Source organism: Mycobacterium persicum, assembly GCF_002086915.1.
Lineage (GTDB): Bacteria > Actinomycetota > Actinomycetes > Mycobacteriales > Mycobacteriaceae > Mycobacterium > Mycobacterium persicum.
This window is the reverse complement of sequence record NZ_MWQA01000001.1, coordinates 6200601-6254980: the sequence shown is the minus strand read 5'-3', so window position 1 is coordinate 6254980 and position 54380 is coordinate 6200601. Positions and strand designations below refer to the sequence as shown.

General features: G+C 65.9%; 39 protein-coding genes and 5 pseudogenes. 17 read left to right on the top strand and 27 right to left on the bottom strand.

What is annotated here, in order from left to right:
• The 3 genes from B4U45_RS28250 to B4U45_RS28240 form a co-directional block, all read right to left on the bottom strand.
• A partial coding sequence (locus tag B4U45_RS28250) for a transposase domain-containing protein (RefSeq protein ID WP_219859565.1) occupies positions 1–329 on the bottom strand: 329 nt, incomplete at its 3' end.
• 46 nt (positions 330–375) lie between these two features.
• Positions 376–798, bottom strand: coding sequence for a Zn-ribbon domain-containing OB-fold protein (locus tag B4U45_RS30195; protein ID WP_075549475.1), 423 nt, complete (start codon positions 796–798; stop codon positions 376–378).
• Positions 795–1958, bottom strand: coding sequence for a thiolase family protein (locus tag B4U45_RS28240; RefSeq protein ID WP_075549564.1), 1164 nt, complete (start codon positions 1956–1958; stop codon positions 795–797). Before B4U45_RS28240 ends, B4U45_RS30195 begins: the two co-directional genes overlap by 4 nt.
• 52 nt (positions 1959–2010) lie before the next feature.
• Here B4U45_RS28240 and B4U45_RS28235 point away from each other — a divergent pair, with 52 nt between their 5' ends.
• Positions 2011–2880, top strand: a complete 870-nt coding sequence (locus B4U45_RS28235) for an NYN domain-containing protein (RefSeq protein ID WP_075549565.1) — start codon at positions 2011–2013, stop codon at positions 2878–2880.
• A gap of 7 nt (positions 2881–2887) precedes the next feature.
• On the opposite strand, the gene B4U45_RS28230 is transcribed toward B4U45_RS28235, so the two are convergent.
• Positions 2888–3547: a hypothetical protein gene (locus B4U45_RS28230; RefSeq protein ID WP_075549476.1), complete on the bottom strand. Its 660-nt coding sequence runs from the start codon at positions 3545–3547 to the stop codon at positions 2888–2890.
• A 329-nt stretch (positions 3548–3876) separates the two neighbouring features.
• Between B4U45_RS28230 and B4U45_RS28225 the strand changes: the two genes are divergently transcribed.
• On the top strand, positions 3877–5379 hold the full coding sequence (locus B4U45_RS28225) for an HNH endonuclease signature motif containing protein (RefSeq protein ID WP_122526447.1): 1503 nt from the start codon (positions 3877–3879) through the stop codon (positions 5377–5379).
• A 43-nt stretch (positions 5380–5422) separates the two neighbouring features.
• Here B4U45_RS28225 and B4U45_RS28220 read toward each other — a convergent pair whose 3' ends face one another.
• The 3 genes from B4U45_RS28220 to B4U45_RS28210 all read right to left on the bottom strand — a co-directional run bounded on the left by B4U45_RS28220 (position 5423) and on the right by B4U45_RS28210 (position 8045).
• A complete protein-coding gene (locus tag B4U45_RS28220; RefSeq protein ID WP_075549478.1) occupies positions 5423–6220 on the bottom strand; it encodes an SDR family NAD(P)-dependent oxidoreductase in 798 nt (265 codons plus the stop codon).
• Between the two features lie 271 nt (positions 6221–6491).
• On the bottom strand, positions 6492–7022 hold the full coding sequence (locus B4U45_RS28215; protein ID WP_075549479.1) for a DUF2231 domain-containing protein: 531 nt from the start codon (positions 7020–7022) through the stop codon (positions 6492–6494).
• Positions 7023–7220: 198 nt separating this feature from the next.
• Entirely contained in the window at positions 7221–8045 is an 825-nt protein-coding gene (locus tag B4U45_RS28210; protein ID WP_371687228.1) for a class I SAM-dependent methyltransferase, read from the bottom strand.
• Positions 8046–8165: 120 nt separating this feature from the next.
• Between B4U45_RS28210 and B4U45_RS28205 the strand changes: the two genes are divergently transcribed.
• Entirely contained in the window at positions 8166–8948 is a 783-nt protein-coding gene (locus B4U45_RS28205; RefSeq protein WP_075549566.1) for an SDR family oxidoreductase, read from the top strand.
• Between the two features lie 429 nt (positions 8949–9377).
• Here B4U45_RS28205 and B4U45_RS28200 read toward each other — a convergent pair whose 3' ends face one another.
• Entirely contained in the window at positions 9378–11021 is a 1644-nt protein-coding gene (locus B4U45_RS28200) for a PE family protein (RefSeq protein ID WP_240316768.1), read from the bottom strand.
• Positions 11022–11331: 310 nt separating this feature from the next.
• On the opposite strand from B4U45_RS28200, the gene B4U45_RS28195 reads away from it, so the two are divergent.
• Positions 11332–11748 carry a CBS domain-containing protein gene (locus B4U45_RS28195; RefSeq protein WP_075549482.1) on the top strand — a complete coding sequence of 139 codons (417 nt, stop codon included), beginning with the start codon at positions 11332–11334 and terminating at the stop codon, positions 11746–11748.
• Positions 11749–11806: 58 nt separating this feature from the next.
• Here B4U45_RS28195 and B4U45_RS28190 read toward each other — a convergent pair.
• Positions 11807–12512: pseudogene (locus B4U45_RS28190) on the bottom strand (class II aldolase/adducin family protein); the annotation flags it as partial.
• Positions 12499–14121, bottom strand: a complete 1623-nt coding sequence (locus B4U45_RS28185) for a class I adenylate-forming enzyme family protein (RefSeq protein WP_075549483.1) — start codon at positions 14119–14121, stop codon at positions 12499–12501. The gene B4U45_RS28185 and the pseudogene B4U45_RS28190, both read right to left, overlap by 14 nt.
• A gap of 133 nt (positions 14122–14254) precedes the next feature.
• On the opposite strand from B4U45_RS28185, the gene B4U45_RS28180 reads away from it, so the two are divergent.
• Positions 14255–14776 carry a GNAT family N-acetyltransferase gene (locus tag B4U45_RS28180; protein WP_241780353.1) on the top strand — a complete coding sequence of 174 codons (522 nt, stop codon included), beginning with the start codon at positions 14255–14257 and terminating at the stop codon, positions 14774–14776.
• A 19-nt stretch (positions 14777–14795) separates the two neighbouring features.
• Here B4U45_RS28180 and B4U45_RS28175 read toward each other — a convergent pair whose 3' ends face one another.
• Complete coding sequence (locus B4U45_RS28175) at positions 14796–17435, bottom strand: FHA domain-containing protein (protein WP_075549567.1); 2640 nt, start codon at positions 17433–17435, stop codon at positions 14796–14798.
• A 196-nt stretch (positions 17436–17631) separates the two neighbouring features.
• Here B4U45_RS28175 and B4U45_RS28170 point away from each other — a divergent pair, with 196 nt between their 5' ends.
• Both B4U45_RS28170 and B4U45_RS28165 read left to right on the top strand, forming a co-directional pair.
• A complete protein-coding gene (locus tag B4U45_RS28170) occupies positions 17632–17937 on the top strand; it encodes a hypothetical protein (protein ID WP_075549568.1) in 306 nt (101 codons plus the stop codon).
• Positions 17938–18371: 434 nt separating this feature from the next.
• Positions 18372–19715, top strand: coding sequence for a PPE family protein (locus B4U45_RS28165; protein ID WP_075549569.1), 1344 nt, complete (start codon positions 18372–18374; stop codon positions 19713–19715).
• A gap of 83 nt (positions 19716–19798) precedes the next feature.
• Here B4U45_RS28165 and B4U45_RS28160 read toward each other — a convergent pair whose 3' ends face one another.
• Complete coding sequence (locus B4U45_RS28160; protein WP_075549570.1) at positions 19799–21241, bottom strand: serine/threonine-protein kinase; 1443 nt, start codon at positions 21239–21241, stop codon at positions 19799–19801.
• A 223-nt stretch (positions 21242–21464) separates the two neighbouring features.
• On the bottom strand, positions 21465–22487 hold the full coding sequence (locus B4U45_RS28155; protein ID WP_176357708.1) for an alpha/beta hydrolase: 1023 nt from the start codon (positions 22485–22487) through the stop codon (positions 21465–21467).
• Positions 22488–22866: 379 nt separating this feature from the next.
• On the opposite strand from B4U45_RS28155, the gene B4U45_RS28150 reads away from it, so the two are divergent.
• Entirely contained in the window at positions 22867–23136 is a 270-nt protein-coding gene (locus tag B4U45_RS28150) for a DUF4242 domain-containing protein (RefSeq protein WP_075549572.1), read from the top strand.
• Between the two features lie 3 nt (positions 23137–23139).
• Here B4U45_RS28150 and B4U45_RS30010 read toward each other — a convergent pair whose 3' ends face one another.
• On the bottom strand, positions 23140–26037 hold the full coding sequence (locus B4U45_RS30010; protein ID WP_083154367.1) for a helix-turn-helix transcriptional regulator: 2898 nt from the start codon (positions 26035–26037) through the stop codon (positions 23140–23142).
• Between the two features lie 155 nt (positions 26038–26192).
• Here B4U45_RS30010 and B4U45_RS28140 point away from each other — a divergent pair, with 155 nt between their 5' ends.
• The gene (locus tag B4U45_RS28140) at positions 26193–27569 is read left to right on the top strand and encodes an FAD-binding oxidoreductase (RefSeq protein ID WP_075549486.1); all 1377 of its coding nucleotides are present in this window, start codon (positions 26193–26195) and stop codon (positions 27567–27569) included.
• A 15-nt stretch (positions 27570–27584) separates the two neighbouring features.
• Here the strand turns inward: B4U45_RS28140 and B4U45_RS28135 are convergent.
• Positions 27585–28054, bottom strand: a pseudogene (locus B4U45_RS28135) (divalent metal cation transporter); the annotation flags it as partial.
• A 184-nt stretch (positions 28055–28238) separates the two neighbouring features.
• Here B4U45_RS28135 and B4U45_RS28130 point away from each other — a divergent pair.
• Together B4U45_RS28130 and B4U45_RS28125 are read left to right on the top strand one after the other, a co-directional pair.
• Entirely contained in the window at positions 28239–29075 is an 837-nt protein-coding gene (locus B4U45_RS28130; RefSeq protein ID WP_075549487.1) for an SDR family NAD(P)-dependent oxidoreductase, read from the top strand.
• A gap of 52 nt (positions 29076–29127) precedes the next feature.
• On the top strand, positions 29128–29625 hold the full coding sequence (locus B4U45_RS28125; protein WP_082275672.1) for a flavin reductase family protein: 498 nt from the start codon (positions 29128–29130) through the stop codon (positions 29623–29625).
• Positions 29626–29635: 10 nt separating this feature from the next.
• Here the strand turns inward: B4U45_RS28125 and B4U45_RS30005 are convergent, their stop codons facing one another.
• From B4U45_RS30005 to B4U45_RS28110, 4 genes and pseudogenes are all read right to left on the bottom strand, one after another.
• On the bottom strand, positions 29636–29764 hold the full coding sequence (locus B4U45_RS30005; RefSeq protein WP_255245952.1) for a hypothetical protein: 129 nt from the start codon (positions 29762–29764) through the stop codon (positions 29636–29638).
• Positions 29765–29784: 20 nt separating this feature from the next.
• Positions 29785–31435 (bottom strand): annotated as a pseudogene (locus B4U45_RS28120) (DUF4185 domain-containing protein).
• Between the two features lie 4 nt (positions 31436–31439).
• Positions 31440–33755 carry a Tex family protein gene (locus B4U45_RS28115; RefSeq protein ID WP_075549489.1) on the bottom strand — a complete coding sequence of 772 codons (2316 nt, stop codon included), beginning with the start codon at positions 33753–33755 and terminating at the stop codon, positions 31440–31442.
• An 84-nt stretch (positions 33756–33839) separates the two neighbouring features.
• Positions 33840–34544, bottom strand: coding sequence for a potassium channel family protein (locus B4U45_RS28110; protein ID WP_075549490.1), 705 nt, complete (start codon positions 34542–34544; stop codon positions 33840–33842).
• A 152-nt stretch (positions 34545–34696) separates the two neighbouring features.
• On the opposite strand from B4U45_RS28110, the gene B4U45_RS28105 reads away from it, so the two are divergent.
• Positions 34697–36193: a potassium/proton antiporter gene (locus tag B4U45_RS28105; protein WP_075549491.1), complete on the top strand. Its 1497-nt coding sequence runs from the start codon at positions 34697–34699 to the stop codon at positions 36191–36193.
• Here B4U45_RS28105 and B4U45_RS28100 read toward each other — a convergent pair.
• The 6 genes and pseudogenes from B4U45_RS28100 to B4U45_RS28065 all read right to left on the bottom strand — a co-directional run bounded on the left by B4U45_RS28100 (position 36160) and on the right by B4U45_RS28065 (position 44082).
• Positions 36160–37166, bottom strand: a pseudogene (locus tag B4U45_RS28100) (acyltransferase family protein). The gene B4U45_RS28105 and the pseudogene B4U45_RS28100 overlap by 34 nt on opposite strands.
• 59 nt (positions 37167–37225) lie before the next feature.
• On the bottom strand, positions 37226–38089 hold the full coding sequence (gene mmaA2, locus B4U45_RS28095; RefSeq protein ID WP_075549492.1) for a cyclopropane mycolic acid synthase MmaA2: 864 nt from the start codon (positions 38087–38089) through the stop codon (positions 37226–37228).
• 135 nt (positions 38090–38224) lie between these two features.
• Positions 38225–40057, bottom strand: a complete 1833-nt coding sequence (locus B4U45_RS28090) for a serine/threonine protein kinase PknE (RefSeq protein WP_075549493.1) — start codon at positions 40055–40057, stop codon at positions 38225–38227.
• A 133-nt stretch (positions 40058–40190) separates the two neighbouring features.
• Positions 40191–40931: a hypothetical protein gene (locus B4U45_RS28085; protein WP_083154359.1), complete on the bottom strand. Its 741-nt coding sequence runs from the start codon at positions 40929–40931 to the stop codon at positions 40191–40193.
• A gap of 319 nt (positions 40932–41250) precedes the next feature.
• Positions 41251–42134, bottom strand: a pseudogene (locus B4U45_RS28070) (PE family protein); the annotation flags it as partial.
• A 421-nt stretch (positions 42135–42555) separates the two neighbouring features.
• Positions 42556–44082 carry an MFS transporter gene (locus tag B4U45_RS28065; protein ID WP_075549497.1) on the bottom strand — a complete coding sequence of 509 codons (1527 nt, stop codon included), beginning with the start codon at positions 44080–44082 and terminating at the stop codon, positions 42556–42558.
• Positions 44083–44249: 167 nt separating this feature from the next.
• Between B4U45_RS28065 and B4U45_RS28060 the strand changes: the two genes are divergently transcribed.
• The 4 genes from B4U45_RS28060 to B4U45_RS28045 all read left to right on the top strand — a co-directional run bounded on the left by B4U45_RS28060 (position 44250) and on the right by B4U45_RS28045 (position 49795).
• Positions 44250–45110 (top strand): SCO6745 family protein, encoded by an 861-nt coding sequence (locus B4U45_RS28060; protein WP_075549498.1) that lies wholly within the window; start codon positions 44250–44252, stop codon positions 45108–45110.
• Between the two features lie 144 nt (positions 45111–45254).
• Positions 45255–47699, top strand: a complete 2445-nt coding sequence (locus B4U45_RS28055) for a glycogen/starch/alpha-glucan phosphorylase (RefSeq protein ID WP_241780354.1) — start codon at positions 45255–45257, stop codon at positions 47697–47699.
• Between the two features lie 75 nt (positions 47700–47774).
• Positions 47775–48443 carry a VldE C-terminal domain-containing protein gene (locus B4U45_RS28050; protein ID WP_075549574.1) on the top strand — a complete coding sequence of 223 codons (669 nt, stop codon included), beginning with the start codon at positions 47775–47777 and terminating at the stop codon, positions 48441–48443.
• A gap of 227 nt (positions 48444–48670) precedes the next feature.
• Positions 48671–49795 (top strand): DUF2293 domain-containing protein, encoded by a 1125-nt coding sequence (locus B4U45_RS28045; protein ID WP_082275658.1) that lies wholly within the window; start codon positions 48671–48673, stop codon positions 49793–49795.
• Here B4U45_RS28045 and B4U45_RS28040 read toward each other — a convergent pair.
• Positions 49792–50277 carry a pyridoxamine 5'-phosphate oxidase family protein gene (locus tag B4U45_RS28040; RefSeq protein ID WP_075549500.1) on the bottom strand — a complete coding sequence of 162 codons (486 nt, stop codon included), beginning with the start codon at positions 50275–50277 and terminating at the stop codon, positions 49792–49794. The two genes, B4U45_RS28045 and B4U45_RS28040, sit on opposite strands and share 4 nt — an antisense overlap.
• Before the next feature lie 275 nt (positions 50278–50552).
• On the opposite strand from B4U45_RS28040, the gene B4U45_RS28035 reads away from it, so the two are divergent.
• Positions 50553–52808, top strand: coding sequence for a glycoside hydrolase family 3 C-terminal domain-containing protein (locus tag B4U45_RS28035; RefSeq protein WP_075549501.1), 2256 nt, complete (start codon positions 50553–50555; stop codon positions 52806–52808).
• 123 nt (positions 52809–52931) lie between these two features.
• Here B4U45_RS28035 and B4U45_RS28030 read toward each other — a convergent pair whose 3' ends face one another.
• Positions 52932–53960, bottom strand: a complete 1029-nt coding sequence (locus B4U45_RS28030; RefSeq protein ID WP_082275659.1) for a sensor domain-containing protein — start codon at positions 53958–53960, stop codon at positions 52932–52934.
• Positions 53961–54380 lie beyond the last annotated feature (420 nt).

The window sequence follows — 54380 nt, the reverse complement described above, 5'->3', positions numbered from 1 at the left end:
GGTGCTGACCCCAGCCGCTCACGGGCCTGAAAGATCGCCGACTTACCTGGTAACCGGTAGCGTTCACGCCACCCCGACGCCCACGCCAGACCATCGGTGAGCTGGGCCAGCACATCCTCATAAGAGCCCTCCGCATACAGGCCCATCGCGATCGCGAAATACGCCATCACCCGCGCAGGCAGCGACCGATGCCGCTGCTGGGTGCGGCCCGCCTCCGCGATCACCTCATCCACCAGCGCCGCAGGAAACACCCGCGTCAACACCCCCACCGATACCAGATCTGACAACCGGCGATCCGACTCAGGCTTGCGCCAACCCGCACGAGGCATACCCTACAAACTACACCCATGTAGTCTTAACTGAACGGTATTGGGTCTAAGCCGGCGTGAAATAAGGCAGTGTCAAATCAGAGCCAATCTCGTGGAATTGCACGTGCACCCGCATGCCGATGTCCAGATCCGCCGGTGCTATGCCGACGATGTTGGTCAGCATCTGGTAGCCCTCGTCCAGCGTGACGATCGCCGGCGCATATGGCGGCTCGAACTCGGGCGTCACCGGCCGGTAAACCACTGTCCAGCTGTATATTTCGCCTACCCCGGCACTGCGCATCCAGATTAGATTCCCGGACATACACTGCCGGCAGTGCTCGGCCGGCGGGAAATGCGCGGCGCCGCACGTCTGACAGTGTTGATAGCGCAGCTCGCCTGCTCGGCATCCGTCCCAGAAAGGAGCGCTGAGCGGACTTCTCGGGTGCGGCGCCGGCCCGCGCTGCGGCCGCAACACCTCGCCCGAACTCATCGCGGTTCGGCTCCGAGGATCAGCACCGTGGTGAACAATGCACCCGCTCCCCCGTTGCTGCACAACGCGATACGTGCATCCGGAACTTGAAGCGCGCCGGCCTCGCCGCGCAACTGCTGAACCGCTCGAATGGCGCGCTGCATCATTTGCGGATTCCTCCCGGCATGGCTGAAGGACATGGTTCCGCCGTCGGTGGTGACCGGGTGGCTACCGCCGATGGCGATGTGACCGTCGGCGACGAACGGTCCGCCTTCGCCCGGGCCGCAGAAGCCGAACGCTTCCAGCTGACGGATGATCTCGAACGAGAACGGATCGTAGAGTTCCAGCACATCCACCTGGTCGCGACGCAGCCCGGCATGCTTAAACGCGCGATCGGCCGCACGGCTGCCCACCCGGCCATTGACCTGACCACCGTGCCGGCCCGCGAGGTCCCAAGCGGGTGGGTGCTGATACGACGGACCGAAATGATCTGCGCCACTTGCCAATACGTAGATCGGCTGGCTGGCGACCGGCACCTTGTCCAGGTTCGCCACCACCAGGGCGCAGCCTCCCTCGGAGGTGGTGGCGCAATCGAGTAGGTGAAAGGGCTCGGCGATGGGTCGTGATGCGGTGATGTCCTCAGGGGTGAAGGGTCCGCGTTGGTAGTACACGGCTTCCGGGTTTCGCGAGCCGTTGTTGCGGATGGTGGCCGCGACGATGGACAGGTGCTCGCGGGTGGTCCCAAAGACGTGCATGTGGCGACGGGCGATGAGTGCGAACTCGGCGGCGGTGAACATCCCCCACGGCGCCACGAACTCGTTCTCCGGCCGGGTCCACGGCGCCGTGGCTACATGGTCGCGATATTCACCTGCCTGGGCGGCGACGAGGACCACCACGTCGGCCATGCCGTGCTCGATCGCGGTGACGGCCTCGGTGATCATGCCGATCCCGAACCCCACCCCCTGCCAGGCCGGCCCGAGCCGGAGGTCGTAGATCAGTGCCGTGGACAAGGTGCCGGCACTGATGCCGTCCACGTCGTCGAGGTTGAGGCCGGCGTCGTCGAGGGCTCCCCGGATGGCCTTCACCGCCAGGCTGCGGGAGGTTTCGCCGTCCAGGCGGCGTCGCTGGCGGGTGTTGTACACGCCGACGACGGCTGCGGTGTTGCGCTTGGTCGCGCCCACTGTCACTCCGTTCTGCTGCCGTGCGGGTGTGACACACGGCACGATGACGATCATGACCGATTCCAGCGCGACCCGAGTGGCCGTCTACTTCGACTTCGACAACATCGTGATCTCGCGCTACGACCAAGTACACGGACGCGGCACCTTCCAAAAGGACAAGACCAAGGGTCTGGACCCGCAGCGGCTGCGAGCGGCGACGGTCGATTTGGGCGCGATCATGGATTTCGCGTCGTCGTTCGGCACCCTGGTGCTTACCCGCGCGTACGCGGATTGGTCGGCCGAGGTGAACGCCCGCTACCACGGCCAGCTTGTCGGACGCGCGGTCGATCTCGTGCAACTGTTCCCCGCAGCCGCATACGGCAAGAACGGCGCCGACATCCGGCTGGCCGTCGATGCGGTCGAGGACATGTTCCGGCTGCCCGACCTGACCCACGTGGTGATCGTCGGCGGCGACTCCGACTACATCGCGCTCGCACAACGCTGCAAGCGGCTGGGCCGGTACGTCGTCGGCATCGGCGTGGCCGGCGCCAGCAGTCAGTCGCTGGCCGCCGCGTGCGACGAGTTCGTCACCTACGACACGCTGCCCGGGATATCCACCACCGTCGTGGCGGCGCAGCCCAAGAAACGCGGACGCCATGCCAGCACCGCGGAGCCGGACGAGGAGCCGGCTTCACCCGACCCGCAGGCCGCCGCCACCCGACTGCTCGAACGGGCGCTTCGGATCGGCCAGGAGAAAGACGACGCGGACTGGCAGCACAACTCGATGGTCAAGGCCCAGATGAAGCGGATGGACCCCTCGTTCAGCGAGAAGTCGCTGGGCTTCAAGTCGTTCAGCGACTTTCTGCGTTCCCGCAGCGAGGTGGTCGACCTTGACGAGAGCAGCACCACGCGGATGGTGCGCCTGCACAGCGACGCGGGTTGATCGCCGATCATCCGTCTATTTCGCCGGCGATTCCGCGCTCGATGCTGGCCCGGATGCTGCCCGGCAATACGATGAGGCCGTCGAGTTCGGTACGCGCCAAACCATATGCGCGCTGTCGCTCCTGCTGCGTCGCGGAAGTGTCGGCCGCCACCCGCAACAGGCTCTGGGCACGCGCCAGGCGCTGCCGTTCCTCCCGTGAGAAGTCGTTCCTGCCTTTACGAATGGCCTCTGTTTCCGCGGCGTTGAACGCGGTCACATAGCTTTCGACAGCGTCGAGGTAGTGTCGCGTACCCTCCCGGTCGTCGACCAGATCTTCCGCACGAACCGGCCGATGGAAATCGGCCGCCAGTTTGGCCTTGTGAAACGCCGTTGTCAGCGGATCTCGCATGTCGGTCATCACCGGGAAGTCGAGGAGCTTGGCGGGATCGAGTTCGTACTCCAGCCAGCGAGCATCGGTGTGGTCATGTGCATCGATCGCGCGTCGTATCGCGCGCCAGTGCGACGCATGATTGCCGACCTCACCCGAGTCAGCCGCAGGTTCTGCGGGATCGCCTGAGGACTGTCGTTGTCTATTCAGCGACGACAGCGCCCGGATGCCGGCATAAATCACGCCGATCACCGGTGCGGCCAGCACCAGCAACTCCAGCAGCCGAAACAGCAGTCCCACCAGGCAAGGATGCCATCATTGCGCTTAAAGGGCTGCCTGCTGCGCCAACCGCACCCCGAGATGCGGTGTCGAGCTTGGCATCGACATACGTCGACGTCGACGACATCGAACCGTCAATGCCGAAGTCGTGAATCGTAAACCGCACCAAGACCATCCGTTGTCGCAGGGTTGCGTTTCGCCGAGCGCCCAATGAGCTTCCGGGCGCTCACCGCCGACGATATCCACGAGATGGCCGACTGAGCTGACGTAAGGCTGCGAACCTGGCGGGTTATCCACAGCCTGACGGTGGACCCGCGGTGTTGTCGGCCGGCCGTGGCATAATCGAATGTATGTTCGACTACCAGACCGGTGAGGTCGCCGAGATGGATGACTGGTTTGAGCGCCGTCATCCCTCCCAAACCCTGGAGTCGGCGAGGTTGTTGGACCGGATGTGTGCGGCGGGCCGGACGGAGAATCGGGCCGCCGCGGCACAGCTGAGCGCGATCGGGGAACTGTTCGCCTATCGGCTCTCCCGGTGTTCAGAGACCGAGGATTGGGCCATCGACACCATGGAGGCGGTGGCCGCCGAAGTCGGGGCGGCGTTGCGGATCAGCCAGGGGTTAGCGGCCAGCCGGCTGCGCTATGCCCGGGTGATGCGTGAGCGGTTGCCGCAGGTCGCCGAGCTCTTTAAGGCCGGGGACATCGACTACCGGGCGTTTCAAACGCTGGCCTATCGCACCGAGCTGATCGAGGATCCGCAGGTGCTGGCAGGGGTAGATTCCCAGTTGGCGGCGCTGGTGCCGCGCTGCCCGTCGCTCAGCCGGGGCCGGCTGGGCGCCCTGGTCGACAAGGTCGTGGCCAACGCCGACGCCGATGCGGTGCGACGCCGCAAGGAACAGCAGACCGAACGCCAGATCCGCATCGACGAGGGTATCGGCGGGATCTCCCAGATCGAGGGCACCCTGTTGACCCCCGATGCCCACGCGCTGGACAAGCGGCTGACCGCGCTGGCGGCCACGGTCTGTGACCATGACCCGCGCACCCGCGACCAGCGCCGCGCCGATGCGTTGGGGGCCTTGGCCGCCGGGGCCGATCGGCTGGGGTGTGGCTGCGGGCGTACCGACTGCTCGGCCGGCAAACGGCCGGCCGCATCCCCGGTGATAATCCACCTGATCGCCGAGCAGGCCAGCCTCGACGGGCGCGCCCAGACGCCGGCATCCCAAGTCTGCGCCGACGGGCTCATCGGCCCCGAAACGGTGGCCGAGTTAGCGGCCTCGGCCAAACTGGTGCCGTTGACCCACCCTGCCGACACCGGCCCGGAGTCGGGCTATGTTCCGTCGAAGGCCTTGGCCGATTTCGTGAGATGCCGCGACTTGACGTGTCGCTGGCCCAACTGTGATCGCCCGGCCTTCGATTGCGACCTCGATCATTCCATCCCCTACGCCGCCGGCGGGCCCACCCATGCGTCAAACCTTAAGTGCTACTGCAGGACTCATCATTTGCTGAAAACCTTCTGGGGCTGGCGCGACATGCAACTGCCCGACGGCACGCTTATCCTGACCTCCCCGACCGGGCACACCTATGTCACCACTCCGAGCAGTGCGCTGCTGTTTCCCCACCTGTGCGCACCCACTGCCGATCTCCCCACCGACCAAATCCAAACACCTGACCCCTGTGCCGGGCGCACTGCGATGATGCCCAGACGCCGCCGCACTCGCGCCCAAGACCGCGCCCAGCGCATCGCCACCGAACGCCGCCACAACCACCGCGCTCGCACCACCCCGCACACCGAACACACCAACCAAACCGGACCCGCCCCACCCGACACCGACGACGAACCACCGCCGTTCTGATACAGAACGGCCTCGATGTAAGCGAGGTCGCTACCGCGCGCCATTACCGCTTGTCGGTCTGACCGGCCGCGATCTCGTCCGCCGCCTTGGCGACAATTCCTCCGGCCAGTCGCGACGACATCTCGGGGGCGTTCGCCGCGAACCGGGCCAGCGCCCGCTGACGCAGCGGGGCCACGGTGACTTCGGCGCGATTTCGCTCGATGGCGTCGACTACCGCCGCACCGACCTGTTCGGGTGTGCCGGTGCCGATCAGCGGCGGCATCGCGGCCCCCGAATCGGCGAACATCCCGGCACCACCGATTGCCCCCGGGCTAACCACCGAGACGCCCACCCCGGCCGGTCGCAGGTCGTCGCGCAGGCACAGCGCGAATCCCCGGATGCCGAATTTCGTTGCCGCATAGAGCGAGGCGCGCGGTGTGGCGGCCTTGCCGGAGATCGACGAGAGGAAGACGAAATGCCCAGACCTTCGTTTGGTGAACACCGGAATCAGTTCGCGCGTCAGCTGTACCGGTACCTCGAGGTTGACCCGTAGCGCACGGTCTACCTGCTCGGCAGTGAAGCTGTCCAGTTTTCCCGACGCCGGCAGCGCGGCATTGGCGACCAGGACGTCGATCTCCCCCGCCTCGGCAAGCAAGGCGGCTGCGGCGCCGGATTCGGACAGGTCACTGACGACCGTTCGGTGGTCGAGTCCGCTCAGCGAAGCCGCAAGCCTGTCCAGCTCCGCCGGTTTGCGGGAGCTCAGGATCAGTCGCGCGCCGTGGTCGGCGAGTGCCGCGGCGATCGCTCGTCCGAGGCCGCCGGTGGCACCGGTGAGCAGGACGGTCTTGCCCGTGAGTTCCATTCGCTCGACGCTAGTCCAGGTCGCCGTGTCAACCGAATGCATCGTCGAGCAATGGGATTCGATGGCGGCGTGTCAACTGTTGGAACCCGTCGCCTCCCCGGCACGCGGCACCCGCCAGCCGGGCTCACCAAGCCGACCAAGGCCCCGTGGTTCCGCCCGATCGAGCTGGCAAGCGATGCACGCTCTTCAGGATGCCAGGCTGGTGAAGCCGCCGCCGGCGATCAGGACCCACAAGGCGAGAACGGCGCTACCGATAACGTGTCATTGCCCTTCATTGGGTGGGCGTGGCTGGGTATCGGTAGCCTGCGGCCTGATCAGACTCCCGCGCGACGCGTACACCGTAGTAGTACGCCAGCTTGCCGCCCAGGAACCCCGACACCGCCAGGAACGTCAGGCTGACGATGGACAGCACCAGCGGGCCGATGCCCACGGCGGAGGGTTGGTGGTAGTTGCTGTAACGCCAGATGAAGTTGACGATGTAGGCCACCACGACGCTGACGTTGAGCGTCATGTGCAGCAGCCCGGTGCGGAAAGCGGGTGTGCCGGTGGGGATGGTCAACAGATCCAGGAAACCGACGATGGCTGCGGCGAGCGCGCCAATCACACCGATGGCGATCAGCCACTGCGACCCCTGATACAAGAATCCGGGCTGGTCGACGATGCGCGAGGCGATGTCGAAGACCAAGCTGGCCACCCACGCCCCGATGGGCACCGTGACCAGGATCGGGTGATACGGATGACCGTAAGGCCCGGCCAATAGGGAGCTGACGGGCTTCTTTGCCGGCTCAGTGTGCGTTGTCATGGCAGCCTCCCGCGATCCTGTGCCAAACGGTTACTTGGGGTGGGTTCGGTGATCTACTTCCGCATGCCCGGCTACCCGCGGTTGGTTTGGCTAAACCGCGTGGGTGATGCCCAGCGTTGAACCGCTTGGTTTGGGGCCCACATGAACGACGAGCATGCGATCAATCAGTCCGTCCTGGCCCGTCGGCGATTCGGCGGCTCAGTATTCGAAGCGGTTCAAGACGTCATAGTCGCCGAACGGCGTCGCATGCAGCAGCAGCCGGTACATCAATCGCACCGGGGTCGCCTCGATTTTCTGATAGCTGGCCAGTGCGGAGGCCTGTTCGCGGAAACGCAACCTCGGGTTCCACCGTTCAAGGTCTCGGATATCGCCGATGCCCCACTTGACCATGCCTTTGGTGAAGATCTTCGACAGCCGGGGACCCATCGGCGAGATGGTGTCGAAAAGCATTTCGCCGTGCTCGAATCGGTCTGTCAGGCACGCGAGCAGCCGCCGCACATCGCCTTCGGCAAGGTACATCAGCAGCCCTTCGGCGGCGACCAGCGTGGGACGTCCCGTCGGAATCTGCTGCAACCAGCCGGGATCGGTCACCGGCGAGCCGATCATGCGGTAGTTGTCCGTTTCGTCGTAGAGCCGGCGGCGCAAGTCGATGACGCTCGGCTGGTCGAGATCGAACCACAGCACCGACGCCGGGACCGCAAGACGATATGCGCGGCTGTCCAGCCCACAACCGAGGTGCAGCACCACCGCATCGGGATGCTGTCGAAGGAAATCAGCGCACCAGTCGTCGAGCTGCTTGGCGCGCAATACCACCAGATACTGATTGGTGGCGGGCAGCGAAGTTCGACGTATCCGCTTGAAGTCGTAGTCGATCCGATCCACCGCTTCGGCGGCCGCCACATCACCCAAGATGGGCTTACGGGAACGACTTTCATAGCCACGCAAGTACAGGGTCACCAAGTTCGTCCATTCCACCGAACCCCATCGGACCGAACTGAAGTCGACCTTGGGAGGCACCACGATTGCCCACCAATCTCCGGATCTCACCGGTCCTGCGTGCGGACGGTGCCGAGCGTACCGAAGCCGACTGATCACCGACGAGGGCGGTGGTCTTCGCGAATGGGATCGTGGAAGTATCAGAGAATGCCAAACCGACTGACCGGCAAAGTCGCCCTTGTCAGCGGGGGCGCCCGGGGAATGGGCGCCTCGCACGTGCGGGCGCTGGTGGCCGAGGGCGCCAAAGTGGTGTTCGGCGACATCCTCGACGAGGAGGGCAACGCGGTGGCCGGCGACATCGGCGACGCGGCCTACTACGTCCACCTCGACGTCACCGATCCCGATCAGTGGGAGGCGGCGGTCGAGGCGGCCCTGAGCAGGTTCGGCGGGCTCGACATTCTGGTGAACAACGCCGGCATCCTCAACATCGGAACCATCGAGGATTACTCGCTGTCGGAATGGCAGCGGATTCTCGACGTCAACCTCACCGGCGTGTTCCTGGGCATCCGCGCCGTCGTCAAGCCCATGAAGGCCGCCGGCCGCGGATCCATCGTCAATATCTCCTCCATCGAAGGGCTGGCCGGCACCATGGCCTCCCACGGTTACACCGCGACCAAGTTCGGCGTGCGAGGGTTGACCAAGTCGACGGCAGTGGAACTCGGAGTCAACGGAATTCGGGTGAACTCCATTCATCCCGGGCTCGTCAGGACGCCGATGACGCAGTGGGTGCCCGAGGACCTGTTCCAGACCGCGCTGGGACGCGCCGCCGAACCGCAGGAGGTGTCCAACCTCGTCGTGTACCTGGCCAGCGACGAGTCGAGCTATTCCACCGGTTCGGAATTCGTCGTCGACGGTGGCACCGTGGCGGGCCTGGGACACAACGACTTTTCTGCCGTCGACGTTGCCCAGCAACCGGATTGGGTCACGTAGCCGATAGCCGACGCGCCGCCCGTCGGAGTGCATCTACCCCGGGGCGACCGGACGAGCTTCCAAGCGAGGCCACCGACAACAGGAGGCCCAGAAAGCGCGACTGCCCACCAACGGATCTCAACATCGGCTCCTTGTGCTGGTGCGCGCCACAAACCGGCTGGGGCAGAAGGGCAGACGGCCGTCGCGGACTCGGTTTCCCCGGGCCGGCATCGCCAAATCGGCGCAATTCTCGGGACCGCGTTCACCGGCCGCCCCGCCCACCGCTATCCCAATTTCCACGCGAATCACCGGATGCAGCCGATAGCCATCGTGCCCATCAGTGAGCGACAACCTCGGCTGCGCATCGGACTTGTCAGTGAAACCGAGTGACCGATGTGAATGCGGCCGATCCCGAGGACCGAGCGCTCGAACACCTGCGGCCAGGAGAAGCTAGGAACTGAGCGAGCCGGCCGGTGCGGGTGCGCCGATTGCCATCGCTAGCTGTTCGGGCAGAAAGTCCAGCAGGCCTGGAACGATTCCGCCCAGAGGCGTGCCGACGACGGTTGAGTCAAGGAAGAGCGGACCCAACCCAAACCCGGTGAGATCATCGACCGCGGTGTACGGACCAGGCGGAACGAGAATTCCGCTGAAAGGCAGATTGAGGGTCGTGGGAATGCCCACCACGTCGATCGTCAGCGGAAACGTCGTTTGACCATTGAGGAAGCCGTCGGCGACGACGGCCGGAGCATCGAGGACCGCACCGAAAGCACCCAACGCATTTCCGGTTTGCACGGCGTTCACGAAGGCACTCGCGCTGGAGCCCAACGCGTGCAACCCGCTAACCGGCCCGCCCAGCCCGTCGATAGCCAGCGCCAGCGGCAACCCCATATTGGCGTCGATAACTATTCCGAGACCTATCGGGCTGGTCGGGTCTGCGAACGGCTCGAGCACCGACGTAAGTGATGTGTTCGTGAGCGCCTTGATCACATTGGTAGCGTTCTGCGCCATCTGGGCGGGAATGGACGGGGGGATCAGGTTGGTGAAGTTTTGTGCCATCTGTCCTGGGATGGCGAAGATAGGTAGTAGGTCGCCCAGTGTGCCCGTCGGCGTGATGGTTATGAGTGGCGGATCACCTGCGGGGTCAATTGGGCCGACGGAGACATCGAAGCCCGTGAGGAACAGCTTTCCAAAGCCGGACCCAAGGGTGTCCACCGCACCATTGACATTGCCCGCCATGAATTCCTGGTAGGCAGTTTGGTAGGCCGCCGGTAAGGCGTGCAGCCCAGCGTTGAAGTCCTGGCCGGCACTTTGCAGCGACGTGGCGACCGTCTGCGCGAAGCCCATCTGGTTGGTGATCACCTGGTGTAGGAACGCCGCCGGATCAGCAGTGGCAAGGGCCCGGAAGGCAGCTTGGACAGTCGCCGGCGCATTGGCCAGTACCGCGGGGAAGTTGGTGACGGCGTTGTGCAGTGCCGTGGCGGCCACTTGGCCGTAGCCGAGCTGGTTGGCGATCAACTGGTGCAGGAGTGGCGCCGGATTGGCAGCCACGGCACTTCCGAGGCTTTGTAGGTTGGCGACCGTATTCGAGAACAGGCTCTGGTACGGGCCGGCGACCGTGGCCCCAAAGGTGCGGATCGCCGCGGATGCATTGGTGATTGATTGCGAAATGCTTTGCAGCTCAGCCTGAATCGGACCGGACACCAGCGCGGCGGCGGCGCCGCTCGCAAGCGCCCTGGCCGCGGCGGCGGTGTTGCCCCCGATCAACGGCGCGCCCAGCAACGCCTGGGCGGGCGCGTTCACCGCATTCAGCAGACTCTGCGCACCGGCGGCCTCCGCGCTTGCGTATGCACCGGCGCCGGCGTTCAAGAGGCTCACAAACTCGTCGTGAAAGGCTCCAGCCTGAGCGCTGATGGCTTGGAATTCCTGGCCGTGGGCGCTGAACATCGCCGAGATGGCCGCCGATACCTCATCACCCCCGGCGGCCAGGATCCGGGTGGTAGGCGCAGCCGCGACCGCGGTGGCCTCGTTGATCCCCGAGCGCAGACCAACCAGGTCTTGTGCCGCAGCCTCAACCAATTCCGGCACCATGAACATGAATGACACTTCCGCCTCCCTCACCCAGGTCCGACGGTGACCGGGCGGTCATCGGACAACTCCGACGCTAAACCTACTCGCGGGTAAGTTGCGGAATTCACAGTAACCTCGCAGGGTTTATTACCAAATCACACAGGAAACCCGCGCGGCCCGTCGGCATCGGGTCGGCATTGAAACGTTGCCCAGCAACCTGATTGGGTCACGTAGCCCGGCAGCTTGAGCCGTCTGGCCATCGCGCCGGTACCAAGGCCACCTGATTTGAGGACTCAAGTCACTAGAACGCGCGAGCGGGGCCGGGTGAGATGGTGGCGTGACTACCCTTCCTTCTGCCGGATCGCTTCCGATCTCCACCGTTACCGGTGACCCAGTGGCCCGTGTCGTCGCCGACGCCACCGTGGCCGACGTCGCCAACGCGATGGTCGCCGACAACGTCGGAGCAATTGTCATCGGCGACGACGAACGGCCCGCCGCGCTGGTCAGCGAACGCGACATCGTCCGGGTTGTAGCCGCCGGGAAAGACCCGAATGCGGTACGGGCCCTGGACATCGCCAGCACCAAGCTGGTGTGGTGCGACGCCGATGCGACCGTCGACCAGGTGGCCAACTGGATGATGCAGCGCTACATCCGTCATGTTCTGGTGGAGCAGGACGGTATGCCGGCCGGGATCGTTTCGGCTCGCGACCTGCTCGGCGTCTACTGCGCCGAAGCCGATCTCGACATGGGCTGACCCCGGACCGGCGGTCAGAAGGCGTCGGGGTTGCGCTGAATCTCGGCGGGCACCGGGTGCGTTCGATGAGCGAGCGTTGCATACCTGCCATGTCCGCCCATGTCATCTGCGCGGGTTCCTTGCCGGTAAGTATGACGTCGCAGGCCAGCTTGCATACCCGTTCTATCGACGCCGCGCGGTAGACGGCTTCGGCGAGAGTGCGGCCGGTTGCGATGACGCCGTGGTTGGCCAGAATCGTCAGATTTGTGTCTCCGATGTGCGCCGCGAGATCTGCTGCGCGGGAAGCGCTGTCGACTTCGCCATCGTAGGTGTCGACCAGGCACAGATCGTCGAGGAATAGCGAGCCCGTCTGGTGCACCAGCTCGGGCAGCCTTCCCAGCGCGGCCAGCACACACACGTAGTAGGGGTGGTTGTGAATGACCACCCTTGCGTCATCCCGGACCCGGTGCAGTTCGGTATGGATGTGGATCGCCGGGGTGACATCCCAGCGGCCGCGGACCACTCGCGCGTCGGCGTCCACCACGCAGATATCCGAACGCGGTGAGCTCCTGCCACCACAACCCCCACGGGTTGACCAACATGTCGGTGTGCCCGTCGGGTTGCCAGGTGATGTGTCCGGCCATGTTCTCCGCGAACCCGATCGCGGCGAGGTGGCGAAAGGCCACGGCCAGCGCCTGTGCGTCGGACAGCTCGACTCCGATCGGGGGCATCACGGCCGGCGCCCACACCTCCAGACCGCCCGGGCGTGGCTCAGCAGTGTTCATCATCGACCTCCATCCTGGCGCGAATATCTTCGCGGAGCGCGCCTTTGGCGACCTTGCCGCCCGAGGAACGAGGCAGTTCGTCGACCACGATCAGTCGCTCGGGCAGTAGCTCCTTGGAATAGCCCAAGCCCAGCAGATGATTCACCAGTTCGGCCAGCTCCAGGGTGTGCGAGCCGACGAGTTCGGCATAGAGGCAGACCTTTTCACCGAACACCGGATCGGGCATAGCGACCGCGGCGGCCACCGCAATCGCCGGATGAGTCAGCACGGCGTCTTCGACCTGCGCCGCGCTGATGTTCTTGCCGCCGCGCACAATGAACTCGGAGATCCGGCCGGTGACCGTCAGGTACCCCTCGGCGTCAATTTCGCAGAGGTCACCCATGCGCATCCACCCGTCGGCGGTGAACAGGGTGTCGTGGTCGGTGCCATTCAGATAGCCGAGGCTGGTCGCCGGTCCCCGGCAGGCGGGCTGGCCGCGACCCGTCGCGGTGACGTCGCGATCCCCGTCAAAAAGCCGGACCGACATCTCCGACACCACCCGTCCAGCGGTCCGCAGCCGGCGTTGCCGCGCGTCATCCATCGTGGTCCCGCTGAGCAGCCCGGTCTCGTTGGAGCCGTAGAACTGCAAAATCTTGGCTCCGGTGATTTCCTCGAACTCCGCGGCCGGCCGGTACGGCACCGCCTCACCGCCGGTGAAAACGACACGCAGCGAGCTCAGATCGACATTGCGGCATCCCGAGTCGGCCATCAGCATCGTCAACTGCGTACTGACACAACACAACACGGTGACCCGGTGGTCGGCTATCGCCTGCGCCGCCGCCCTTGTGGTGAACCGGTCCAGGATCACCGCGGTGGCGCCAAGGTGGATCGGAGTCGTATGACTGGTCCAGATCCCGAACCCGAACGGTGTCGCGATGACCGGCAGGAACACGTCGTCAGAGATCAACAACCCATGAGTGACCGCCTTCAGATGGAAGTAGTGCCAACGGTTTTGGGTGTGCACCACACATTTGGGCCGTCCCGTGGTGCCGGAGGTGGAGTTGATCAGGAAGACGTCGTCGGGTCCGAGCCGGCAGTCGATGTCCAGCGCCCCGGGTTTGGTCTCGACGCTCAGCGCCGGCGCTTCCCCGCGCCGGCCGAGCTCCAGCAACGGCACCGCGCATTCGGCGGCCACACTCGCAGCAGCGTGGCCACGATGCCGGTCGCTGATCAGGATTTTCGGCCGGGTATCGCGCACAATCCGCACGACTTCGCGAGGGCCGGCACGCGCGCCGAGGCCGACGACGACGGCGCCGCAGCGCTCGATCGCGACGAACAGCAGATGGATGGCCGCCGAGTCACCGTGCCACACCGCCACCCGGTCCCCCCGCACCACCCCGACACTTGCCAGTTGTTCGGCCAATAGCGTTGCGCCACAGTCAAATTCATTCCAGCTCAGCGATCCGCCCGGGCGGTCGACATAGGCGGCCCGGCCGGGTGAGAGTTCGGCGTTTCGACGTACCGCATCAGACAACGTGGTGTCCGACCACCAACCGTCCGCGTGGTAGCGGGCTGCCTCGTCGGCGCTGAACGCCGGAGAACCCACGGTATCGAGCCCACCGCTACCCATCACCAAATAATAGGAAAGCGGCGTGGCGCGTCATCCGGAGCCGCCACTGCGCGAGTCTGCCCCGCCGCGGCGCTGCGCTACCCTGCCCTCAACATCCCCTCGAACGAGACCAGCGGGAGCGAGCGTGACGGAGATGCCCGACGGTATCTCGATCCGGCGAGCCAAGCCGGCGGACTACGCGAACGTCGCGCCGATGCACTACCGGAGCTGGCGACTGTCGTACCGGGGAATCGTGATTCCCGAGCTGCTCGATCTCTTCGATTGGCGGGCGTGGATCGGTCGGGAATACCCGCTGGCGTTGAGCCGCGCCGGATGGGGAATGTGGCTGGCCGAGTCGAGCGGCCACATCGTCGGGGTGAGCATCTTCGGGCCGGAGCCGGGCAATCCCGACCATCTCGAGATCGATGCGCTCTACGTCGCCGCGGGACATGAACGCCGGGGCATCGGCAGCCTCTTGCTCGACCACGCGCTCAGCTCCGAGCCCTCGCATGACGCCGTCCTATGGTGTGCCGAGATGAACCATCAGGCGCAGTGCTTCTACCGCAAGAAGGGCTTCCGGCCCGACGGGCGCTCCGACCTCTTGACCCTGCTACCGGGCGTGCTGGCGGTACCCCAGATAGGTTTCACCCTGCATCGATCCACCGGCCAGGGCTGAGTCGCCCTACCGGTCACAATCAGCCGCGCGGCAGGCGGATCTTCCACCGCACGAAGCACAGGTAGGCAACGCTGATCACGGCCAGCATGCCCATGTCGAACCACCACGCGCCGGGCGTGTGATGCCAGTGCGAATCCTTGGGAGTCAGCGGGCCGGGCACCAACTTGATCAGGTCGACGGTGGACGCCGAGGCCGCGAATCCCCAGCGCGCCGGGGTGGCCCAAGACATCTGGTCGAGGCCGGCACGTCCGGTGACCGGAATCATGCCGCCCGAGAACACCAGCTGCGACATGACCGCGACCACCAGCAGCGGCATGATCTGCTCATTGGATTTGGCGATAGCCGACAATGCCAGCCCGAGCATCGCCGAGGCGACGCAGGTCAACGCGACGTCGGCGAATAGCTCGAGTCCCGGCTTGCCCAATGCCACCGCACCCTGCGTCGGGCCGCCCTTGCCGATCAGCACGATGATCGTGACGATCGCCGACTGAACCACCGCGAACACGGTGTACACACAGATCTTGGCGACCAGGTACGCGGTGGTGGACAAGCCGACCGCCTGTTCCCGCCGGAAAATGGGCCGCTCACCGATGAGGTCGCGGATGGTCAGCGCGGTTCCCATGAAGACGGCGCCGACATTGAGCAACACCAGGATCTGGCCGGGCTCGTTGGGCGCATTGCCCATCGGGTTGGGGAAACCGAAGCCGACGTCACCGGGTACCGACATCGACAGCGAACCCATGATGAACGGCAGGAGCGCCAGAAAGACGAAGTAGCCGCGGTCGGAGACGATCAACCGGATCTGCCGTCGAGCGATCGTGGAGAACTGCCGGAACAGGCTGGTGTGCGACGGATCGCCCAACTCGGCGGGTTGCTCGGCCGGCGGCGGCGGCGGCGGCGGGCCGGTACGTGACAGATACCGGGCCTGGGCGCCGTCCGGGTCGTCGGCCACCGTGCTGAAGATGTCGGCCCAGTTGGTGGTGCCCATGGCCGGGCCGATCTGGTTGGGCGGCCCGCAGAACGCCGTCTTGCCGCCGGGGGCCAGCAGCAGCACCTGATCGCAGACGTCGAGGTAGGTCAGCGAATGGGTGACCACCAGCACCACCCGGCCGGCGTCGGCCAACTGTCGCAGCATGGTCATGACCTGGCGGTCCAGCGCCGGGTCCAGGCCCGAGGTCGGCTCGTCGAGGATCAGCAACGACGGTCCGGTCAGCAGTTCCAGCGCCACCGAGGCACGCTTACGTTGACCGCCCGACAGCTTGTCGACCCGGGTCTCGAGATGCTTGGACATCTCGAGTTCCTCGAGTACCCGGGCAACCACCTGTTCCCGGTCATCCTTGGTGGTGTCGGGCGGCAGCCGCAGCTCGGCGGCATACATCAGCGCTTGTTTGACGGTCAGCTGGCCGTGCACCACATCGTCTTGCGGGACCATGCCGATCCTGCTTCGCAGCGAGGCGTATTCGGCGTGCACGTTGTGACCCTCGAACGCCACCGTGCCGCTGGTCGGATGCGTGTAGCCGGCCACCAACCGCGCGAAGGTCGACTTGCCCGCACCGGAGGGACCGATGACGGCCGTGAGCATGCCCGGGCGCGCGGTCAACGAAATGTTGTCCAACAACGTCTTGTTGTTCTCGATCGTCCAGGTAACCCCGCGCACATCCAGACCGCCGGTGCGCGTCTCCAACAACGTCTCTTCGCGACGCGCCAGCGCGCCGCCGGCGAAAACCAGGTCGATGTTGCCGATCGTGACGACGTCGCCGTCATGCAGCAACGCCGATTCAACCCGCACCCCGTTGACGAAAGTGCCGTTGATGCTGCGGTTGTCGCGGATCTCGGTGCCGCCGGGCGTCGGGACCAGGGTGGCGTGGTGGCGCGACGCCAGCACCTCGGGGATGACGATGTCGTTGTCGTCGGCCCGGCCGATCCGCAGCGAGCCGGGCGGCAACTCCCCCGCGGCTTTGCCGGGCCGCAGGATCTTCATCATCGACGTCGCGATGTTGCCCGTTTCACCGCTGGGACGGACGGTTACCGGCGGTGGCGGACTCGCCGCGGGTGGGCGGTATATCTGCGGTGCCGGCTGTGGCCCCGACTGCGGGCGGACCGGTTGAGCGCCGGTCGGGTAGTGCGGCGGCGGCCCCGACGGCGGCGCGTGCTGTGGCCCGCTGGGCGGTTGGGCGGGTATCCGGGTGGTCGGCGGTGGCTGCTGTGGCGCTTGTGGCGGTGGCGTCTGGTGCGGCTGCCATTGAGCACCGGTCTGCGGCGCAGCGTGGGCCGGCCAGGGTCCGCTCGGAATAGGGGGGACCGGCATCGCCGTCGTCGGCGGGGGACGCCCGACAGAACCCTGCTGGCGCCGACCGACCTCGAAGTCCAGAGCCGGACCGTCGGGATTGCCGATGTTGATCCGCTGGCCGTCGTGGATGTCGACAACCGGTACGCGGCGGTTATTGACATAGAGGCCATTGAGGCTGCCGTTGTCGATGGCGATCCAGCGGCCCTGGTCGAAGCGCAGCAACAGGTGCACTCGCGAGATGAGCGGGTCCGCGACACGGACGTCGGCGCGTAGATCACGGCCGATAACGACATCGTGGCCGGCTGCGAAGGTGCGCTCAGCTCCGTTGTATCGCACGGTCAGCACTGGCGGCGCGACTGTTTGGGTCATCGGGACCAACTGTAACGGCAGCAGCGCCAACTGCAGAACAAGACGTTGATGAGTGTTCGTCGCGTGGAATCCGGCGGCGCGCAGGATGACCTGTGCTTGGTTATCCGAGAACGCGGATAAAATTCGTTGCCTAACGAGTCCCACGCGATCGATTGGTAAAGCCGGGCAGGTGCCAGCCAGCAGCAAGGAGATCTCGATGCGTCCCTGGAAGCGGCCCGCGGCCGTGTTAGCGACAGCGGCACTGGCGTTCACCGCCGTGCCAGAAGTGTTCGCCAACATGGCGCCGACCGCCCAAGTGAATGCGGATGTATGCGTCAATGCCGGCCGGCGAGTCTCCGTCAGCGGATGCGCCAACATTGCCGATGCGGTGGCTCCCTACGTACCACCGCCGTCGGAATACGCCCCGTTGCCGGAAGACTATCCGCCTCCCCCACCCCCGGCGCCCAATGTCAACGTCTGCGCCAATGTCGGCCGGCGCATCAGCGTCAGCGGGTGTGTGTAATCGCTGATTTGTGACTCGCTGTCGGCGCGCCTGGTGGGTTGAGCCGGGGCGTGGCGACACGACCGTCGCCCGCCTGAGGGCCTGAGGGCATAACGGCCATGGGCTTCGCTGTGCAGGTTGCCCCAGGTTGAACTCTTGGCGCGGCGTCTTGCACACCCCGGCGGCAGGCCGGCCGATGCCACGGGCGCTTTGTCCCACCCATTTGGCAATTGCGGGATCAATCAACCCTAGGCACGCGGGTGGTCAGCGCCAACACTATGCCAAGTCGGAAGTCTTGACCGAACAACAATTTTCGAGCGCGACTCGAGGAGAACGTGGTTGATGTGCGGTCGCGCCGAAGGCTGGGCCCGCGCTCGCGGAGCATTCGCCGAACCGAGGCCCAATGCCCTTGTTGATGCCGCGGCGGCGCCTTGGGTCACAACGGAAGGTTCTTGATGATTGCCCAAATCTGGATGGCATTGCCGCCGGAGGTGCATTCGACGACGTTGGGCAGCGGTCCGGGACCCGGCCCACTGTTGGCTGCCGCCGACGCGTGGACGTCGCTGAGTACTGAATATGCTGACGCGGCAGCGGAATTGACCGCCTTACTGGCCGGCGTGCAGGCTGCGGACTGGCAGGGCCCAACCGCCGAGAGCTATGCCGCCGCGTACCTGCCCTACGTGGCATGGTTGACGAAGGCCAGCACCGACAGCCTGGACGCAGCAGCCCAGCATGAAACCGTGGCTGCGGCCTATGCCTCCGCGTTGGCGGCAATGCCGACCCTTGCTGAGCTGGCGGCCAACCACGTCGCTCACGCGGTGTTGATGGCGACGAATTTCTTTGGGATCAATGCAATCCCGATTGCGCTCAACGAAGCCGACTATGCGCGGATGTGGGTCCAGGCCGCGGTCACGATGAGTGTGTACGCTGCCGTCAGCGGTGCGGCGTTGGTCGCGGCACCGCATACGCTGCCAGCCCCCGCCATAGTCAAACACCACGTCGGTCACGTGGGGAGCTTTCCCCCGCCCCCCAAACCTCCCTGGTGGCACATAATCTGGCAGCTGCTTGAAACGCTGGCCCAAGTGCTGAGCCAGGCGCTCTGGGAGTTGGTCGGCGAGCTGGCCCGGTTCGGGGTTGAAATGCTCTTCGACCTAGTGCAACTCCTGGTCGCCTACGTGGTCTTGCTTGCCGGCTATGCGCTTCAAATGGTGAAGATACTGAACCTTCTCATCGCCGACCTGCTGGTATTGCTGCTGGACCAAGTTCAGTTGGTCCTCCTCTTCCTGGATATCACGCTGCTGTGGATGAAGGCGGTGGTCCAGCAGCTGGCCGTGTTCCTGGGGAAGGTGCTGGGAACGCTGTACTGGGCGGTCGACAACGCAGCTGCAGCGGTGGCGCAGGCGATACGCGAGCTGCTCGGCGGTGCCGCAATTGCGGCGGAAATGATGGGGGTTTCACCGGGTGTGCCGCAAACCGGTGTTGCGACTCCCTTGCCGATTGGCGGATTGACCACGCCGCCGGTCGCTCTGTCGGCCGGAATCGCCCCGGCAACCGGCTCGGCCGCGGATGCGGCCGCAGCGGCGAACTCGGTGGTGGCGCAGGCCGGCGCTTCCGGTTCTTCAGCAGGGTCGGAAGTGCTGGCATCCGAATCGGGCGCCGAGATCTCAAGGTTTGCTGGGACCGCCCCTCACGGGGCCGTCCTGCGACCGTCCGGGTTGACGGCCTTGAGCAGCGAATTTGGCGGCGGCTTAGCGGTGCCGATGTTGCCCGGTACCTGGGATTCGAGCATGGCCAGCTGAGCACCGGCGCCGGCAGCCCTTGCGGCGAGCCCCTTCGAGACCGCGACACCGCCTGGTCTACGGGGTAGCGGTAGCAGCGATGATCAGGGCCAGCCGTTGCTGCGGCGAATCTCCTCGCGACATTGCCGACGGGTCTGGCCCGTCTGCTGCATGCAGATCCGGATCGGCGATTCCTGCTCGGTGGGCAGCGGCGACTCGGTGGGCTCCGCGGTGGCGGTGATCGTCGGACTTGCGACCGTGCCCGGGGTGAGCGACCAGATGGTGGTGTTGGTGCCCTGCAGGGTCGAGCAGTAGGCGGTCGCCCCGGTCTTGGTGACGCCGGTACTGCCCTGCGGTGCGCAGACCGCGCCGATGACCACGACGGGCGCGGGTGCTATCGACGTAGTGGTTTCGGTCTGCGCCGCTGCGGTAGTCGATGGTGTGGTCGGCGGCGCGGTGGTGCTAGTCGTGGTAGTGGACGTCGTTGCCGCCGATGTGGTGGTTGTCGCCGGTGAGCCGGACGTCGTTGCGGACACCACGCGCTCGTCGTCGGCGCGCTGGAACTCGCGGAGCGCCACCACGATCGCGATGACCAGCAGTATCGCCAGCACCGCGGGGATCAGCACGGCTGGTCGCACCAGCGACCGTTTGGCCGGCGGCACGGCCAGCGCGACGGGCCGGGCGATAGTTTCGTCGACGTCGCCAGCACCGCCTACCCGATGTCCGAGCGCCCGGGCGAAATCGATGCACCGCTGATACCGGTCCTTGGGATCTTTGGCTAATGCCTTGGCGAACACCGGGTCGAGGTCCGCCAGCGCGGGCAGCCGATCACCGATCGGCGGGGGCGACGCGCTGAGGTGCTGGCTGATCACCACGGCGGGGTTGGAGTGCTGGAACGGTGGGGTGCCGGTGAGCAGGTGGAACGCGGTCGCGGCCAGGGCATACTGGTCGGCCCTGCCGTCGAGGTCTTGGCCCATCAGTTGTTCGGGCGCTGCGTAGGACACGGTGCCCACGGTCATATTGGTCGCGGTCAGCCCGCTGGCTTCGCCCACCCAACCGGCGATCCCGAAGTCGGCCAACATGATTCGCCGATCCGGGGAGTCTGGCTTGGCGATCAGGATGTTGGCGGGCTTGACGTCGCGGTGCAGCAGCTTGTGTTCGTGGGCGTAGTCGAGCGCTTCGGCCACCGCAGTGATGATCGCGGTGACCTCGGGGCCCGGCATCCCGTTGGGATACCGCTCGCGCAGCAACCGCACGGCGTCCACACCGTCGACGTAGTCCATGTCGATCCACAACTGGCCGTCGGTTTCGCCGCGGTCGTGCACCGCGACAATATGCGGGTGCCACAGCGAAGCCGCGGCGTCGGCTTCACGGTTGAAGCGTTCCCGGTACTCGGTGTCGGCGGACACCTCCGGCCGGAGTACCTTCAGGGCGTCCTGGCGTGGCAGTCTCGGGTGGCGGGCCAGGTAGACCTCGCCCATCCCGCCGGAGCCCAGCTGTCGGACGATGGTGTAGCCCGCGAACGTCGAACCTTCGGCGAGCGGCATGGCGGCATCGTAGCCCGCCATGCCGTTGAGGGGTCGACGATCAGGGTGTCCGGCCAGCTCAGGACCTACCGGCTGTGATCGATCACACGGGTGCTGCGCGCCCGGCAATCGGTTTATCGCGTTTTCGACGCCAAGGCGCCGGGTAACCCGGCGTCCATGCGCGATAGCCCCATGCGTGATATTCGACTAGGAGTTGATCGGGCGGCTAAATCCGCGACAGGCGCTACCCGGCTACCGCGGCGGGCATGCGCGCCGCACAACCGTCGGTGACCTCTTTGACGAAGTCGCCGAGGTATCGAATGGCCCGCCTGCCTTCCGGCAAGACGTCCGCCGCCAGCGGGAAATCGTGAATTTGGCCGTCCCACAGGTGCAGATCACACCGGACTCCCGCGGCGTTGAGCCGTTTCGCCATGAGCTCAGCGTCGGCCAGCAACAGTTCGTCCGAACTCGCGTGGATGGCGACGGGCGGCAACGGGGATAGCTCGGCGTCCACCGGGGACTCGACCCGACGTGACGATTTCGGCTGATCCTGCGGCAGCTGCACCTGTCCCAGATACCGGGCGAACATCGACAGGGCTCCGCAGGTGAACATCGAACATCGGCGTGCGTTGCGGTGGGCGAGCTTGCGGGCCGGATCGGGATCGGTGAAGGGCGAAACGGTGGCGATGCCGGCCGGCTTCGCCAGGCGGCTGCGAATCGCCGACAACGTCGTCATGAACGCCAAGTACCCGCCCGCCGAATCGCCCGCCACCACGACCTGCTCGCCGGCGAAGCCTTGATCCTGCAACCAGGCCAGACCGCTCAGTGCGTCCTCGATCGCGTCGGTGATCTGGTACGACGGCAGCTTGCGGTATCCGACGTTGAGCACACCGGCATCCGCCGCCCTCGACAACCGGCACACCAGAGCGCGGTGGGTGTTGAGGCCGCAGGTGAGGAAGGCGCCGCCATGAAGGTAAAGAATTGCCCGTGTCGGGGAAACACCCGGTGCTCGAACCCATTCAGCAGCGCAGTGATCGAGGCGTACCGGGTCAATCCTGGCCGACGAGCGAAAACGCGGCAGCAAACCCGCTAAGCCGTCGATGTAATCAAATGGCCAGCGCAGATTCGGTTGGCTGGCCCAGGCGCGCACCGCGTTCTTCACGATCAACCGGGTGGCAAGCGAGACGGCAATTGATTGCGGACTGTGGCGATGGTGAATTCGCCGACCATCCGGCTTCCTCCCCCGGTCGTGCCGGGGATTCTTCATCATGACCATTGTGATCAACTCCTCATGATGGCCAATGGATACCCTGGCCGGTGACCACCAAACTGCGGTACTTGCTCGCACTGCGCGTAGGATTTGTCACGTTTATTCGGCAAACGACCGGGTATACGGGGAGTGCGATCTGTGGTGCGGTGGGGCGATAGTTTGTTTGCGCCCCTGGCCGGTGATAAAGGTGCTTCCGCAAATTCGCGAGGTCTTTTCCGGGTCTGGCTAATCGACCGTCACCGGAAGGCCATTGAGCACACCCGCTGTTCCGCTACCACTGGTAGCGGAAGTGGTCCTCGACCGCGGCCGTATGATGAACCGACGCGGGGCGGGTTCGACCCGTAAACCGGCGAAAAAGGGGCGCGAAGGAGGCCGGGTGCCGATATTCATGGTCGAGCGCACCTATGCCGAAAAGCTGGAACCCAGCTTCGAGGTCGCCGACGGCATCAATCGGATTAATGCCGAGGAGGGTGTTCGTTGGCTGTATTCGTTCTTGTCGGCGGACAAGCGAAAGACATACTGCCTCTACGAAGCACCCTCTCCTGAAGCGATCCGAACCGCGGCTTCCCGGGCCGGTCTTCCGGCCGATGTCATCGTCGAGGTCAGCCAACGCGTCTTGCCGGACGGCGCGTCGGCCGACATTTGATCGTCACCCCAGCAATTGGTGGTCGGCGGCATACATAGCCGCCTGCGTGCGATTGGCCGCCCCGGTCTTGATCAGGATGCTGCGAACATGGTTGGCGGCCGTGTTGGTGCTGATGTAAAGCCGTTCGCCGATGGCCCGGTTGCTCAATCCCGCTGCCAGCAACCGCAGCACTTCGACCTCCCGGTCGGTCAGTCCGTCGGGGCCGCTCGTCAGCAACGAATCCACCAGGCCAAGAACCCGTACCTGACCGATCGGCGCGGCGATGGCACCGGCCTCGTCCGCCAGTCGCCGGGCCTCCTCGGCTCGCCCGCGCGATGCGGCGAACAAGGCTTGGCGGGCCAGCGTCTCGCTCACATGGACGACCGAACCCATCCGCCGGTCCATCTCCAGCGCGGTGCCGAAAAGGCGCTCAGCCGCCGGATTGTCGCCGCCCAGTGCCGCGATGCGGGCTAGATACCGGTCGGCGCTACCGAACAGCGCGACGAACTGGCCGGCCAACAGGTTCTTGCCGGCGTAGCGGGCAACGAACGGGCGCAGTGCGTGTAACGCTTCCCGGTTGCCCAGCTCTAGGGCCGCCTCCACCATGAACACCAGCTCCATCGGCCACTGGGCCTCGTCGGTGTGGTCGCCGAGATTGCGGTTGAGCAAGTGGTTCAGGGCGCGGGCCATGCCGCGTTGACAGTCGAGCTCGGTGTACAGCGCCAGCAGACCGGGGACCCAGCGGCCGGCGAATCTCTCGCTGCCGTCGACGAAACCGGCGAATCTGTCCAGCCCGCCGGTTTCGCGGCGGATCATGAACATCTGGACTCCGTGCGAGCCCTCGGTTCCGTCAGCGCCGAACGAATTGCCGGTGCGCAACGCGATGTCGGCCCACCGCTGCGCACCGGCGAAGTCGCCGCGCAGAAATGCCAGTGCTTGCTCGACGCACGCGCTGATGAAACCGAAGAAGGGCTGGCCGCAGGCTTGTACCGATCGCTGCATGTCGGCGGCCGAAGCCGCCAGGGCCTCGGGCCGCCCCGTCAGATAGCTGACCATGGCGCGAAAGTGCGCGGCCGAACCCAGCGCGTCGTAGTCACGACGAGCCTGCGCCGCATGCAGCAGCTCGGTGGACCGCTCCTCCTGGATGGCGCACATGTCCGGCGTCAGGTGCCAAAGGCTCGTCATCAAGGCATGCTGAACCACTGGCGGATCATCGACTGCCCGCGCGAGTTCGATTGCGCGGTCGCTGATTTCGCGGGCACGTGCCGCCTCGCCGGCAAAGCCCAGAGCCCGTCCGAAACTGCCGAGAGCGTGGATGTAGCGCGGGTCGTCGGTGTCCAGCCCACAGCTTTCCAGCGCCGACGCCAATAGGTCGGCGGCCTTGGAGTCGGCCAGCCCCGGACGCCAGCTCGCGTCCTCGTAACCGACCGCGGCCTGCAGCCGAATCAGCGGGTCTTCGATTGCGCTGATGCGCTCATAGATGGCCCGCGCGCGGGCGAAATCGCCGGCTCGCATGTGGTTAGCGGCCGCCCAGAGGTTGAGCTTTGCCCGGTCGGCGAGCTTCAGCTCGGCGAGGGAGGCCGCCCGCTCGTACCATTTGGCCGCGTCCTCGTAGGCCAGGCTCTGTTCGGCCATCCGCGCCGCCTGGCCCGCGTACCGCAGCGCCTGCTCGTGGTAGCCCAGCACGTGCGCCACCAGGTAATGATTGGCCAGACGGGGAACCACCGACGGGTCCGCGCGCCCCTGCAGCGCTTCGGCCGCGCGGGCATGCAGGATCCGCAGCCGAGATGCCGCCATCCCACCGAGCACCGCTTCGCGGGTGAGCGCGTGCACGAAGGCGAACTCGCCGTCGGAGTCGGGCACCGCCCGGACCAGCCCGACGGCTTCGGCCGAATCGATCGCTGCCAGCGTCGCGGTGAGATCGGTCTGACTGGTGGCGATCAGCGCGGGCAGGTCGAACGTTTGGCCCAGCACCGCGGCCTGCTCGACGACGTCGCGGACAGCCGCGCCAAGTCCGCCGACGCGCCGGGCGATGGCGTCGCCGATCGACGCCGGGACGGTCCGCTGCGAACCCAGCGCCGCTATCCCGCCCCGGATTTCCAGGTGGTTGCACAGTTCGTTGAGGAAGAACGGATTGCCGCCGGTCTTGTCGCGTAACAGGGCGGCGGTGCTGCGCAGCGACGGCGTGGGCAATTGCTGTGTGCGGCGGACGAACTCGGCGATCGCCTCGGTGTCCAAACCCTCCAGGTCGAGGCGCCGGACGCCGTCGAACCGGTGCAGATCAGCCAGCCGGGTGACCAGCTCCTCGGTGCGGTCCGGTTCGGTGGTGCGGAAGGTGGCCACCACCAGCATGCGGACATCGGCGCAGCCGATCAGCACATGTTCGAGCATCGCGAGGGTGGGCAGCTGCGCCCACTGAAGATCTTCGATCACCAGCGCGATCGGGCGGTCGACGCTCAGGCGCCGCAAGAAGCCGGTCAACGCGTCGAAAAGAGCCCGCCGGGGCGCCGCCACGTCGTCTTCGGCGGCGACACCGGGAAGATGGCGGTCGACCTCGGTTGTCAGCCGGCGCAGCTGGACTGCCACATCGGCCAGCAGCTCCCCCATCGTCTGCGGCGGACCGGCGGTCAGCAGCCGATCCAGCGCCTCGGTGAACGGCGCATACGGCACGCCCGCGTCGGCCGTCGAACTGCCCACCAGCACCGCCACCCCATGTTCGGCCAGCGTTCCGGCGACCTCGGCAACCAATCGCGTCTTGCCGGCCCCCGGTTCACCGCCGACGAACACCGCCTGACGGTTACCGCTTTCCACCCGTTCCCAGGCCTGCTCGAACACCGCGAGTTCCGGGTCGCGACCCACCATCGGACTGCCGCGACGCGCGATCAGCTCGGCTGGAAGCGGTGGCTGCTCCCACTGCGCCATGGTGTCAAGGTAATCTCGGCGTCGCGGCCGGTCGATAGTCAGATGTGACTATCGCGGGACGGCTCAACAATCCCTCGTTGTGGTCATGACCTGGGACCTCGGCACCTCGTAGCGTCTGTCATCAAGAGCTATCCAGCACCGAGGGAGATACCGACATGAGCCTCACCACGGAGACCGACGAACTGCGCACCCGGTTGGGCACGCAGCTGATCCTGCCCGACGACCCCGGTTACGACGAGGCCAGGTCGGTCCACAACGCGATGATCGACAAGCGGCCGGCGATGATCGCGCGCTGCCGATCCGCCGCCGACGTCGTGGCCGCCCTCGAGTACGCACGCACCGCCAACCTCGCGGTCGCCGTGCGCGGGGGTGGCCACAACGGCCCGGGATTCGGCACCGTCGACGGCGGCCTCGTCATCGACCTGTCGCCGATGAACCGGATCGACGTGGACGCCGACCGGCGGACCGTCCGGGTGCAAGGCGGCGCCACGTGGGGGCAGGTGGACGCCGCGACCCACGCGCACGGTCTGGCGACGCCGTCGGGCATCATTTCCACCACCGGCGTCGGCGGGCTGACCCTCGGCGGCGGCCACGGCTACTTGTCGCGCAAGTACGGCTTGACCATCGACAACCTGCTCGAAGCCGAGCTTGTGCTGGCCGATGGTCGCGTGGTGGCGGCCTCGGAATCTGAGCATCCCGACCTGTTCTGGGCGCTGCGCGGCGGCGGCGGAAACTTCGGCGTGGCCACGGCGTTTACCTTCCGGCTGCATCCGGTACCCACCGTGATCTGCGGTCCCACCGCGTGGCCGGCATCGGCCACGGCCGACATCCTGAGCTGGTACCGGGACTTCCTACCCGCCCAGGACGAAGATCTCTACGGGTTCTTCGCCGCCATGACCGTCCCGCCGGTGGCGCCCTTCCCCGAGGCTTTCCACCTGCACAAGGCGTGTGCGGTGGTCTGGTGCTACACCGGCGACCCGGCCGCGGCCGAGGAGGCGTTCGCCCCGGTGCGCCAGATGGAGCCGGCCTTCGACGGTCTGGGCGCGGCGCCCTACCCCGCGCTGCAGTCCACCTTCGACCCCCTGTATCCCAAAGGGCTGCAATGGTATTGGCGCGGCGACTTCTTCCGGACCATCGCCGACGGTGCCGTGCAGGCGCACGCCCGGTTCACCGAGGAACTGCCGACCATGCACTCCACCATGCACCTCTACCCGGTCGACGGCGCGGTGCACCGGGTCGGCCAGACCGACACCGCCTGGGCGTACCGGGATGTCAACTTCTCACAAGTCATCGCCGGTGTCGACCCGGACCCGGCGAACGCCGCGGCCCTGAAGCGCTGGACGGTGGACTACTGGGACGCCACCCACCCGTATTCGGCGGGCGGCGCGTACGTCAACTTCATGATGGACGAGGGCCAAGACCGGGTCCGCGCCACCTACGGTCCCAACTATCAGCGGCTCAGCCAGGTCAAGGCGACCTACGACCCGCACAACGTGTTCCACATCAACCAGAACATCGTTCCGGCGGGATGACCGGCACCGGATGGGTCACGTCCAGCCGAGGGCTTGCGGAACCATGTACAGCCCGAAGGCGATGACAACCAGGCACAGCGCACGGGCTTCCCGCACCAGCAGCTGCCCCAGCACGATCGGTAGCAGCAACGCGTTCATCACTTCGACGTCGACGGCCAGATTGACCAGGTCGACGCTGCCCAAGACCAGTGCCGCACCGACGAGGTGAGCAAGGGCGTAGGTGGTGTAGAACTTGGCGTTGGCCGAGTGGGCCGCTGGTTGAGGGTGTACTGCCACCCGAAGACCTGCGACAGCCTCCAGGCACCGGCCAGCGAAGCGACGATCGCGGCGACCAGGGCCTCGCCCAGCATCCCCAAACCGAACAACGCGGTGCCGCCGAATTCGCCCAGATGCGGGGGCAGGGCGCCGGCGATCTGCCCGACGGTTTGCAGATGCGCCGCGCCAGCAGTGCCCACCGCCCGCGGCCGCGCCCCGATCGTGGCGACGAACGCTCCTCCGACGGCCTGCTAACCCCAGTCACGGCTCGACCGACCCCTCGATCTGACGGCAACGCGATGCGCCATACCGGGTTCTTGCCGAAGCCGCACCGGCCTGCCGGTACTCCTTCGAAAGACTGCCAGCCAAGGCGGATGAACCACAACTCGCGCCGGTATCCCAGGATGGGTAAGCATGAACGACATCACGCCCGGCCGCCCGCTACTCGACGACCGGGTGGCGGTGGTGACCGGTGGCGGCGGCGGTATCGGCGCGGCGACCTCACGGTTGTTCGCCGAACACGGCGCCCGGGTGGTCGTCGCCGACATCGACCCCGACCTCGCCGAGCGAACCGTCGAAGAGATCGGTGACGCGGCCTTCGCGGTCGTCACCGATGTCCGTGACGCTGGCCAGATCGGCGCGCTGGCCCGGACCGTGCTCGACCGCCACGGCCGGGTGGATGTCCTGGTCAATAACGTGGGTCACTGGCTGCGCCACCCCGGCAATTTCGTCGACACCGACCCGGAATTGTGGGGCGAGCTCTACCGGGTGAACCTGCATCACGTGTTGTCGGCCACTCACGCGTTCCTGCCGACGATGATCGATCGAGGTGCCGGCGCGATCGTCAACGTGTCGTCCGTGGAGGGGCTGCGCGGTTACCCGGAGGATCCGGTGTACGCCGCCTTCAAAGCCGCCGTCATTCATTTCACCCGCAGCCTTGCCGTGCAGGTCGGCCGACACGGGGTGCGAGTCAACGCGATCGCTCCCGATGTGACGGAAACACTGCAGGTGCCGTATTCGCAGTGGTTGTCCGACGACGAAAAAGCCCAGTGGCCGCAGTGGGTTCCGGTCGGACGGATGGGTGTGCCGCAAGACCAGGCCCGGGTCATCCTCTTCCTGGCCTCCGACCTGTCGACATTCGTCACCGGCCACACCATCCCGACCGACGGCGGCACCGGCGCGGCCGGCGGATGGTTCCGCTCGGCGCGCCGACCCGACCGGGAATGGACGAACCGGCCCATCGCGCCGTAGCTTCGCCGGCACCCGGCGATTCCAATTCTTGGTGAACGGGAAGACTGAGCAGGTGACCGAGCCCGACGTGGAAGCGTTCGACAAGCTGGTGTCCCTGCTGGACTACCCGATTTTCGTCGTCACCGCCGCAGCCGGCGGCGCCCCGGCCGGCTGCCTGGTGGGGTTCGCCAGTCAGGCCAGCATCCATCCCCCACGCTTCCTGGTCGGCCTGTCCGAGCAGAACCACACGTTCCGGGTGGCGGCCCACGCCACCCATCTGGCGGTACACCTGTTCGACCGTGAGCATCTCGACGTCGTCGAGCTTTTCGGCAGCCGCAGCGGCGACACCGTCAACAAGTTCGACCGCTGCACGTGGCATCTCGGCCCGGCGCGGACGCCCATCCTCGACGACGCCGCGGCCTGGTTCGTCGGCAAGATTGTGGATCGGTTTCCGCTCGGCGACCATGTCGGATATCTGCTGGAACCGGTGGACGGCAGCCCGCCGCACCAGCTGGAACAGTGGGTGTCGTTCCGCGACGTTCGCGGCCTGCCGCCGGGCCATGAGGCCTAGCTTGCGCTGATCAGGCGCCCAGCAGAATGTCGATGCAGGCCCCGGCAACGGCCGCTCCGGCGTCGCGGGCCACGCCGCCACCAGCTACCACCGCCGGTTCACGCCCGACCAGGTGGGGAAACCGGGACGGGCTCGTCAACGGCTTGTGGAGAACCCACGTTATCCCAGGACGGTGTGCATCAACATCACGTTGTAAGCCGACCACAGCGACAGGTTGAAGTAGACGTCCTTGCCGGTCGACCAGGGATGCATCATCGGCGCGTAGATGCCGCCGGGCATCTGCCAGGACGACACGAGCATCTGCTCGGGGCTCCACGGGCCCTGCGGAGCCGGCGCCGTGCGCGCCACGACGTCATTCATACCGTTGGTGTACATCACCAGATATTGCTTCAGATAAGTGTTGTATTGAGCCGACATTTCGCCCACCGGCCCCGGGATAACCGGCGTCGCGGCATCCGGTTTGTTCGGCACCCAGGAATTCGAGTCACCGTTCCAGTATTGGTATTTGCTCAGATCCGGCACGAACTGCTGGGGAACTCGCGCCAAAAACGCCGAACCGCCGCGTCCCGGTGGGGTTCCGAACGAGTACAGATAGCCGTCGTTCGACTTGACGAACGCCCCCATCTGGAAGTTCTCATTTCCGGGCACAAACCGGGCTCGTCCGCTGTCTGGCCCGGATGCGCGGATGGTGCCGGGATAGACCCCCCAGTTCTGGCCGTTGTCCTTGGACACCGCGATGCCCGAGTAGTTGGTGGTCCATTCACCGTCGCGGCCCCAATCTCTGATGGACATGAAGTTGATGTATTGGGTTCTTCCGATGGAGATTCCGGAGGTCGGAATGATTCCGGTCTCGTCGGGCGCCCACTTGATGCTGCTGATGATCTGCTTGGAAAAGCCCGGTTGACGCACCGGCGATCCGGAGTACCGGTTGGCGGCGTCGCCAGGCGCGACGCGGATTCCGTCGCCCAGATCACGGTCCTGACTGCGGAACAGCGTGTTGTACCGCCACTGGTGTTCCTTGACCGCGCAATAGCCGAAGGTGTCGCCGAAGGCCATGAGTACCTGGTGGTTGGCGGGATCGCCGTTGTCCCAAAGGATTCCGAGGTCGGTTCCGGAAATGCCGAATTGTTCGAGAGTCTTGTTGGGGCTGTCGGGTCCGGTCACCCACTCGGCAAGCGACGTCGTGGCACCCCCGAGTGCGGCGCCAGGATCGGGTGCGCCGGGCGGCGGCACCGGCGCCGCATTGGGGGCCAACTGGGTGGCATTGGGAGACGGGTTGCCCGGGTTGGGCGGAGCGGGTGGGGGGACCGCCGCCTGGTGCGGCGGAGTCGCCGCTTGCTGCTGGATCGGCGCGGATCGAGGACCCGGATTGATCAACCGCGACAGGGGCCCCAACCTAGGTAACGGCGCCCGGTCGTTGGCACCACGAGGCCTCGGCCCCCTTGTCATCGGGCCGAGCGTGGTGCCCCCCGGGTTGGTCACAATGGCGTTCGGCGGCGGCGGGGCGTTGGCGGCGTCCCCGCTGCACGGCACCGCCGTTGCCACCGGCGCCAGGCCCACCACGCTGATGAGTCCCAATGCGGCCGCCGACGCCACCGATACCGACACGACTCGATGAATCGCCGACATGTCACAACCTTCCAGGGGCACAAACGTCGGATTGACGTCCGCAGTTGGCTGATGTGACGATAGTGATTCATGTGGACGTTGTGATCACGGATCCACGATAGGTATGCAGCTGTGACCGTGTCGCAATGCAATTCGCGCCCCGCGTAATTGGCCCGTGGCGGACGCGGAGGCTCGAGGGCACATGCTCAGCTCCCGAATCCCGCGTTCCGCAACGCCCGGGCCATCGAGCCGGCCGGCGAGTCGGCCGGCTGACGGCCAAAGTTCTTGCCATGAGCCGAGTTTGGCCGCTCTGGCCGGCTCACCGGCCGGCGTTGCGGGTCGTCGTTGAGGCGTAGGCTCAGTCCGATCCGCCGGCGTTCGACGTCGACATCCATGACCTTTACCCGTACCACCTGTCCGGACCGTACGACGTCGTGTGGGTCGGCAACGAAGCGCTCGGCCATCGCGGAGACATGCACCAGGCCATCCTGATGCACGCCGATGTCAACGAAGGCGCCGAAGGCGGCGACGTTGGTCACCACCCCCTCCAAGATCATCCCCGCCTCGAGATCGGCCATCTTCTGCACGCCGGCGGCGAAGGTGGCCGTGGTGAATGTCGGACGCGGATCGCGTCCTGGTTTCTCCAGCTCGGCGAGGATATCGGTGACAGTGGGGACGCCGAAGCGGTCGTCGGCGAAGTCAGCGGGCCGCAGTGATCTCAAAGCAGCTGCGTCGCCGATGATTTCGGCCAGCGAGACACCCGCTCGATCGAGAATGCGGCGGACGACCGGGTATGCCTCGGGATGAACACCGGACGCGTCCAGCGGGTCGTCGCCGTCGCGAATCCGCAGAAACCCGGCACACTGCTCAAATGCTTTGGACCCCAGGCGAGGAACGTCCAGCAAAGCCTGGCGACTGGTGAACGGACCTGTCGTGTCACGATGCGCGACGATCGCTTCGGCCAACGATTCCGTTATCCCGGAGACCCGCGCCAGCAGTGGGACCGATGCCGTGTTGAGGTCAACGCCCACCGCGTTCACCGCGTCCTCGACCACAGCGTCGAGGCTGCGGGCCAACACCGCCGGGGTCACGTCATGCTGATACTGCCCCACCCCGATCGACTTCGGGTCGATTTTCACCAACTCGGCCAGCGGATCCTGTAGCCGCCGCGCTATCGACACCGCTCCGCGCAGCGTCACATCGAGCTCGGGCAGCTCGTGCGCAGCGTAGGCCGAGGCCGAATACACCGATGCGCCGGCCTCGCTGACCATCGCCTTGGTGGGTGCGGGGGCCCCGGCGGCCCGGATGTCGTTGATGAGTTCGGCTGCCAGCGTGTCGGTCTCGCGCGACGCGGTGCCGTTGCCGACGGCGATCAACTCGACGCCGTGACGCGCCACCAGCGCGGCCAACGTCGCCTTGGCCAAATCCCATTGCCGTTGCGGCTGATGCGGGTAGATCGCACAAGTGTCCACCACCTTGCCCGTCGGGTCGACCACGGCAACTTTGACACCCGTCCGGAAGCCGGGATCCAGGCCGAGGGTCGTGCGCGCCCCGGCCGGGGCGGCGAGCAGCAGGTGAGTCAAGTTCTTGGCGAACACCGTGACGGCCTGTTCTTCCGCGCGTTGCCGCAGTCGGATCCGGGCGTCCACGGCCGCCGACGACATCAGCCTGGTGCGCCAGGCGAATCTCACCGTCGCGGCCAGCCACGGCGTCGCGGCCGTCTGCGCCGACAGGTCCACGCCAAGGCGAGCGGCAACCATCGCTTCGTAACCGTCGTCCGCGCCGCCGTCGAAGGTCAGGGCAAGGATCTTTTCCTTCTCGCCGCGCAGCAGGGCCAGCACCCGGTGTGACGGCATCGTCTGCAGTGACTCGGAGAACCCGAAGTAGTCACGAAAGTTCTGTGCGGCAGCAGTTTTGGCGACCTCTTCCGACCAAGGCGCGCTACCCAGCGAGCCTTGGGCCCAGAACTTCTCCCGGATGGCGCCGATCAGCTCGGCGTCCTCGGCGGCTCGCTCGACGATGATGTGCCGGGCGCCATCCAGCGCGGCAGCGACATCGGCGACATCGGCGCACACGAAGGCCGCGGCCGCGGCCTCGGGAACCAGGGCCGGGTCGGACAGTAATCGATCGGCCAGCGGCTCGAGCCCTGCTTGGCGGGCGATCTGCGCCTTGGTCCGACGCTTCGGTTTGTAGGGCAGGTAGATGTCTTCGACCCGCGATTTGGTGTCGGCGCGCAGCAGCGCAGCCCTCAGCTCGTCGGTCAGCTTTCCCTGTTCCCGGATAGACGCCAGCACCGCTGCCCGGCGTTGGTCGAGCTCCCGTAGGTACAACAAGCGCTCGGCCAGGGTTCGCAGCTGCCCGTCGTCGAGACCGCCGGTAGCCTCCTTGCGGTACCGGGCGATGAACGGGACCGTGGCGCCACCGTCGAGCAACCCGACCGCCGCGGCCACGTGGGCCTCCTCGACGGCGAGTTCCTCAGCGAGCCGGGTGGTTACGGATTTGATTGCGGTGCTTGGATTCACGCGCAGGAACCCTACCGAATGGTCCCGACACCGCTCGGGCAACCGGGCACGGCGCGTCGCAGACGTGCCCTCCCCGCTGGCCCCTCATGACGACCGTGGCCGGCCCGGCCTGGTCGAGGCACGTGCGGGCGCGGCGCTGTACATGGCAGCCCACACCGAACGCTCCAGGAAGCTGTCGGCGATGAACAGCATCTCGTCGCCGGCGCGGAGCACGTCTTCGGGCTGCGGAACTTTGACCGCGTCGCCGCGCAGCACGGTGACCAACGCGGTATTTGCCGGTAGGTCAAGCTCGCACACCCGTCGTCCCACCAGCGGATTGTCTTCGGGTAGTGTGAGTTTCGTCAAAGCCGCCCGGCCCTCGCGCAACACCATCATGCGCACCAGGTGACCGACGTCGATGGCGCCCTCGACACCGGCGATCATGGCGCCCGGTGTCGAGACCGCCACATCGATACCCCAGGCGCGGCCGAACAGCCACTCGTTGCGCAGGTCGTTGATCCGCGCCACCACCCGGGGCACCCCGAACTCGGTCTTGGCCAGCAGGCCCACCACCAGATTGGCCTTGTCGTCTCCGGTGGCGGCGATCAGCACGTCGCAGGTCTGCACCCCCGCTTCATGCATCGTCGACAGTTCGCAGGCGTCGGCATGCAACCAATCCGCGGCAGCAACCGTATGTGGTTCAAAGTTGTTCCGTTGCCGTTCGATCAACAAGACCTTGTGACCGCGATCCAGCAATTCCTGCGCGACCGAACGGCCGACCTTGCCCGCGCCGGCAATCGCGATGCGCATTTTTCCCGTCGCCACCCAGTCATCTTGTCTCATCGGCTGCCAGGGTCCGCAGTGTGCGGCCAACAGCGGGCCGCGCCTTACTGATTTACTGGCAGCACGCCGCCTCGCGCGCCGAGCTACCGCCGCCGAGATCACATCTGGACGGAAACCAAATGAGCTTGCAGCAGCTGTATCTGGCTTTGTTGATCGGTGGCCTCGTGCTGCTGGCAAGCATCGTGGGCACCCGGTTGGCGACTCGGGTGGGATTTCCCAGCATGCTGCTCTTCCTGCTGGTCGGCGTCGCCGTCGGGGAGGACGGGCTGGGGCTGAGGTTCGACGATGTCCAGCTGGCCAGAAACGTGGGCACCGCGGCGCTGGCCCTGATTCTCGTCGAAGGCGGATTGACCACCCGATTCACCGACATCCGCACGGTGCTGGGACCCGCGGCGACATTGGCCACCGTCGGCGTCCTGGTCAGCATGGCGGTTACGGCCGTTGGCGCGCACCTGCTGCTGCGCGTCGACTGGCAGGTGGCCCTGTTGCTCGGAGCCATCGTCTCCTCCACCGACGCCGCAGCGGTGTTCTCGGTCCTGCGGGTGCTGCCGCTGCCGCGGCGCGTCGCCGGACTGCTCGAGGCCGAATCCGGGTTCAACGATGCTCCCGCGGTGATCCTGGTGCTGATGTTCAGTGCGGTGCCCTTCGCCGTCGAGCCCGGGACGGCGATCGCCGATCTGCTGTTCGAGCTCCTCGCCGGCTCCGCGGTGGGCGTGACGATCGGCTACCTGGGCGCCTTCGCGCTGCGACGTATCGCGCTGCCCGCCTCCGGCCTGTACCCGATCGCGACCTTCGGATTGGGTCTGGTCGCGTTCGCGGCCGCCGGCGCCAGCCACGCCAGCGGATTCATCGCCGCCTATCTGGCCGCGGTGGTGTTGGCCAACTCGGGCCTGCCGCACCGGTCGGCGACCCGGTCGTTCGCCGAGGGCGTCGGCTGGCTGGCGCAGATTGGGCTGTTCGTGTTGCTCGGACTGCTGGTGGACCCTGGCGACGTGGCCCACGACGTGGTGGCCGCGATCGTCGTCGGACTGCTGTTGCTGCTGATCGCCCGGCCGCTGTCGGTGGTGGCGTCGCTGGCGGCGTTCCGGATCCCGTGGCAGGACCAGGTCTTCCTGTCGTGGGCAGGTCTGCGGGGGGCGGTGCCGATCGTGCTGGCCACCTTTCCGGTCGTCGCGGGCGTCGCGGACAGTTATCGGCTGCTCAACATCGTCTTCATGCTGGTCGTGGTGTTCACCCTGGTGCAGGGCCCGAGCCTGCGCCCGATCGCGCATCGGCTGGGACTGATTTCCCGCGAGGACACCCGCGAGATCCAGGTGGAAGCGGCGCCGCTGGACGTGCTCGACGCGGAGCTGCTGACCATGACGGTGCAGCCGCCGTCGCGCCTGCACAACGTCACCGTCCTGGAGCTGCGGCTGCCCGACCCGGCCGTGATCACCCTGATCATCCGCAACGGCCACACCTTCGTCCCGCTGCCCGACACACGGATCGAACGCGGCGACGAACTACTTATCGTCACCACCTCCAACACACGGGCGGCGGCCGAGGCGAGACTTCGCGCGGTGAGCCGGCGGGGCAAACTGGCCTACTGGTTCGACGAGTACGGCGAACCCGACTGACGCCCGGCCGGCATCGGCCGCGACACCAACCCGGAGCTCGTCCGCGCCGCCAGCAACGCCGCCAGGAAGCATCCCAGCGCTGTCCACCCCTCGACATCGCCGAGGCCGTTCTTGGCCAGCGCGACGAGCGCGACACCCGCCGCACATACCAGCGCGCCGGCGGCGACCGAACGGGCGCCGCCGGTGCCCTGAACCGGCCCGTCCCACCACGGCAGCCGCCGGTGCTCGAGCGGTGCGAGCAGCCGAAACACCCCGGCCATGACGATGGTGAAGACAATCGCGCGCAGTGCCAGCCGAGCCCAGAACCCGGGCGCGTGCACGTCGTATGCGTCGAGGCCCATGGCATGCAAGTAAACGGCCGCAACCGCGATCGACGGGATGTGCCAAAGGTAGAGCGTCATCGCGCCACCGTTACCCAGCGCCACCACCTGCCAGACACGCCGTCGCGCGGCCCATCGCCGGATGGCTCCCGCCGCGGCGACGAACACGCACGACATCCACGTGCAGTGCAGCGCAAGCAGCAACGTCGGCGGCGACACGTTGGAGATCCGTTCGGCACCGGTCACCACCAGCGAGACGTCGTAGGCGCCGGCGAGGGCGAGCTCGAATTGTGCGGTGAACGCGAAGCCGGCTGCCACGAGCGCGGCCCGCGGGCCGATCAGCCGCCGCGCATAGCCGACACCGATGACCACCGGGATCAGCCACACGATCACGAAGTTCGCCACGCCCGATTCGGGAGTGCCGGCAGCGAACCGTATCTGGTCGACCGCGGTTGCTGCCGCCAGCAGCGACGCGATCACGACCGCAGGTTGGCGATCCGGACGCCGTGGGAATCGATGGTGGCAAGCAGCAGGGCGCAGTGCCCGAACATCACGACGACGAGCGCGGCAAGCCGCGCCGCATCGACGGCGCGGTCGCGGTCAGTGGGTGTGTGGTGCGCGGTGGCGGCGGCATCGAATTGGGTCGCGGGCATGCGACCAGCATGCGGAACCGCACGCCCGCCGCGGATGAGTAGGACTGCCCCCGAAACCCCTACTTCTGCAAGGTGTACTGGTTGACGTCGATGTAGCCGTCGCGGAAGAGCTTGGCACAGCCGGTCAGGTACTTCAGGTAGCGCTGGTAGACCTCTTCGGACTGGATCGCGACGGCCTCGTCGTGGTGTGCCTCCAGGGCCTGCGCCCACAGGTCCAGGGTCCGCGCGTAGTGCAGTTGCAGCGACTGGCGCCGCGTCAGGGCAAAGCCTGCCGCAGTGGACTGCTCTGCCACCATCTCGATCGTCGGCGGATGGCCGCCGGGGAAGATCTCGGTCTGGATGAACTTCAGGAAGCGGGCCAACCACAAGGTGAGCGGCAAGCCGGCGTCGACCATTTGCTGCATGGTCAGTCCGGTGATGGTATGCAGCAGCATCACGCCGTCGGCGGGCAGGATCCGATAGGCCCGGGCAAAGAAGTCCGCGTGACGGTCGTGGCCGAAGTGCTCGAAGGCGCCGATGGACACGATCCGGTCGACGGGCTCGTCGAACTGTTCCCAGCCCGCCAGCAGCACCCGCCTGCTGCGGGGGGTGTCGAGTTCGTCGAAGGTCTTCTGGACGTGGGCGGCCTGGTTCTTCGACAAGGTCAGCCCGATGACGTTGACGTCGTACTTCTCGATGGCCCGGCGCATGGTGGCCCCCCAACCGCAGCCCACGTCGAGCAGCGTCATGCCCGGCTGCAGGCCCAGCTTGCCCAGCGACAGGTCGATCTTGGCGATCTGGGCCTGCTCCAGCGTCAGGTCGTCGCGCTCGAAGTAGGCGCAGCTGTAGGTCTGGGTCGGGTCCAGAAATAACCGGAAGAAGTCGTCGGACAAGTCATAGTGCGCCTGCACGTCGTCGAAATGCGGCGTCAGTTGTCCAGCCATTGAGTTTGTTACGCCTTTCCGGCCCGGAGACCACGTTTATGGTGCCCCCCGAATGTGCACCGACAATCTCCCCCAAGGCGTGCCCGGAAATGCTAGCCGATTCGGCGTCGCGTCGCTAAATCCAAGCGGCCCACGTCATCCGATCAGCCTGGTCAGCCAGCTCGAATTCTGCAGATCCACGGCCTTGGTGCCGTCCCACACGAAGGGGGTCCCATTGGCGTTGAACGTAGCCAGGGTCTCGCTGGCCGCGGCGGCCTTCGATTGGGCGGTGCCGAGGTCAGATCCGGCCTTGATGCAGCTGACCACGGTGGCGTTGGCGCCGACGGTCTGAGCCAGATGGGCCAGCTCGGCGTCGGTGCGATCGGATGCGGCGCCCTCCTGGGGTTGGAAGTCACTGCCGAACAAGGCCGAATAGAAGTTGGTGTACGTCTTCGGATCGTTTTGGCCGGCAACACAATACGAGGCCGCCACCGCCCGCGTCGAGTAATTCTTGGTGTGCGATTGGTCGTCGAGAAAGTTGAGCAGGTGATAGCGCACCGCAAGCTTCTTGTCGGCCACTCCAGCGTCGATGTCGCTCGCATACGACCTGATGAAAGCGCCGCACGGCGGACAGATGGGTTCGTTGAAAATGTCGATCGTTTTCACCGCGGCGGAGCTGCCGACAAATACCCCGTCATTGAGCACTCGGAGTTCCACCGCGTCGGCCGGCGGCGGTGGCGACGTAGGCGTCGGCCGCGGTGTCGACGACCGCCACGGCTGCGCGACAACGATGCCCAGTCCTGCCGCGACGGCTACCACGACGGCCACCGCAACGCCCACCCACAACCAGGGCTTTCCGCCGCCACCAGAGGGCTGGACCGGCGGTTGACCCCACGGTGGCGCACCGGCGGTCCCGGGATACCCGGTGCCCCATCCGGTGGCGCCGGTCCACGGTGTCGGCTGCGGCACACCCGTCGGGACCGGCGACCCGGGCGGCAGCGGCGCCGGCGGGGACCACCCGGTGGGCTGTGCCGCGGGAGTCGACGGCGCAGGCATCGGGGGTGCGAAACCCGCGGCAGGCTGGCCGACGGCCGCGGCCGGCAGTTGCGCTACCTGGCTGCGCTGCAAGATGTCGGTGGCCCGGTCCTGGTCGGGGGTGGCCAGGGCCGCGTAGGCGGCCGCGGACAGGTCGCCGCAGGTGGCGTATCGGTCGGCCGGATCCTTGGCCATGCCGCGGGCGATCACCTGGTCGAAGGCGGCCGGAATGCCGGGCCGTGCAGCGCTGGGCCTCGGGATGGCCTGACTCAGGTGTGCGCCCATGACGCTGAGCTGGTCGCCTCGATACGGTGGTGAGCCGGTCAAGCACTCGTGCAGCACGCAGGCCAACGCGTAGATGTCGGCCCGATAGGTGACCTCGGTATTGGCGAACCGTTCCGGCGCCATGTAGTAGAGGGTGCCGACCGTGCTGCCCAGCTGCGTCAGCTTTTCGTCGGAGGTGGCGCTGGCGATCCCGAAATCGACGAGGTAGGCGAAGTCGTCGCCACTGACCAAGATGTTTTCCGGCTTCACGTCGCGATGTGTCACCCCGGCAGCGTGCGCGGCGTCGAGCGCTGAGCCAATCTGGCGCACCACCGCCACGGCCCGCGGCGGGGTCAGCGGACCGTAGCGCTTCAATATGGCGGCCAGGTCCTTGCCGTCGATCAGGCGCATGTCCACGTAGAGCTGACCGTCGATTTCGCCGTAATCGTGAATCGGCACCACATGCGGTTCGTGTAGCCGCCCGGCGGTGCGGGCTTCGCGCTGCATGCGGGTGCGGAATACCGGATCGCTGGACAGCGTCGGCGACATGAGCTTCAGCGCCACGACGCGCTCGCGCACGGTGTCTTCGGCCTCATAGACGTCGCCCATGGCGCCGCGACCGACCAGCCGCCGCAGCCGATACTGACCGAACTGCGAACCCTCCCGCGAATCCGCGGTCGTATCACCCATCGCCGACTCCTCACCCGCCTTCCGCGTGCACGACTGAAAGCGCCTGGACGCGGTGACGTGCAGGCATAAGGCTAATCGGTTCGCCTGCCGGGAGGCGCGGTGGACAACGAGAATGCCGCCGCGACAGCGGGTCCTATCCGGTATCGACCCGCAGGTCGGACAGCTGCATCGACACCAGGGTCGGAGCGGGCAGCGGGCGATTGCCGGGGCCGATCGGGTAGACCCGCCGGCGCGTCTGGAAAACCAGCCCGCCGGCGTGAACCGGCTCGGTGCAGTAGTGCGCGGCCCGTGCCCAGTGGCCGACCACCTCGGCGACGTAGTCATGTCGACGCAACCGACCGCTGGCATCGAAATAGAAACTCTGCCGCGGCGAGTGGGTATGGATGTGCGCCGGGAACGTCGCGTTGAGCCGCCGCCAGGTCTCGCCGCCCTCGTGCCATGTCCCTGCCTCGTCGACTTCGACGTCGTCGCGCGTCAACAGGTAGGGCGTGGTCAGGTAATTCCACATGGCATAGCCGGCGAAGTAGACCGAATCCAGCGGATCCCACCGGAAGTTCCGCCGTAGGCCCGAGCGCCCGAAAAACGCCGGCCGCGGGTTCGCCCGCGAGCTGAGGACGTGGCCGTCGTGACTCTCGATCCGCACTATCCCGTTTTCGAAGACCCCGCGCTGCTCGTCAACCGGGAACGGGTCAATGACCGTGCGGGGTTCGTGGACGTCGACGGTGATGCGGTAGTCGGCAAACCGGTTGCCCGGGACGCGGGTACGGACCAGCAGCCCGCCGCTGCGTACCCGCGCATGGATTCTGACGGCGGATCGCCATGCCTGCAGCCCGCCGTGGGCTTCCAGCGCCTCATCCAGCAGGGTGCTCGTCATTGTCACGTCCTCGGCGGCGATCGGTGCTCATCGGAGTAATCGAACACCATCGTCAGCGTGCGCACGGATCTGCTGCGCGAATTGGTTGAGAGTTATCGTTGCGCAGTCGGATGGACGGCAACGTTATCGGCGACAGCCCCCGAATGCCGGTACCCCTGAAGGCAGCGACCGCGACTCGCTTCCGCGAGGAAATCCGGGTCCGCACGCGATCATGGTGGCCGGAACGGCCGCCGTCGCGTGTGACAGGCCGACACCTCGGGCTGGACAGTTCACCGATGCGCAGCGTCCCGAAAGCGATAAGTACGCTGTGTTACGGCAATCCGGCAATCCCGTTGAGGCCCGACAACAGCCCGGACGCACCGCCGGCCCCGCCGCTACCTGCGGTCGGGCCGGTTCCGCCGTTGCCACCATTGCCGCCGGTGCCGACCAGCACGGCGTTGCCGCCTACCCCGCCCGGCACCCCCGGTCGATCCGGCGAAAACGCCCGGTGCCACCGGCTCCGCCGATCCCGAACAGAAACCCGGCTTGCCCGCCGCTTCCGCCGGCGCCGGATTTGCCGCCTGAGCTGGCCCCACCGACCCCGCCGATCCCGCCGTTGCCGAGCAGGGAGGCGTTGCCGCCGTTCCCACCGGCCGCGCCCTTACCGGTAACCATTCCACCGTTCCCGCCGGCTCCGCCGCTGGAGAAGAGGAGGCCAGCGTTGCCGCCATTGCCGCCGGCACCGCTGGTCGCGGCGGTGATCCCGCCGCCGGGCCCGCCATCGCCGCCCGCACCGCCGCTGCCGAACAACAGGCCGGCGTTGCCCCCGGGCGCCGTCTTGCCCGGTTCGCGGAACCCCGTTGGCGCCGTTGCCGATCAGCGGGCGCCCGGTCAGCGCCTGGACGGGGCCGTTGATCGCGTTCAGCAGGTCTTGTTGCACGCTTTGCAGCGGATTGGACAACGAAGCGGCGCTGGCTGCCTCGGCAACGGCATAGGACCCGGCGCCAGAAACGCGCCCACCTGCTCGCTGAGGGCTTGATACGCCTGGCCGTGCGCCGAAAACAGTACGGTGACAGCCGCCGAAACCTCATCCTCGGCGGCGGCCAGCAATGTCGTCGTCGGTGTCGCGGCGGCGGCGTTAGCGGTGCTGAGCGTCGAACCGAGTGCCGCTAAATCCCTTGCCGCATCGGCTACTACGTCCGGCAACGCGATCAGAAAAGACATCTGATTGCTCCCAACAACTCAACCGGGCCAGCGGGTGTTTGATCACGTCGACGTGGTGCATCACATCGCGCGACCCGCCACCGTGTCTTTCGCCAGGTTGACCCCGATGCGGTGCGTTGCCAGCCGGCAACCCGAGTGCGCACACGTGTCGACGACAATCGGTTGGCGTTGCCACACCTGGGACCGGTCCTCGGTGCCGAAGAAAGGTCACGCTATCAGGCGTTCTCACGATTGTTGGGAGTTAAGGCATCTGCGGACCGCCGCGCGAACGAACCAGCGCGGCCCCGCCGTTGGGGTAAGAGTTAGACGGCAGACCCGCGGTACTGCTCGACGCGTGCGGCCATCTTCTCGTCCAGCTGCAGCACCGGGTTCCACGCTGTCGTGCGCAGCCGCCCATCGGACTGGTCAATGCCGATTACTCTTAGTGACGTTTTTGTTGAACAGGGGCTCCACTCGCCGGCTGGCCCCCCGTGACATCCTCCGCGCCGCCGTGGCTTTCTGCGTCGGCCACCGTCAGCGGCAACGCCAGTTCTTCCAGCGGGCGCCGCTCGGCCGCCACCCCGAGCCACAGTTCGACCAGGCCGGCGGCGGCCATCACCACGGCACCGATGAGGAACGACCAGAACACGTGGCTGCGCTGGCCGGAATTGATGAGCTGCCCGAACAACAGCGGGCCGCTGATGCCGCCGATCGCGGTGCCGACCGCGTAGAAAAATGCGATCGCCAACGCGCGTGTCTCCATCGGGAAGATCTCGCTGACGGTCAGGTAAGCGGCGCTCGCACCCGCCGAGGCCAGGAAGAATGCCACCGCCAGCACGCTGATGAATGTCCAGACACCTCCGGTTCGAGTCACGAACAGCGCCGCGAGCACCACGGCCACCACCGCCGACCCGATGTAAGAGAAGGTGATCATGGGTTTGCGGCCGACGGTGTCGAACAGCCGACCGAGCAGCAGCGGGCCGACGAAATTACTGAGTGCCCACACGATGAAGAACACCGGCACGTGTCCCGACTCGACCCCGTAGAAACCACTCAACAGCGTGCCCAGGTTGAACGTCACACCGTTGTAGAGGAATGCCTGCCCGATGAACAGCGCCAGGCCGAGGACCGCGCGGCGCGGATAGAGCGTGAACGCCACCCGGGCAATCTCCCAGAACGAAATCGTATGGCGTTGACGTACTTTGAGTGGTTTTCCGGGCGGCTCGGGCAACGGTTGACCGGTATCCCGCTCCACTTCCCCCTCGATTTCCCCGACGATCCGCTCGGCTTCGTGCTCGCGCCCGTGAATGAACAACCATCGGGGACTCTCCGGAACGTTTCGCCGGACCAGCAGAACGAAGATGCCGAAGATGGCCCCCACACCGAAGGCGAGCCGCCAGCCGACGTTCGCCGGAAAGTGCGAGGTGTCCAACAGGACCAAAGCGCCAGCCGCTCCGGCCGCCGACCCCAGCCAATAGGTCCCGTTGATCACCAAATCCACCCGACCGCGCACCCGCGCCGGGATCAGCTCGTCGATCGCGGAATTGATGGCGGCATACTCGCCGCCGATGCCCGAGCCGGTGAAAAAGCGGGTCAGGAAGAAATACCACGGCGCAAACGCGAAAGCCGTTGCCACGGTCGCGATCAAGTACACCGCGAGGGTCAGCAGAAACAGATTCCGCCGGCCGAACCTGTCGGTCAGGTGACCGAAGAACAACGCCCCCAGGCAGGCCCCGGCGATATAGAACGATGCCGCCAAGCCGATGTCTGCGGCGTTCAGCTCGATACCGCTACCGTGCTCGGTCAGGCGTGACGACACGTTACCGACCATCGTGACTTCGAGACCATCGAGAATCCACACGCCGCCCAGGCCGATGACGACGCGCCAGTGAAACCGCCCCCAGGGCAGTCGGTCCAGGCGTGCCGGCACCTGGGTGGTGATGGTTCCGGTTTGCGCGCTCGCACTCATGGCTGGCTCCGTTCTGGTAGGCGGCGACTGGCCCGCTACCGCGCCTAGAGGATGCCGACGGCGCGCCGGCACCAAACACCGTTCGCGACACTAACCAACCCATCGGCGAGACCCATACTCGGCCATGCCCGAGGCGCCATCCCCAAACCGAGTGGTTAGCTTCAGGAATGCAACGCAAACCCGAGCTTGCCCGTCAACTCTACGATCGCTTCGAACCGGTCCACGCCGTGACGTACTTCGCACCGGAGGCGCGTGCTGCCCTGACAAATCTCGGTTACCGCGGATTTTGGATGGGTTACTTCGCTGCTCGGTCGGCCCCGCTGGGCCAGGTGCCACCCGAAGTCGTGGCCGCGGTGTTCTACAACTTCGACCTGGGGCGGGTGGCCAAGGCGCTACCGACGGCGTGGGAAATCGCGGGGCCGCACCTTGCATTGCAAGCGCGCGCCGAGTCGGCGGTGGCGGCGCTGCGACGGTACGGACTCACCGACGACGAAAACGTGCGCACCGCAGCCCGATTAGCGGGTAGCGCTGCGCGGCGGGCGCGGGTCGACGGCCGGCCGCTATTCGCCGCCAACCGCGCCTTGCCCTGGCCCGAGGATCCGGTGGCCGCGCTCTGGCATGCGACAACGTTGCTACGCGAGCATCGCGGCGACGGTCATGTAGCCGTGCTGCTCGCCGCCGGTATCTCCGGACGAGAGGCCAACGTGTTGCACAGCGCCGCCGACGCGGTGCCCCGCGACTACATCATGCAGACCCGCCACTACGACGACGCCGAGTGGCGCGCATGCCAGCAGAGCCTGATCGACCGCGGCCTGCTCGACGAGGATGGTCGCATGACGCCCGCCGGACGCGATGTGAAGAACCACATCGAGGCCACCACCGACGCGCTGGGGTTGCACGCGTACGACACGTTGGACGACGGCGAGCTCGAGGCATTACTGCAGGCGCTGACCCCGATCGCGCGGACGGTGATCGACGGCGGTGACATGCCGGCCGTCACGCCGATGAGACTGCGACGGGATTTCTAAAAGGCCCGATACTCGCACCCACCACCCGGCTGAAAACTAGGGAATACGAACATGAGCGATGTCATTCGATCTTCGGCCCACGCGTCGACGACAGCCTCCGCGGAGGCGGCGGCATCCACCTGCGCCGAGGACGTCCGCACCGGAATGAGTTCGGAGGCTCTTCGCCAGGCCATCGAAGACCACCTGCGCTACTCACTGGGCCGCCCCGCCACCCTGTTGCAGCCGAAGCATTACTACCGCGCCTTGGCGCTGGCCGTGCGCGACCGGATGCAGCAGCGGTGGATCGAGACCACCCAGACCTATCTGGACCTTTCCCGCAAGGTGGCGTGTTATCTGTCGGCGGAGTTCCTGCTCGGCCCGCACCTGGGCAACAACCTGCTCAACCTGCAACTTGAGGACCAGGCCCGCACCGCGTTGGCCGCGCTGGGCCAAGACCTCGACGAAGTGCTGGCCTGCGAGGAGGAGCCGGGCCTGGGCAACGGCGGACTGGGCCGGCTGGCGGCCTGCTACCTGGACTCACTGGCCGCCCTGGAGCGTCCGGCCATCGGTTATGGCATCCGCTATGAGTTCGGCATTTTCGACCAGGAAATCCACGACGGCTGGCAGGTGGAGAAAACCGACAACTGGCTGGCCGACGGCAATCCGTGGGAGATCGCCAAGCCCGAACTGAGCTACCAGGTCGGCTGGGGCGGCCGCACCGAGTCCTACACCGACGAGCGGGGCAGGTACCGGGTGCGCTGGATCCCGCAGCGCGCGGCCAAGGGCGTCTACTACGGCACGCCCATCCAGGGTTACGGCGTCAACACCTGCAACACCCTGACCCTGTGGAGCGCCCGCGCCATCCAGTCGCTGGCCCTGGACGCATTCAACGCCGGCGACTACTACCGGGCCGTGGATGACCAGGTGGTGTCCGAAACCCTCACCAAGGTGCTCTACCCCAATGATCAGCCGGAAGTCGGTAAGCAACTGCGGCTGGCCCAGCAGTATTTCTTCGTGTCCTGCTCGCTGCAGGACATGCTGCACCTACTCGAGGACTTCGCCGGTCTGCCCGTCAGGGAACTCTCGAACCGGGTCGCGATACAACTCAACGACACCCACCCCTCGATCGCCGTCGCCGAGCTGATGCGGCTGCTCGTCGACGAGCGCGACCTCGACTGGGACGAGGCATGGCAGATCACCGTGGCCTCGCTGGGCTACACCAACCACACCCTGCTTCCCGAAGCGCTCGAAACCTGGCCGCTGTCAATGTTTCAGCGGTTCTTGCCGCGGCACCTGGAGATCATCTACGAGATCAACCGCCGCTTCCTCGACCAGGTGCGGGCGCGGTTCCCCGGTGACGAGGACCGCGTCCGGCGGATGTCGCTGATCGACGAGGACGGCGACCGGCGAATTCGGATGGCGCACCTGGCCACCGTCGGCAGCCATGCCGTCAACGGTGTCGCGGCATTGCACTCCGAGCTACTGAAAACCACTGTTCTCAAAGACTTCTACGAGATGTGGCCGGAGCGCTTCAGCAACAAAACCAATGGGGCGACACCGCGCCGGTTCGTCGCCCTGGCCAATCCCGGTCTGCGCAGACTGCTCGATCAGCGGCTCGGAGAGGGGTGGTTGCGGGACTTGGACCGGTTGCGTGCGCTGGCGCCCTTGGCGGGTGATCCCGCACTGCAGCAACAGTGGCGGGCCGTCAAGCGGGAGAACAAGACGCGGCTGTCGGACTATGTACGAGCCAACACCGGTATCGCGCTGGATCCGGACTGGCTTTTCGATATCCAGGTCAAGCGCATTCACGAATACAAGCGCCAGCATCTCAACCTGCTGCACATCATCACCGCCTACCACCGGCTCAAGCAGCGACCGGATCTCGAAATGGCGCCGCGCGCATACATTTTCGGCGGCAAGGCGGCGCCCGGTTACACGATGGCAAAACTCATCATCAAACTGGTCAACTCCGTTGCGGAAACGGTGAACGCGGACCCGGACGTCAACGACCGCATGAAGGTGGCGTTCATCCCGAACTTCAACGTGCAAAACGCCCAAGTGATCTATCCGGCAGCAGATCTCTCCGAGCAGATCTCGACGGCCGGCAAGGAAGCATCGGGCACCGGGAATATGAAATTCATGATGAACGGGGCGCTGACCATCGGCACCCTCGACGGCGCCAACGTCGAGATCCGCGAGCAGGTCGGCGCGGAGAACTTCTTCCTCTTCGGGCTGACGGTCCAAGAGGTGCGGCAGGTGCTCGGCCAAGGCTATCGGCCCAGGGACTACATCGCCGAAAGCGACGAGCTCACAGCGGTTCTCGGGCTGATCGCCGACGGCCGGTTCTCGCGCGGCGACACCGAGGTGTTCGCCCCGCTGATCACCAACCTGACCGACCACGATCCGTTTTTGGTCATCGCCGACTACGCCGACTATCTGCGCGCCCAGCAGGAGGTCGACGCCACCTGGCGGAACACCGAAAGCTGGACCCGCAAGTCCATCCTCAACTCCGCGCACAGCGGAAAGTTCTCCTCGGACCGGGCGATCGCCGAGTACTGCGACGACATCTGGAACATCACGCCGGTGCCAATCGGATCTCCGAGCGACTGACCCGGTCGGGACTCGTGCAACAAAAAGATCAAAAGGACTGCCACATGCGTCGCACACGCCACTAGAGTGCTGTGCGTGGGCACCGCCGCGTTAGCCAACGGGCGAGGCCGCTGGTTGGCAATCGCGGCCTCACTCGTCGTCTCTGCCGCCATGATCTACGCCCAAGCCACCGAGCGGCCGTGCTGCGTCCAGACCCCGGCGGCAACCCCCACAAGTACCGCGGCCGTGCCGCCCAGCGCAGCGCCCACCGCCAGTCCGGCGGAGGTGGACATGTTGACGGCGGCCGCACCCGTCGCCGGCCAAGACTTCCAAATGGCGTTACCTGCCGGCGTCGCATCCGAGCAGGGGCTGCAGATCAAGACCATCTGGGCGGCCCGCGCCATCAGCGTGCTCTTTCCCCAGATCAGCACCATCTACGGGTTTCGGCAGGATCCGTTGAAGTGGCATCCCAACGGGTTGGCGATCGACGTGATGATCCCCGGCCATGACTCCCCCGCCGGTATCGAGCTCGGCAACCAGATCGCCGGGTATGCCCTGGCGAACGCCAAACGCTGGGGCGTGCTCCATGTGATCTGGCGGCAGAAGCTCTACCCGGGCATCGGCGCCCCGAGCTGGACGGCGGATTACGGCTCCGAAACGCTCAACCATTACGACCACGTTCATATCGCCACTGACGGCGGCGGATACCCCACCGGGCAGGAAAGCTACTTCATCGGATCCATGCGGCCGATGCCGCCACGGTGATCGGCCAATTGATCAGCTGATCGATCAACATGTCTGGCGCCTCGGTCACGCAGCGTCCTCGGCGGTCGGGTAGCCGACTGCACGGTCCTGGTTGCCGGCCGCCCGGGTGTTTCGCGAGGTGGTATTGAGAGTCCCTGTGCCACTAGTGCTTTCGGGAAGCTGATGGTCCGGTCTGCGGGTGGCCACCGTTTCGTCGAGCACACCCGGCGGGTAGGCTTGGCCCGTCTATGACACGGCAGGACCTGGAACAGCGCGTCACGCGAGCGGCCGAGGCGCTGCTCGCGGAACGGCGATTGGTCAGCGCGATCGATGTGTTGGTCGGCTTGAACTGGCTTGCGCCGTCGCAGCTCGACATCTGGCGGCAGGGTCGGGTGGCAGCCTTGGAGCAACTCATGCAGGTCAAACCGGCCAAGGTCGCGGCGGCGATGGCGGCGTTGCGGCAGTGGGCGCAGAACCGCGGGCTCCAGCCGTCGGAAACCGATTACATTGCCCGCACCCGGGACCGCCGCGAGCTGCGGTTCAGCGTCACCGCCGATGCCGCAACCGAGCGCGCCTACCGTACGCGCTGGGTGTCTCCGTACCTGTCTCAGAACGCGATCAAGCGGCAGAGCCGGCCACCGGATCTCGTGGTGATCTCGCCGCTCAAAGAGTGGACCTGCACGGCCTGCGATGGCACCGGCGACCTGCTGTTCATGGAGGACGACGGGCCCCGCTGCCTGGACTGCGCGGACCTGGGCCATCTCGAGTTCCTGCCGTCTGGTGATGCCGCGCTTACCCGGCGGGCCAAGAAGATCAGCCGGCTTTCGGCGGTGGTGGTGCGGTGGAGTCGTTCACGCAACCGCTACGAACGCCAGGGCATCCTCGCCGAGCCGGAGGCCATTGAACGGGCCGAGCAGGGATGCCTCTCCGACGCCGAGTTGCGGCTGCGCCGCCGGGAGCGCGACAAAGTGCGACGGGCCGGCGAGGATGCGCGGTTTCAGGCGGAATTTGCCGGCGCGATCCGGGAGTTGTTTCCGTATTGTCCTGCGGACCGGGCCGAGTCGATCGCACGCCACGCGGCGGCGCGTGCCAGCGGCCGGATCGGACGAACCGCGGCCGGACGGGCCCTGGATCCGGACGCGATACGACTAGCCGTAGCGGCGTCGGTCCGACACGTCGACACCGATTACGACATGCTGCTGATGTCGGCGGTCGAACGGGAAACCGCGCGGCACCGGGTACATCAGCGTGTCGCGGACGTAATGAACGGCTGGCACGACGGTGGCATGGCGACAACACGGCAGGCTCGGGCTGTGACCGCATCGCTACCGGGTCCCCATTCGCTTCCGCGATGCAAGGCCGAGTCTGGCTAACGATCCTTGATCAGGTTCGCGAGGAAAGCCGGTAACCGGCCGGCGCCAAAGTCATAGAGCCGCGCCCAGCGTGGCTCGATCGAGATGCGCACCATCTGCTGATACGTCGACCGCACGTTGTGTTCGAACTCGGCGAGTTGGGTTTCGTCCATCGACCTCCTCGCCGCCGCGAGGTACTCGTCGGTGACGCCGTCGACGGTTTGCAGTGTGGCGAGGCCACGCACCAACAGGGCCTTCGCCTCTTCTGGGGTGGAGCCGGTGTCGATCGTCAATGCCACGTGCGGACGGCGCGAAAGCGCGCGGGCCTTGGGGGAGGTCGGTGCCGTGGAGACGACGATGCGGTCTCCGGTCCAGTAGAACCCGACCGGGATCACCCGCGGGAAGCCATCGTGTCCGTTGTAGGCGAGCCGGGCCATGGAGCCGGAGAGCAGCTTCTGGGCTTCCGGGTGGCCAAGCTCAGCGGCCAACTCTTGCTCAGTCATCACAACGGCAGTCCTACCCGTTCCGCCCCGGCCCGACACCCGCGGCTGCGGGTTGAGTGGTCGGCAGTTGAGATAAGAAACAGGGCACTCTGGAAACGCATCAGGGTCAAAGGCTCTTTACTGGAGACCGGGCGAAGCCGAACCTCATTGCCTACGAGCGCAAGCTCGGAGCACGTGATCTGGTTCGGCCGGCCGCGATGGTCGATGATTTCCCAGGAAGTCAAAACCGAAACGGAGGAGCTGATCGATCTGACGAGATTTCTGGAGCGCAATCGATGATTCTGCGCAGGTCCCTGCTGAAAGCAGCTAATTTAATACTGGCATTCTTCTTTCTTGTCGCCTCGGCCCCAATGTACACGCAATTCAGACAACCAGTAAATGCCGCACCCGAACGCCCATGGGAAAACAAATACCTCTCTCCTGATGAGCGGGCCGATCTGGTCATCCAGCAGATGACGCTCGACGAAAAAGTGCAATTGCTTCACGGCTTGGGATGGCGGACTCTCCTTGAGGGAACCACGTCAGTGCCTGGCGTGCGTTCTCTTGGGGGCGCGGGTTTTATTCCCGGTATTGAACGCTTGGGGATTCCTGACCTGCAGATGTCCGATGCCGCCGTTGGTGTTGCCCGTGGAGCACCGCGTAGCCGCTATTCCACGGCGCTGCCTTCCGGTGTGGCCGAGGCCTCGAGCTGGGATCCCGAAATCGCCTACGAATACGGCGACCTCATCGGCACCGAGTTACGCGACCAGGGCTTCAACATGTCGTTGGGCGGCGGTGTCAATCTTACCCGCGAACCGCGTAATGGCCGCACTTTCGAATACAAGGGCGAGGATCCGATTCTCGCCGGCACGCTGGTCGGTGAGGAAATTAAAGGTCTGCAGAATCAGCATGTGATCGGCAATATCAAGCACTACGCTGTCAACGATCAGGAAGACGGCCGCCACTTCGCCAACTCCATCATTGGCAAGCGCTCGATGCAGGAGTCAGACTTGCTCGCGTTCCAGATTGGCATCCGTAATTCAGACGTCGGCGCGGTGATGTGCTCCTACAACTTGATCAACGGCACGTATGCCTGCGAGAACGATTATCTACTCCGCGATGTCCTCAAGGATGCCTGGGGATTTAGGGGCTTTGTCGTTTCCGATTGGGGCGGAACGCACAGCACCGTGAACGCGGCCAGAGCCGGCCTTGACATTGAAATGCCGGGCAGCGACTATTTCGGCGAACCACTCAAAAAAGCGGTCCGGCGCGGAGAGATTTCCCAGCACCAGTTGAACTCCATGGTTCACCGTGTACTTCGCACTGAATTCGCCACCGGGGTCATCGATTATCCTGCGCATCCGAAGGTGGTCGACGTCATGCATGGCTTCAAGGTCGCGCAGCGGGTTGAGGAGGCTGGCGCAGTGCTTCTGAAGAATGCGGCGAGCCAACTGCCATTGGACGCGTCCTCGATTAAATCCATCGCGGTCATTGGCGGCCATGCCGACGGTGGTGTCATCTCGGGCGGCGGTTCGGCACAGGTCGATCCCGCCGGAGGCAATCCCGTTATCACGCCCGGCGTCAATAACGGCGATATCATGGCGCTCCCCCCGGAATGGGTCTATCACCGCTCACCACCATTAGACGCTATTATCCAACGAGTCCCGCAGGCAAAAGTTGAATATAATCCCGGGAATGATCCCGCCTCCGCAGCCGCGCTGGCAAAATCCTCCGAAGTCGCGATTGTCTTTGCTGTCCAGCACGAGTCTGAAGGTGCCGATCTCCCCAACCTCTCGCTCCCCAACAATCAGGACGCGCTGATTCAGGCCGTCGTTGCCGCCAATCCGCATACCATCGTGGTGCTTGAGACGGGAGGAGCGGTAACCATGCCCTGGCTGGATCAGGTGAGCGCCGTGCTTGAATCGTGGTATCCGGGCATACGTGGCGGACAGGCGATAGCCGCCATTCTTTTCGGCGATATCAACCCGTCAGGCAAGCTGCCGATCACGTTCCCGAAACGCGAGGCCGATATGCCGCATCCGGACGCGACGAAACCGCCGGCCGAGCCAGCTGCCCCCACCGGCCCCAAGGCCGGCGAAAAAGTCTTCGATGTGCATTATGACGAAGGCCTGAAGGTCGGCTACAAATGGTATGACGCGGAGAATAGGATGCCTCTGTTTCCGTTTGGATTCGGCCTGTCCTACACCACCTTCTCTTACTCGGAACTGAACGTCACCCCCGGAGTCGCGCTTGACGTCACCGTCCGCGTCACGAATACCGGCAAGCGCGCCGGAGAGGAGATAGCCGAAATCTACGCGGGTTTGCCAGAAAGTGCGCAAGAGCCGCCGCGCAGGCTGATCGGCTGGAAAAAGGTGGCACTCGAACCCGGTGAGTCGAAGACCGTCACCGTACATGTGGAACCGCTGTTTCTTTCCAGCTACGACGGTGATCGCAACGCATTCCGGCTCGTTCCCGGAGAATATTCGATATGGGCAGGAAACTCTTCGCGTGACCTGCCTCTGAAAGTAGCCGTAACCCTCCAAGGCAGGTAAATGCACCTCGGGAGTTATCTGCGGTGAACGAATCCGCCTAGTATTTGAGTACTGTGACCCCCGGAGCGGGACCGGAAGCGACGACGAATCACCGGACCGGCCGGAGTCCGGCCGCCTATCTCGCTATCGCCGCTGAACTTTGGCGACCATTTTGTCGGCTAACTGGCGACCTTCGTCGGCGATGCGGTATCCGCACGCATTGACGTCGATGACCACATTGGACACCGCGCTCAGCGCCCGCTGGCAGCCCCAGTTGTTATTGGCTCCGACTTGAAGCTCGTTGAGCGTGATTGTCGGCGGCTCGCCGTTGAGACTCGCCAAGGCCCACTTGACGGTGTTGCCGGCGGTGTTCGTGGCGCTGATCGTCTGGTTGGCGCAGCTTTTCCACTTGTCGGCCGAATTCTGCACGAATTGATCGGCCTTGTCGGCAGACGGAAACGTCACCGCCGCCTGGGTGACCCAGTGGGCATGGTAACGCCCCGGCTCATACACGAGTTGGACTCTCAGTGCGGTCTGGCCGCTGCCCGCATACACGAGGTCCTGCACGGCATAAAGCGCCCCCTGGCACTCCGGGTGCGACAACTTGATGGGTGTGGGGTCCAACCGGTAACCCGTTTCCATCGTTTCCATGGTTGAAGCACCCATGACGGCGTTGATCTCAGCCGCGCTGAGCAAAATGCCGTCCAATTGTTCGGGCGTCGTCAGGGGCGGCGGCGGTGACGTGCTCGGCGGCAGGACGGCCGACGGCGCCGGGGGCCCAGCAGTGTGGCCCGGCTGCGGCCCGCGCCGGTTTGTCAGTAGCACGGTGACCGTCACCACCACCAGGATCACGGCAACGCCAGCCGCGCCGACGGCCGCTATGACCGGCCACCGGATCACCCGCGGGGTCCTGACCTTCCCGAAGACCTTCTTGGCGACCTTCTTCGGCGGCTGCGGCACATCGTGATAGCCGGGAAACGCCTCGATCACCGGGGGTAGTGGCGGTCCGTTCGCGGCAGAGAAGTATTCCGGAGCCGGCTCGGGCTGCCCAGTTGTCCCGCCGGGCTCCACGTCGTTTGCGCCCGCAGGTTGCCGCGGTAATCCCTCGGATCTCAACTCGTCGAAGGGATTAGGCTGCGGCGCCGGCGATTGCGGATCCCCATCGTTGGACACTTACCATTCCTCCCACGCGCTGCATATCTCGGAACATATCGACGCGAACCCCGGCCGGCATGGGGAAACCTACAGGTGCCGGCGAGAGTCGCCAAGGCGGGCGTACCGGGTTCGCTCTGATTACGGGACGATTCTTGGGCGACCTCCCCATTGATAGCCATCGGAGCTGACCCGGCGCAGCGGATCCGTACAGCGGAATGGGCAACGCCGCGCACGTTCAAGCGGTTGCCATCCGGGGGCTGACCCAGCGCCGATACCACGATGTTGCGGTGCAGCAAAGGCATTCCTGTGCAAGGGTTTTCGGCTGCGGCCATAACCGAGCCACTTGCAGTCAAGGACCCTTGAGGCAATGCAGCCTAACCGGCACCACCACGATGACCTCGCAGTTGCTGACGTCCACGCCGGCCGCGCAGCGCCCCA

What these genes read in the sequence shown, in the direction of transcription:
- B4U45_RS28105 (WP_075549491.1), top strand. Translation starts at nt 34,697, where the DNA reads ATGAGCTTGCAGCAGCTGTATCTGGCTTTGTTGATCGGTGGCCTCGTG.
- B4U45_RS28055 (WP_241780354.1), top strand. Translation starts at nt 45,255, where the DNA reads ATGAGTTCGGAGGCTCTTCGCCAGGCCATCGAAGACCACCTGCGCTAC.
- B4U45_RS28220 (WP_075549478.1), bottom strand. Translation starts at nt 6,220, where the DNA reads ATGGAACTCACGGGCAAGACCGTCCTGCTCACCGGTGCCACCGGCGGC.
- B4U45_RS28165 (WP_075549569.1), top strand. Translation starts at nt 18,372, where the DNA reads ATGATTGCCCAAATCTGGATGGCATTGCCGCCGGAGGTGCATTCGACG.
- B4U45_RS28035 (WP_075549501.1), top strand. Translation starts at nt 50,553, where the DNA reads ATGATTCTGCGCAGGTCCCTGCTGAAAGCAGCTAATTTAATACTGGCA.
- B4U45_RS28225 (WP_122526447.1), top strand. Translation starts at nt 3,877, where the DNA reads ATGTTCGACTACCAGACCGGTGAGGTCGCCGAGATGGATGACTGGTTT.
- B4U45_RS28140 (WP_075549486.1), top strand. Translation starts at nt 26,193, where the DNA reads ATGAGCCTCACCACGGAGACCGACGAACTGCGCACCCGGTTGGGCACG.
- B4U45_RS28045 (WP_082275658.1), top strand. Translation starts at nt 48,671, where the DNA reads ATGACACGGCAGGACCTGGAACAGCGCGTCACGCGAGCGGCCGAGGCG.
- B4U45_RS28085 (WP_083154359.1), bottom strand. Translation starts at nt 40,931, where the DNA reads ATGACGAGCACCCTGCTGGATGAGGCGCTGGAAGCCCACGGCGGGCTG.
- B4U45_RS28065 (WP_075549497.1), bottom strand. Translation starts at nt 44,082, where the DNA reads ATGAGTGCGAGCGCGCAAACCGGAACCATCACCACCCAGGTGCCGGCA.
- B4U45_RS28170 (WP_075549568.1), top strand. Translation starts at nt 17,632, where the DNA reads ATGCGTCCCTGGAAGCGGCCCGCGGCCGTGTTAGCGACAGCGGCACTG.
- B4U45_RS28180 (WP_241780353.1), top strand. Translation starts at nt 14,255, where the DNA reads ATGCCCGACGGTATCTCGATCCGGCGAGCCAAGCCGGCGGACTACGCG.
- B4U45_RS28215 (WP_075549479.1), bottom strand. Translation starts at nt 7,022, where the DNA reads ATGACAACGCACACTGAGCCGGCAAAGAAGCCCGTCAGCTCCCTATTG.
- B4U45_RS28175 (WP_075549567.1), bottom strand. Translation starts at nt 17,435, where the DNA reads ATGACCCAAACAGTCGCGCCGCCAGTGCTGACCGTGCGATACAACGGA.
- B4U45_RS28160 (WP_075549570.1), bottom strand. Translation starts at nt 21,241, where the DNA reads ATGCCGCTCGCCGAAGGTTCGACGTTCGCGGGCTACACCATCGTCCGA.
- mmaA2 (WP_075549492.1), bottom strand. Translation starts at nt 38,089, where the DNA reads ATGGCTGGACAACTGACGCCGCATTTCGACGACGTGCAGGCGCACTAT.
- B4U45_RS28090 (WP_075549493.1), bottom strand. Translation starts at nt 40,057, where the DNA reads ATGGGTGATACGACCGCGGATTCGCGGGAGGGTTCGCAGTTCGGTCAG.
- B4U45_RS28110 (WP_075549490.1), bottom strand. Translation starts at nt 34,544, where the DNA reads ATGCGCATCGCGATTGCCGGCGCGGGCAAGGTCGGCCGTTCGGTCGCG.
- B4U45_RS28040 (WP_075549500.1), bottom strand. Translation starts at nt 50,277, where the DNA reads ATGACTGAGCAAGAGTTGGCCGCTGAGCTTGGCCACCCGGAAGCCCAG.
- B4U45_RS30195 (WP_075549475.1), bottom strand. Translation starts at nt 798, where the DNA reads ATGAGTTCGGGCGAGGTGTTGCGGCCGCAGCGCGGGCCGGCGCCGCAC.
- B4U45_RS28155 (WP_176357708.1), bottom strand. Translation starts at nt 22,487, where the DNA reads ATGAAGAATCCCCGGCACGACCGGGGGAGGAAGCCGGATGGTCGGCGA.
- B4U45_RS30010 (WP_083154367.1), bottom strand. Translation starts at nt 26,037, where the DNA reads ATGGCGCAGTGGGAGCAGCCACCGCTTCCAGCCGAGCTGATCGCGCGT.
- B4U45_RS28185 (WP_075549483.1), bottom strand. Translation starts at nt 14,121, where the DNA reads ATGGGTAGCGGTGGGCTCGATACCGTGGGTTCTCCGGCGTTCAGCGCC.
- B4U45_RS28060 (WP_075549498.1), top strand. Translation starts at nt 44,250, where the DNA reads ATGCAACGCAAACCCGAGCTTGCCCGTCAACTCTACGATCGCTTCGAA.
- B4U45_RS28235 (WP_075549565.1), top strand. Translation starts at nt 2,011, where the DNA reads ATGACCGATTCCAGCGCGACCCGAGTGGCCGTCTACTTCGACTTCGAC.
- B4U45_RS28200 (WP_240316768.1), bottom strand. Translation starts at nt 11,021, where the DNA reads ATGTTCATGGTGCCGGAATTGGTTGAGGCTGCGGCACAAGACCTGGTT.
- B4U45_RS28205 (WP_075549566.1), top strand. Translation starts at nt 8,166, where the DNA reads ATGCCAAACCGACTGACCGGCAAAGTCGCCCTTGTCAGCGGGGGCGCC.
- B4U45_RS28130 (WP_075549487.1), top strand. Translation starts at nt 28,239, where the DNA reads ATGAACGACATCACGCCCGGCCGCCCGCTACTCGACGACCGGGTGGCG.